Source organism: Pedobacter gandavensis (genome assembly GCF_032678745.1).
Taxonomy (GTDB): Bacteria; Bacteroidota; Bacteroidia; order Sphingobacteriales; family Sphingobacteriaceae; genus Pedobacter; species Pedobacter gandavensis_C.
In genome coordinates, this window is the sequence record NZ_JAVTST010000004.1 from 403,700 (window position 1) to 461,370 (window position 57,671).

A 57,671-nucleotide genomic window follows, 5' to 3' on the forward strand; every position below is an offset into this window, starting at 1 on the left:
TAGGCGCTATATTATTACCAGGTTATTACCAAGAACCTAACAGTTGTGTAGCAAGAATAAATCCAGCTTTAGTCGATTTGTACAACTCCAATGATTTAAGAAAGTCCAGGTTTTTGAAGCCCAATTCCATAGAAGTTATCTTAAAGGACTCAAATGGAAAGGATATTCCTGTGACCGTTGAAGATGGTACATTTCAGTTTTCAGGAAATTATGAGCCAACCATTGACCCAACTTTCTTCACCGGTCTAGCTGTAGATGAAGTCCTGCTCATTCGTGCTGAATGTTATGCAAGAGCGGGTAATATTGGTCCAGCTGCTGCAGATTTAAATCTATTACTAAAAACACGATGGAAACCAGGGTCTTACGTAGACATGAGCACTCAAACTCCGCCTGATGTAGCATTAAATACTATTCTTAACGAAAGAAGAAAAGAACTGTTGATGAGAGGTTTAAGATGGACGGATTTACGTAGGCTTAATAAAGCGGCAATTAGAATTACGAAAGAGGTCACTTTTACGGGGCTTAATACCAACCCAATAAGGGTTGAGAACACAACAACTTCAACCTTGCCTGCCAATGATCCAAAATTCACCTTACTGATTCCAAAAGGAGTATTGGATAATAGTAGCATCGCTCAAAACACTAGATAAAAACAATATGATAATACACAATAGATCGATAATACTCTTCGGCTTAATTTTATTCACACTGTCAAGTTCTGCTCAGGAGCAGAAGAATGCTTCTGAAAATAAGCCATTAAATCAATTTCAGGATCAAAAAACGATATTCACGTTAAAAGGAGAACAAATAGAAAATAGGAATAGGCATCTTCGTTTTTATGCTCTCACAGGATATCGTGAGGGCATAAAGCCTATTGTTTCACAATTCGGCATGAACTTCTTAGCTCAGAAAGATCAAGTACACGGAACACATCGTATAAAAATGTACAACCTTTCTATTACTGATATGCTAACTCATGGCTTAACAAAATCAGATGAGGTAATTCTCGAAGTAAAAGACTCCTCTAAATATAGATACGATCCAAAATACGGGCAAAAAAAAGATTGGTTGCGTAAAAATGCCTATTGCTATGAACTCCTGTTACCAGAAAACACACTCAAAAGCATGGACCTTGTTAGAGATCATTTGAGCCATTTATTTAAAGTAAAATGTGGGTATCAAAAACGTCAAATAAAAACCATAAATAAAAACCAAACTGGACAGGAAAATATTATCGAAAAAGAGGTTTTTGTCATTACTGAAATTAATTAAATCATGAAAAAACATCTTCTTTTAATTATTCCACTCCTTTATGTTCATACGCTACAGGCGCAAAACAGTTTGAATGTTGGAGATACTTTACCCAAATTTTCAATTCAAAAAATAATGAATTCAAATCAAAAAAGTATTAGTACGTCCGATTTTACCAAACAGTTACTAATCATTGATTTTTGGTCAATTTACTGTGGAGGCTGTGTTGCCGCCTTACCCAGAATGGAATATTTACAACAAAATTTTGGCGAAAAAATCAAAATAATCCCAGTTACAAGTGAACCCGAAAAATTAGTAAAATCATTTTGGAAAAAAAATAAGAACACTAAAGACTTATCACTCCCTTATGTTGTTGATGATACTTTATTTCATAAGTATTTTAAGCATCGTGCTGTGCCTCATGAGGTATGGATTTATAAAAACAAAGTAATCGCTATAACTGGTGGAGAATATGTAGATGCAGCAAATATAAATAAAGTCCTGAATGGTGAAAAGATCAAGTGGCCTATCAAAAATGATTTTGATCAATTTGATGCCACAAAATCTGCATTATTTCAAGTTGATGAAAATCAAATCAATCTTAAAAAAACTACTATTCAATATGCTGCAATTAGTGATTATAATGAGAATATTAGTAACATGAGTGTACTTGGCGGTGGATCAGGGATCATAAGAGATAAAATAAATAAAACTGTAAGAACATATTTTTTAAACTTCCCCATATATTCACTCTACTATTTAAACTTGAGTAAAGTTCCTAGACAAGGATTATTAAATACGCCCAGCAAATCTGGAAGCGGACCGAATGAAACTCTGTGGGAAGTAAAAGATCCAGATATATACAAATACAGGCCTGGTACAGGTTACCAAGCCAACTGGATTAGAAAAAATGGAATTTGCTTCGAATCAATTTATCCAGACACTGGACAGAATGATGTAGAAATTGCAAAATCTACTCTTAAAGACTTAGATCATCTACTTGGCTTACAGGTATATTGGGAGAAAAGACAAGAAAAAACATATCTCCTTCAAAGAATAGATACAACTATTGAAATAAAAGTAAAGAAAACATTAAAAGATGATCAAAGCTATATACGTACCATAGGGAACTCACATCAATTTCACGATACCCCATTGTCGACTTTAGTTTACAGATTAAATCAGGAAGTGAAAAACCCATACATTTTTGATCAATCTGGGTATACAGACAATGTAGATCTAACTCTTCAGTTCTCTGACTGGACAGATATACCTGCTATAAAAAAAGCACTTAAAGCCTATGGCTTGGACTTAAAAGAAAAATATCAAATAGTCGACAAACTCGTTTTCAAAGAAATCAACAACTAAACTATAAAAATATGAAAAAAATGAAACTAGCTTATTTATTAGCAATAATTTTGGCCTTCTGCAGCTGTAAAAAAATGAACAGCGTAACACCTATTGTAGAACAAAAATTAATGGTCAGTGATTTTGTGGGCGCCGGTGGAGCAGCCTTCAAAGACGGAGTAGGAGATGGAGCTGCTTTTAATCTTCCAAATTCTATGACAATTGATGCTACAGGAAACCTCTTTGTTGCCGACAATAATAATCTAAGAATTAGAAAGGTAACTCCTGATGGAACAGTTAGTACATTTGCTGGCAACGGAATACAAGGTTATCTAGATGGGACAGGAACAACTGCAAAGTTCGGTTACAATACATCAATTAGCATTGATGCACAAAACAACCTTTATGTCGCTGATCCGGAAAACTCGTGTATTCGGAAAATTACTCCCACCGGCGTAGTTAGTACCCTTGTCGGAGCTCCTGGGCGCAGTAATCTAGATGGTCCAATTGCTACGGCAGGTGTTAGTTTTAGAAATATTCCTGATCTCACTGTTGATGGCTTAAATAATGTTTATTTTATTGACAATAAAGGCATCAGAAAAGTCGGAATAAATGGAATTGTCAGCACGGTAGTTAAAATTGGCTCATCAAATATTACTGGGCCAATCGCAACATCAGCAATTAACAATCCACTACATATTACTTCAGATAAAAATGGGAATGTCTTTGTTTCATCATTAAGTCAAAGTAATCTTTTAATTTTCAAAATAAGTATTGATGGTGTTTTAAGTCGTTACGCGGGAGCTCCTGATGGAGAAGTTGGTTACCAACTTGGTATAAGTGATGTCGCAAGATTTACTAGGACAAGAAGTTTAACGTCAGACAAACTAGGTAACATATTCATAACTGACAATAATCATGTCGTTGTAAAAATTACGACTGATGGTTATGTAAGGCATGTTGCTGGAATTCAATATACCGGAGTTTATTTACCTTTTGTTCCTGGATCGGCGATGACAGCTACGTTGCCTGATATCATCGATGTTGCTATTGACCCTAATAATGGGACCCTATATGTTTTAGAAGAATCACCAAGTTCAATTTGCAAAATCGCCCTCATCGACAAACCAACTACCCCTCCTACCCAGACCGAAATAGACAAAGCCAACTGGAACAAACCAACCGGATGGAAATAAACCTTATCAAAAACACTAACCAACTAAACTTAAAAAAATGAAAAAAACAATACTCTGTATACTTGCTTGTGCTGTCTTTGCAGTATCTACAAACGCGCAAACCACTAATAATACTCCCACAATTAAAAAAGATACTACTGCATACCAAAAGAAAAATGAATTCAGGATCAGTATCGGCCTCGACGAAGGCATACCAACTGCCTACATATCTAAGTATTCTTCATTTGTAATGGGTGCTTCCTTACAAGGAGAATACATGGCCCTCAAAGAGCTTGGTGTAACCTTAAGTGCCAACTACCTTTATTTCCTAGGTAAAAACGGTGGAGATGGTTTATCCATGTTACCTGCCATGGCCGGTGTAAACTATTATATCACACCAAAAATCTTTATTTCCGGGCAATTAGGTGCCTCATGGTACCTAGGAAAAGACAGCGACAGCAAAACTTACCTCACTTATGCACAAGGCATTGGTTTCCAACCTTCAAAACGCATCAGCATATTAGCTAAATACGAAGGAATCAATGTAGGTCCATCTAAGACCTATTCTTTTGCGGGTTTACGTATTGCTTATAAATTTTACAAAAGAAAATAGAAGGAAATTTAGCATTGGATTTTAAAATATTAACGTTCGTCTTCATGGAGTAAAACCGGGACGGAGCTCTCCTCATGGCCGAGTTCTGGTAACTCCATAAAACATCATTTACAATAAAAAATTGGTTCTGTAGCCGGCGATATTTTTTAGTGCAGCGTATATATGAAAGACAAAAAATAGAACCGACGAATTTACCTGTCCGTTTTTCATAGCAATTCAAAATTCGCCGCTACATGAACCATAATTAAGGTCACAAGTAATCAATGATTTGATTAAAAAGTATAAACAATTAAAATATTTAAAAACCTGTTCTGCATTTGGCGGGATCTTTTAAAATGGTCAGCATTTTATTTGCATACAATGCCCTTGCAATGAACCTTAATTCATATAAAAAAAATGAATCAACATCCATTAATTGTCAACGCAACATTCAAATGCGATGATATGATCATGAAACGGATGTGGACTACTGGATACAAAGGTATTCAACAACTAGCCTCCACGATTTGCTATGACACCCCATACTACCAGCAAATTCCCTATACTGGTGACACCAGAGTTCAGGCACTCCAAGCCTTATACTTAGCCGGTGATGATAGGCTCATGAAAAAGGCCATATTGGACTTTTACCATTCCAAAACTCCAGAATACATGACAAATACCCGAAATCTGGGCGGCAGAATGAAAATCCTTCCTACTTTTTCTCTTTATTGGGTATGCATGATCTACGATTATTGGATGCACAGAAAAGACGATGCATTTATTAAGCCACTCCTCCCCTCGGTGCAAGGTATATTAGACTGGTACGATCGGCAGTTAATTGGGGATCAGGAAATGCTTGGCGCTATAAAATGGTGGAGCTTTGTGGATTGGGATAAGTATAACGGTTGGGGAATTTCTCCCGATCCGAAAAATGGAAAATCTTCCATTATGTCTTTTCAATATGCCTATACCTTAAAACTAGCTTCGAAATTATTTAAAGCCTATGGCGATCCTGATTGTGCAAAGAACTACTTTGAACTTTCCGAAGAAATTAGTAGAAACACCTTACGATTATGTTTAAATAATGAAAAATGCTTAGTTGCCGACAGTCCGGAACAGACCTCTTTTAGTCAATATGCGAATATTTGGGCAATTTTAAGTGGTGCAGTTGAAGATAAAAAAGCAGATGACATCATGTATCATCTGTTGTATGACAAACAAATTACCCAGCTATCCGATTATTACAAGTTTTATCTAAATCTTGCATTAAAAATGGTTAACATGGGAGATTACTACCAAATGCAACTTGCTAAATGGGAGCGTCTACGGAACCTGGATTTCCAATCTCCAGGTGATAAATCTGAGCCCGTTCTCGAAGACCTTAACGGATGGAGCCGGTTTCCAAATTACGAATTCCTATCCAGCATTTGTGGAATCACCTCAGCATCGCCAGGGTTCAAAAAAGTCCTAATCCAACCAGCCCTGGGAAATTTAAAAGAAATAGAGGCCAGTATGCCTCATCCAAATGGCATCATTCATTTAAAATTCAAAACCTTGAGTAAAGAAAGAATGAGTGCAGAAATCACACTCCCTCCAAAAACAGAGGGCATCTTTATTTGGGACAAAAAAGTCTATGAGATACATAGCGGATTACATAGAATTGAATCGATAGTTTTTAATAACTCGTACTTATGATGAATCAGTATCGGCCACTCGTCTCCTGTATCATGGTAACAGGAAGCAATTTGCAAATGATCAGAAATAGCATCAGTTATTTCCTGGATCAAAATTACCCTTATAAAGAGTTAATTATCATTGATGATGGCCATACCTGTTTAAAAGACAAAATACAAAGCTATCCACATGTGCATTATTTCCATCTGGATTCAGCAGCTTCCAGCGCATCAAAAAGAAATTTCGGCATCTTTCAATCGCAGGGAGAAATTATCATGCACTGGAATGATGAGGATTGGTATGCACCTGATTGGGTTTATCGCCAAAGCAATACACTCATCTTTACTCAAATTCATATTTGCGGATTACACACGGCATCTGCAAAGAGATCAGATGAAAGTTACTACCAGAGATTGTATGGAAAATCTAAAACAAGGATATATTCCATGGCCCCATCCACATTATGTTACCTCAGGTCATTTTGGGATAAATATCCTATCAAAGATATCCTAAATATGGAAGATGCCGACTTTGTTAGAAATTCCGGTGGTTTGGTTTATTGCCACACCTATTCGGCAGGATATCTGGAGGCATTTCATAAAGCCGATAAAAACATCTCCTTCGAGGACAAAGAAGAAAGAGCAGAAATGATCAACCGACGAAAAGCAAGTCAGCAGCCTTATCAAAGACCTTCAATTCATGTTCGTAATGAATATGCCTGGATCATTCCTGTGACCTGTATCTTATGTACCCATAATGGAGAAGAACACCTCCCGCATGCCATTGAGAATTTACTGTATCAGGATTATTTAGATATCGAGTTGCTCATCATAGAAACAGGCACCAGTTGCTGCTCCCAATTGATCCCCTACCATAAAAAAATCAGTTACATCTCTTATGTGCCTTCCGCTACAATTGGAGAAATGAAAAATATTGCTTGTGAAAAAGCACATGGACAAATCATCCTGCACTGGGATGAGCAAGATACCTATTCCTTCGATTGGATTACCCATCAGGTCAGTTCTCTGATTAGTCTCGGTGCTGATGCCTCGGGACTTGATAAGTTTATAGTCCATACCAAGGATGTAGGAAAAACCTTAATGGTTAAAGACCCCATCAATAAAAAAGGTTGGGTATATGGAGCAACGCTAGTTTATTGGAAACAACTCTGGAAAATGTTCAAATTTAAAGCTTTGCAAATGGGGGAAGATGATGATTTTCTCAATAGATCTAAAGCATTTGTCTATCCTCATGATTACACCAAAGGCTTCATCGCAAATATAGGCGAGAGAGGCCAAAGTCACTTATAAAGCTCATTTATCCCTCCGCCCTCTTCCTTCGAAAGCTGCACGCTGTGCAGCTTTTCTTCTCTCCTTTTATGCCCTCTGTTCAGATTGAACAAAAAACTGTAAAGCAAGGGTCAACTATCCTGTAAACATAGCACAATCGCGTTTAATAGGGTTATTCGCCGCTTTTGTTTTGCTAATTTAGTGAGGTAATCCATCAGGGATTTCTATTTTTTTTTGTTTTCTGAAGTCGCATTTTTAATCAGCCCAAAGATAATCACATGGAAAATGACCGTTTTTTCAAAGCGCTGTCCCGCCAGCGAAATCCATCACACGAACTCAAAACACATTTCAATAGACTACTCAAAAGAGAAGTTCGTCAAGCCCATACCAGAATTTTAGATGCAGGAGATGTTTGCAATAAGATGTGGTTTATAGTAGAAGGTTCCGCCATGGCTTACATAGCTAAAAAAGGGAAAAAAGTCCCTTATTGGTTCTGGAATGAAAATGAGGTGATGGTCCCCGTACACAGTTTTTTCAAACAGGTTCCCATAGATGGCTATATAGAAGTAATGGAGCGAACTACGCTACTCAGCATCTCCTACCAAGGGGTAAGAGCGCTCATTGAAAGGTTTCCTGATTTCAATTTTCTCCTGATGGACCTAATGGAAGATTTTCAATATTCTGCTGAGAAAAGAATTTGTAGCCTAACCACGATAGACCCCTGCGAACGATACGAATTACTGATGAAAGAGTCAACGTTTATTGCTAGAAAAGCACCTGTAGAAGCCATCGCTTTCTACATTGGGGTGTCAAGAAAAACGTTAAACCGGATTCGTATGAAAAGATAAGCAGCTCAATTTGGGTCATTTGACCCTCTTTCGCAAGCCTTACTTCAGTAACTTTAATTCAACACTTTTAACATAAAAACTAACTAAACGTATGAACACTTATCCTTTTATCATCATTATCAGTATTCTGCTCATTATCATGTGGGCCTATGCTGCCATATCCAAACTGATAGAACTGGAGCAATTTAAACAATCGCTAGCCACCCAGGTCTTTCCAAAATGGATAGGGAAAATTCTTGTTTGGGTATTGCCAATTATAGAATTGGGTATAGTATCATTATTGCTATTTAAAAATACACAGATCATTGGCATGTATGCTTCATTTGCCATGATGCTACTCTTTACCCTATATGTAGGTGGCGCAGTATATAATATTTATGAACGTCATCCCTGTGCTTGTGGCGGATTATTTGCCAAACTGGGATGGAAAAAACATTTTAGAGTGAACGTGTTTTTTATGTTATTGTCAATGATTGGCGTAGTGTTGTTAGAGAATGGTGGAATTTGAACCAGAAAAGGGGGCCGGGAAACCAAATAGCTCACCGGCGCCCTTTATTTTTTTTAAGAATTAATGATCATGACCATCTGCTTCAACAGGATGTAATTCAAATTTCAAATCCAGTTTATTTGAACCAGAAAACTTAACCGAAAAATCCGGATTGTTCCAATCTGCGCCAGTAATACCAGACTTTACACCTGGATTAAGATGGCGCAATACATATTGAAAAGTAAATCCTGCAGCAGCTTTATCTACCGTAAGATAACCCGTTACTCCTACATTTATCTTTTTATTACTCTTATCTCGATCTCCATAAGCATAGGTTAGAACCCCTGTAGGCCCTCCTAGAATGAAAGCTTGATATTGATCCTGCTGATCCAAAAATCCCTGCTGCAATTCATTATTAGCAACATCAAATGATCTTAAACTCAATTTATAGGTTTTACCCTCCTGTAAATGTGCATGCGTTCCTGCTGCTGCCATCCCCTTGCTGTCAAATGTGATGACCAATGGTTTTGCAGATGCAATAGGATTGTAATGGAAATGATCCCCATGCGCTTCCCGCTCTACCTCTAAAAAGCTTAATTCTGACTTTCCAGCTACTTCTTCCACAACTTCGGGTTTAGGATCCTTTTTACAAGCATTAAATGTTAAAGCAATAACTGCGACTAAAATAGCTACTGAATACTGACGTAATTTTTTCATAATGGTAATTTACTTTGTGAATAATTGTTTAGAGAAGCCGGCTTTCTCATTCAATTGCAATTAAGTTGCAAATATATCTGAATAAATTACAAATGCAACTGTATTGCTTTTATATTTGTAATCTTAATATTTATATCATGATAAAAGCCACTAACAAGAAAACTTTATTGAAATCAGGTCGCTTAGACCAGGTTGGAATCACAGCATCTGTTGCTTGTGCCATTCATTGTGCCGCATTACCATTCCTCATCACGCTATTACCACTCTGGGGCTTGAGCTTCCTGGCAAATCCCTGGGTAGAGTTTAGTATGATTGGTTTATCGCTATTCATAGGAACCTGGTCTTTAGCCCAATCCTATCCTAAACATAAAAGAATCATCCCCATTCTTGTCTTAATCACCGGATTTTTGCTGATTGGAACCGGGCATTATGCGCTTTCATTTTTAGAAGCAATATTGATTCCTTTGGGTGGCTTTACTATCGCACTGGCTCACTTCCTCAACTGGAAATATACACGCAATTGTGTACACCATTAATTATCAATTAACGCAGTAGCAAATACTTTACAACGAAAGCATTGCAATCTTATGGCATTTAGTACTTTTGTAAACACACACAATATGAATAAGAAACTGATATTCGGTGTATTTTTACTTTTTGTAAGCATGATCAATCCGGGTTGTACACACCAACACCCAGATGGTAAACAGCTTTACTTAAAATATTTAAAAAGCCGCGTAATAAATACCAAACATTTATGATCTCTTTAAAATCTGTAGCTCATCGATACCATCCTCAGCAAGACATCCATTTTGAGGATTGGCAAATCGATGCCGGATCACAATGGCTCCTTCTGGGGGCATCAGGCAGTGGAAAATCGACCTTACTTCACATCCTTACAGGTATACTAAAGCCTGCACAAGGAGCTGTAACCATAAAAGAAACTTCTATTTATGACCTATCTTCTAAAGAACTAGATCAATTTAGAGGTCGGAACATTGGTATTGTCTTTCAACGACCACACCTGATTAAAAGTCTGAATATATCAGAAAACTTAGTTATTGCTCAAAGTTTTGCTAAACTCCCTACAGACTTAAAAAGAGTGAATGAGGTATTATCCGCTTTAGGCATTGCAGATAAAAAAAATGCGTATCCGGATCAATTGAGTCAAGGCCAATTACAAAGAGTATCCATTGCCCGCGCAGTAATCAATAAGCCTGCGCTACTAATTGCTGATGAACCAACTTCAAGTCTCGACGATAAAAATGCAGCCATTGTATTGGATCTGTTAATGCAACAATCTGGTGCCAACCAAGCCACTTTAATAGTGGCAACCCACGATAAAAGAGTAAAAGATGCATTTAAAAACACCTACGAACTATCATGAGCCCTATAAAAATTAGCTGGAAGAGCTTATGGTCTAAACCGCTTTCTTCTGCATTAAATATGATGCTCATCGCTTTTGGTACCGGAATATTGACCATTCTACTATTAGCATCTCAACAGATTTCTCAAAAACTAGACAACAACTCAAAAGATATAGATCTGGTGGTTGGGGCTAAAGGCAGTCCGCTGCAACTAATTCTCAGTAGCATCTATTATATAGATTTTCCTACCGGCAACATCCCACTCAAAGAAGCAAAAGAATTGTCCCGCAGCCCATTTGTAAAAAGAGCAGTACCGCTGGCTTTAGGCGACAATTACAATGGGACACGAATAGTTGGAACAGACAGTAATTTTGTAGCCTTGTATCATTTGAAATTGCAGGATGGAAAATTCTGGAATAACGATTTTGAAGCCACCATCGGAGCAAGTGTAGCACAAAGTCAGCAGTTAAAAATTGGTGACACATTTTATGGCGCACATGGATTAAGTAGCAGCAGTGATGTCCATAAAAGTCATCCTTACACCGTATCCGGGATTTTGGAATCCCAGGGAAATGTAACCGACAACCTGATTTTAACGAATATTGCCAGTGTATGGAAAATGCACGATGAACATGAAGATGACCATCAGGATGCAGCCACAAAGGAAGATGAGCACCATCATCATGAAGGAGAAAGCCATGCTGATCACCAACACGAAGATACAAAACAGGAAAAATCAAAAGCACAAGCGGATGAAAACAGAGAGCTTACCTCTTTACTGATTCAATACCGCTCTCCAATGTCCGTAGCCATTTTCCCTAGAATGGTTAATGAAACGACAAACATGCAGGCTGCTTCTCCTGCCCAGGAAAGTACAAGACTATTCTCTTTAATTGGTGTAGGCGTAGAAACATTGCAATGGTTTGCTGTTTTAATTATGCTTATCGCGGCCATCAGCGTATTTGTAAACCTTTACAACTCCTTAAAAGAACGTAAATACGATCTGGCGATCATGCGTACACTAGGCGCTTCCAGAGGGAAGCTCTTTTTGATCGTCATCATTGAAGGGATCATTCTTACCTTGGTAGGAACCATCATTGGCGTTGCATTAGGACACTTTGCCTTACAATTTATCGGTCATTATCAAGAAAGCAATCAAGCTCGTCTTACAGGTATGATCTTCCTAAAGGAGGAAATATATTTGTTTGTTGCTGGCTTAGCGATTGGTATATTTGCAGCTATCATCCCTGCAATACAGGCTTACAGGTCCAATATTTCCAAAATATTGTCTAAAAACTAACACAAATACAAAAGAAATGAAACGATTCCTATTCGCTATTTTACTCTTTACCGGATTTGCGGTAAAAGCCCAACACAATCCTGATGATCAGATCCTATCCGACAACTGGGATGTGGTAGGCGGAGTAGACTTTAAGATTGTTAAAGACTCAGAAATGTATGCTGTTTACACGCCTGCAATTAAGAAACATGCCAACAAAACATTTGAACTGGAAGGATACATCGTTCCAATCAAGGATGGCATGAAACAAACGAAATTTATGCTTTCTACCTTACCCATCAACCAATGTTTTTACTGCGGAAAAAACGGCGTTCCAATCATGGTATTAGTAGAAATGACAGAACCCATTAAATTCACTTATAAAACAATTGTCGTAAAAGGCACGTTGAAATTAAACACGGGGAATGCTATGGACAACCCTCCAATTTCCATAATCAACGCAAAATCAATATAACCATGAAACTAGATCCTGTAAATATTTTAAAAGAACACGACCTTAAACACACCAAACAAAGGGTACGGGTACTGGAAGAAATTGCTTTGGATACGGTAGCGATCTCACAGCCAGAGCTAGAAAAAAAGCTAGGTAAGGAGATCGATCGCGTCACGCTTTACAGAATCCTCAATACTTACGAAGAAAAAGGAATAGTTCACCGCATTATGGATCTGAACGGCACTGCAAATTATGCATTATGCTCATCTGCTTGCTCGGAAGACCATCACCATGATGAACACGTACATTTTAACTGTACAACCTGTGGTAAAATCTATTGCCTGGAAGTAACGGTACCAAAAATCAAGATGCCAAACGGATTTACTGCTAAAACGGTCAATACTACGGCTTATGGTACTTGCGAAAAATGTAACGCCTTAATCGCTATTTCCGCATAGGTACATATTCAGGAGGCTAATCCTCCTTTCTTAAATATAAAAAACAGGAAGCTTTTGTTAAGCTTCCTGTTTTTTTATGAACCCATTTTTTATGAGCCCTATACTTCAAAAAAGTAGAGATTATGCCCAGGATTTATAGAGGAAGTTCAGCCAGTTCTTGTGAAAGATCAGCGCCAGATCTGCTGCTGAATAGCCTTTAGCAGCGAACATGTCCACCATTTTTTGCAAATCAGAGATCGTATCCAGATCGAAAGGCGACTGTTCTGTTCCAAAAGCACCATCTAAATCTGAACCGATGCCAATGTGCCTGGCATTACCCGCCAGCTGACAAATATGATCCGCATGTTCTACTACCTGTTGTAATCCACAATTCATTCCTTTTGGCGTAGAAACTCCTCTTTGCCAATTTGGAACAATCATCCAGGCATCTAAAGCGCCCCCAATAACCGCACCTCTATTAATCAGTGCAAGAATCTGTTCATCGCTATACTGTCTGTTATGGTTTACAAATGCCCGGCAATTGTTATGACTGGCCCAAACAGGACCTGAAAAATGATCTAATGCCTGCCAAAAAGCATCATCACAAAGATGTGTAGCATCAAGAATGAAGTTTAACCGTTCCATTTCTTTCAATAAATCGAGACCCATTTCGCCCATCTTCCCGGCAGCATCTGTTCCGTTTGCATATCGGCCAGGGCCATAATGCGCAGGTCCAATTGCTCTAAGTCCATATTGATGAGCGCGTTCCAGATAGAAGATGTCTACAATAGAATCCGCACCTTCCAAACTTAATATATAACCGATAGGCTTCTGATCATTTGAACTACCATCATTCCAAAGCTCGTAATGAGCTTTCAATTGTGCTGCATTAGTAATCTGAAACAGCTGACCTGCTGCTTCCATGGTTTTATACCAGGCCAATTGTCCCTGAGTTTGTGCCCAGGCTTGTTCTGGCGAGTTCCAACCTGGAATTAAACTATCGGATTTCACGTAACGGGCAATTTGTGTAGCGACTACTATCCCAATATTTCCTTTCCTAAGCTCCGGAAATGACACGGTAGAATTTCCTCGATCAGGCTTATCTGTCATCCCTTTTTCAAGGCTTCTAATTGTGCTGACCGGCAACCTCAAATCCCGGTTCCATTCCATAGCATTCATACTAAGATCCAGGTGGGCATCGATTATAAACATAGATTCTAATGGTTAAAATAATTCAAAAACTGCTTCTACTTCTACCGGAATATTATCCGGCAAAGAGCCCATTCCTACTGCACTTCTTACCCCAATCCCATTCTCCTGTCCCCATACAGACGCAAACAACTCACTACACCCATTGATGATAAAAGGGTGTCTTTCAAAATCCGCAGAACAGTTAACCATCCCTAAAACTTTGATCACCCTTTTCACCACATCAAGACTACCGAAATTGGTTACAATAGTAGATAGCATCGTCAAGCCAACTTGTCTGGCTGCAAGCTTTCCAGCTTCAGGATCCATATCTACCCCAATTCTTCCAATTATCAGCGACTGATCTGGCTGTACCGGCCCATGTCCTGATAAATATAAATATTTACCCTCTACTAAAAACGGTTTATAAATTCCAAGCGGTTTTGGAGCAGGCGGCAATATAAGTTCTAATTTCAAAAATGCTTCTTGGGCTGATAAATTCATGGCAATTATTATATAATTTTTGTTTAAATATTTTTATTTATCCCACCATACACGAGTGGTCAATGTATTTGCACCTTGACGGCTAATCGCTTCCTGTACGTTTTTGGTATTACTTGCCCCTTCAGCATTTGGGTAAATCAATCTACGGGGAATCGTTCCTCCGGTTACATTACCAGGATAATTTACGGGAACCAGCACCGGATACCCAGTTCTTCTCCAATTCGCAAACACCTCATATTCATCCAGGTATAAGGACACCCAAATCTGGGTATTGATCTGTTCCATTTGTTTATCAAATGAAACACCACTTTGATAAGGATGAGCAAGCCAGTATTGATCTCTAGAACCTGTAGCGATGCTATAACTTGCACCATAAGCAGTCGCCTGATCAAATGATGCATTTACTCCTTTTTGATAAAACTCAGCAGTTGTACCCAGGTTATTCCAGCCACGAAGTGCCGCTTCTGCCAGGTATAGATTGGTTTCTGCATTGCCTAATACCAATAATGGTGCATCTAGCCTGAACACTGTATTCTGGTTGGGTTCAGAATAAGTACCTAAATCACTTGCGGAAGGCGCTATACCTACCCCATTTGGGAAACCTTTTTGAATAGCAGGATTTGGATCTTGCGTCGTACCCACCCAGACACCAGCATATACACTCAATCTTGGATCATTGTTGTTTTTAAGGTAATTGATAAATGTGGCACTTAATTTACCCCCTTCAATGTTGTTCTTACCAAAAGAATTGGCAGAAAAATCTCTACTTCTAGACTCTCTGGCTGCAGGATTACGATTCAAATCCTGTGGTCCATCCGTATATTTCATGGTCGCATTGTCTTCTTTATTCAAGATCACACCGCCGGAAATTGCCTTTTTCACCCAACTTTCTGAAAGTGCTGCATCTTTTTTGCTCAACCTCAGCCCTAACCTCAGCATCATAGAATAAGCGAACTTCTTCCATTTTACCACATCACCATTGTAAATAAAATCGTTGCCACCAAAAGAAGGCTTTGCAGCATCTAATCCTTTTGCAGATTCATCCAACTCTTTCAGCAGATCCTTATAAATCGATTCCTGAGTATCATACTTAGGATTGAAATTTAAATCCGTTAGTCCTTTTCCAGCTTCACTATAAGGAACATCACCATACAAATCAGTGATTCTATGGTAAATAAAAACCCTCCATATGCGTGCAATATTTAATTTATTGACATCAGTAGGATTCGCTTTTACTGCTCTGATGACTTCTTCAATTTCATTCACAGCAATGGGATATCCATCCGTAAAATAAGGTGCCTGATAAAAATCATTGGCAAAGTATTTATCTCCAATTCCGGAAACCTCTTTGTAGGTTGCATAATGCTGGATAAAGCCTCCAAGGTTCAATACTGCTGTCAGGTAATAGTTATTACTCATGGCGCTCAATTGCGACTTTGAAAACAAAAAAGCGGGGGTTGGTGTCGATAAAGAGTTTGGATTCTCATTCAAATCTCCAAAATCCTTGGTACATCCTGAAATCGTTAGGATCAACAGGGTACTTATATAGTATATATATCTTTTCATTGGTGCTGATGTTTAAAATTTAACCGTTAAATTCAATCCGTAACTTCTGGTGCGCGGCACGCCAAACTGCTCAATACCCTGTGCATTTCCTGCGCTAAACACAGATTCAGGATCTACATTTGGCGTTTTCTTATAAAGGATAAAAAGGTTACGACCTACCAGGGAAAGTGTAGCAGAACTCAATTTTGATAACATTTTCACTTTACTGACTGGCAATTGATAAGTCAGCACCACCTGACGCAGTTTAATAAAACTGGCATCATACACAAATAGTGAAGAGATATTTCTAAAACCATCTCCATAATATTTCTCTAGTAGCGAAGGATCGATCACCATATTCACTGGGTTTCCGCCTATATCTACCCCATTAATAGGCACTCCTGTATCACGGCCGCCAAGTGTCATTTTTGTGAGCCCCATACGGGTACCATATAAATCAGTACCGGAATACAAGCTTCCACCGAATTTACCATCAATCAAAATGTTCAAACTGAATTTCTTATACCTGAAATCATTTGAAAACCCAACTGCCCAGGGATGCACCCCTTGTCCAAGTTGCTCTAGAGGTCCGGGAACTGGCGTAGCAACACCCCCTGAAACATTATAAACCGTCTTCCCATTCGCATCTTTCAATTCTCTTCTCCCCATAATCACACTGTATGGACTACCTACCTTACTATAGATATAGGCATAACCATTTACGGCAGAGGCCATCACAATAGAATTCAGATTTTCTGCAAGTTGCAACACTTCATTTTTGTTATAAGCAGTATTTACACTGGTATTCCATGAGAAATTAGCTTTATCAATAACCTTCCCTGTTAACAGGAGTTCTACCCCTTTATTACTAATCTCTCCCACATTTAACAAGGCGGTTCTATAGCCTGAGCCAGTGGAAACCGTGGTTTCAACGATATCTTTAGTAGTGCTTCTATCGTACCATGCAAAGTCTATCCCTAATCTGTTTTGAAACAATGAAGCTTCAAAACCTAGTTCAAAAGTGGTAGAAGTTAAAGGACTTAGATTCGGATTAGGAATTCTGGTGCTTGTTACCTGCTGCAACTGTTGACCGAGGTGTCCATTTTGAATCATAGAATAAGAAGGATTCAAGGCATAAGGATCTGGTGTCGCTCCTCCTACCTGTGCCCATGAAGAGCGCAACTTTGCATACTGAATCCAGGAAGGCATTTTCAATATCGAAGACAGAATTACACTCGTTCCAATCGATGGGTAAAATATCGTATTATTTTTAGGTGCAAGTGTAGAAAACCAGTCCTGGCGACCAGTTAAAGTCAGGAAAACCAGGTTTCTATAATCAAGATCTGCAGATCCAAATAAAGAAGAGGTTTTCGTTTTACCATAGGGATAGGTAGTAGTCACAGTTCCTAAATTCGAAATAGAGTAGAAGTTTGGAGTGATAAAATCTTTCCCTTGAATCAACACTTCATCCCTTTTAGAAGATCGGTTATTAACCCCAAATAAAGCATTCAAAGAGAAACCTTCCAAAAGATTCTGTTTGTTATAATTGATAGTCACCTCACTATTGATAGTGGTTAGATTAGATCTTTCTTCCTTCGCACCACCTAATGGCGTGTATAAAGAGCCTGTTGGCACGATACCTAAGTATTTAAAGTCATTATAATCCTGACCGATTCTGGCATTAAAAAATAACTCCGGCAATAAGTTTAACTTCAGGTTGACCATAGATAGGAAGCGGTTCCTGGTATCGTTCTTTTTAAACTTGTTGACTACAAAATAAGGGTTACTCGCAATTGGCACAGGGTTCCAGGCAACTTCATTACCATTATCATCATATCCTGGCGCCAGATCACGAATATCAACCGTGTTTGCAATCATATATGTACCCCAGTTCGGATTACCATAAGCATCATTCACAACCGTTCTGTTCTTTGCATTTTCCAGATTATACTGCATCACCGCATCAATCCTTAACCATTTGGAAAGCACCAACTCTCCAGCAAAATTGAAGGTCTTTCTATTGAAAGTTGTATTGGGAACGATGCCCCTATTGTCCATATCTGATAGTGAGAACCTACCATTTGCCGATTCACTACCACCAGAAAGGGCAAGCGTATTGGTTGTGGTAGTTCCTGTCTGATAGAAATTCTGAATGTTATCTTTCTGTGGACTGTAAGGTCTTTTTACCCCATCAAACTGGATCACATCTGAGCCATCCATTTTTGCCCCCCAGGAAGAGCGTCCCGCAGCAATTGCCTCTGCTTGTGTCAATGGTTTAACTCCATTTTTACCAGCTCCATATTCATATTGCCAATCTGGAATCACAACTGGTGATTCCATCGTAAACCCAGAATTGAAATCTATGCCCAGACCTTTTTGTGGGCCACCTCTTTTAGTTTTGATCAAAATCACCCCATTGGAGGCCAAAGAGCCATATAAAGCTGCTGCGGTTCCCCCTTTTAAGATGGTGATACTTTGAATATCATCCGGATTAATCCCTGAAATTCCATCACCACGGTCTATGTTTAAACCATTGGCAATCCCATCGGCAGTATAACCTTCGGTTAATGGTAAACCAAGTAAGGTATTGTCAATCGGCATATCATTAACCACATATAAAGGTTGGTTGTTTCCGTTTAAGGAACCATTTCCCCTAATGATCACCCTACTGGAACCACTTGGTCCTGTGGCAGTACTTGTCGCATTTACCCCTGCTACTTTACCTACCAGCGCATTAGCGAGATTGGTTTCTCTTGCCTGCGTAAATTCAGTACCTTTTACTTCTGTTAGTGCATAAGGCAATGCTTTTCTGTCTTTCTTGATCCCCATTGCAGTTACGACCACCTGGTTCAGGGTGTTTTCATCTGCTGGCGAAAGTTGTACTTCTATTTGACTTTCTAGCTGTACCTGTACTTCTTTCTTTTTATAGCCGATATAGGTAAAGATCAAAGTTTGTGGCCCTTCAGGAATGCTCAGTACAAAGTTTCCTTTTTCATCAGTTTTTGTTCCTCTTTTAGGGTCTGACTTCAGGACTACAGATACCCCAGGAATGGATAGCTGATCATCGGAGGCGGTCACACGTCCTTTAATTTCCCGCAAATTTACCTCAACATAGGCTATCGGAGCTGCTGTTGCAAAAACTGCTGGTATTGGCACCGCTATCGGTCCCAACAATAGAAACAGTAATGGTAGTTTTCGAATCATGGTTTTTTGGTTAGGTGGTTTGGTTAGGTTAAGAGTAAAATGCCTGAATCAGGAAGCAGATTACAAAATCAAATATAGAATTGTTTTGGATTAATTGCATATTATTTGCAATTATTTTTTGCAACAAAACTAATAACATACCGCAAAGCCATTCCAGGCACTCCTTCCTTAAAAAAGAAACCAAAACCCTCAAAAAACTCTCAAAACTTAAAAAACAAAAGAAAACTTTTTATAAAGCCATGGGGCGGCTAAAGAAAAATGAATTTAAAAAGAAACACCTAAGCCCTCTATTTTGCAAAAAATCTGCAATAAAAAAAAAGAGGGCAACCTGAATCAGGATGCCCTCTTTAATATCAATTTGGATCTACTAGTGACCTTGGTGACCATCTGCACCGTGTGCATGGCCATGACTTAATTCTTCTTCAGTAGCTTCGCGTACAGAAAGGATTTTACCTGCAAAAATCAGGTTTTTTCCTGCCATTGGGTGATTCAAATCTACAGAAACAGAAGTTTCGTGGATTGCAGTAACACCAGCTCTGAAATGGTTACCTTGGTTATCTTGCAAAGGAATTACATCACCTACAGCAGGTAATCCAGCTTCTTTGAACATATCGATAGGCAAGTCAGCGAAAGCTCCCGGATCTAAATCACCGTAACCATCAGCTGCAGTAAGCTCAAAGCTATACTCATCACCAACATTTAATCCAGCCAAATGCTCTTCGAACTTTGGCAACATCATTCCTGTACCATAAAGAAACACAAGCGCATTTTGCTCATCTGCTTTCTCTACAAAAACTTGTTGTCCTTCTTCATTAGTCGTATGCAATTCGTACGTTAATGATACTACTGTATTGGGTTTAATACTCATTATGATGTTATTTTAGTTATCAATTTTAATGCTTCATCAACAGTAGTTACTGGCAACTGGCACACTTTATTTCGGCAAATATAGATTTTTGTTTCAATGCTTTCCTTATCTTTTAACAAAGGCAACGTTGAATTTGTTCCTGAGAGGATAATCTTATTGGGAATATACAGGGTATTTATTTCTCTTTTCAAGGCATTTACCGCTCTTCCTGCTAAGGCAATTTCGTTGATTCCATAGACCTCATTTAACAGCTGAATCGCCCAATTTGAGTATGCAGAGCCATAAGTCTTAAGCTGTGGTTGTACCGCAGCAAGCATAGCTGATGCCCGGTTCAAATACACTTCCTCGTCGAACAGCAGACCCAGCATCTGTAAGTTTTGCGACATCACAGAATTTGATGCAGGGATTACATTATCCATCACTTCGTGCTTCCTTGCAATCAATATTTCACCATCTGATGGTGTATAGAAAAACATCGGACTGTCAGGATCTGCAAAATATTGAATTACATAATCTGTAAGTACTTTCGCTTCCAATAACCATTTCTCATTAAAATCTGCCTGATACAGACTAAGCAGTGCTTCAATAAAAAAAGCATAATCATCCAGAAATCCTGGAATGCTTACTTTCCCCTTCTTGAAATTACGATACAATCCCCCGTCAGGAGTCCTCATGAAACTGAGGATAAAATCAGCAGCCTTTATTGCTGGGCTCAGATAAGCAGGTTCATCGAAAACATCTGCACTTTCCGCCAGGCCTTTGATGGCCAACGCGTTCCAGGCGGTCAAACACTTATCATCCAATCCTGGCCGAATCCGTTGATCCCTATATAAGCGCAACTTTTCTTTGGCAGCCTTTACTTTGGCTTGCAACTCATCCAGGTAAATACCCTTTTCCGCCGCAAACTCTGGGTCTGTTAATTTTCTTCGGAGGATATTCGTCTGCTCCTCTTCCCAATTCCCTTCCTCAGTAACCTGATAATAATCCGAGAGCAGCATATAATCTGCATCCGTAATCACTTCAAAGGCCTCTTGACCCCAAACATAATACTTACCTTCTACCCCTTCGCTATCTGCATCCAATGCCGCATAGAACAACCCTTCAGGTGAAGTCATTTCCCTGCTCAACCAGGCAATGCTTTCTTCTGCAACCTCTTTAAACAAAGGAATCCGACTATACTGATACGCTTCTCCATACAAGCTGATCAACTGTGCATTATCATACAACATCTTCTCAAAATGGGGAACATTCCATTCCTTATCTACCGAGTACCGGGCAAAACCTCCGGCTATCTGATCATAAATACCTCCTAAAGCCATCTTTTCTAAAGTCAGCAGGCTCGCCTGATGTGTCTCTTGATCGCCGGTTAAAAAACTATACCGTAACATAAACTGCCAGTTGTTTGGCATGGGAAACTTAGGCGCCCGGTTATAACCTCCTGCTTTAAGATCAAAAGAACGCTTCCAGGGATTAACTATTTCGGTAATATGTTCGAGGGTATACACATCAGACTTTACATTAGGAATGATTTTCTCCGCATTGCGGATACCATCCGTTAAGCGATCGGCATACTGTTTCGCTTGATTGGGATCATCTTCCCAAAGGGAAGCTACATTTTCCAGTACGCTCAGCCAATCTTCTTTTTTAAAATAAGTGCCTCCATAAATGGGGCGTTGATCTGGTAAACACAAACAGTTTAAAGGCCAGCCACCGCTACCTGTCATTAATTGAATCGCCAGCATATAGATCTGGTCGATGTCAGGACGCTCTTCCCGATCCACTTTAATACAGACGAAATTGCCGTTCATTACCTTTGCTACTTCATGGTTTTCAAAGCTTTCTCTTTCCATCACATGACACCAGTGACAAGCGGAATAACCAATGCTGACCAAAATGAGTTTATTTTCCTTTTGAGCTTTCTCCAGAGCCTCTTTCCCCCATTCATACCACTGTACCGGATTATAGGCATGCTGTAAAAGGTAAGGTGAAGAGGCATTAATTAAGCGATTAGGTTCCATATTCATGAGATAAAGGTAAAAAATTGAGCAGGAACAGCATTTATTATGCGACAAAAGACAGATAAAGCCATGGATGCCCCTATCTTTAACAACAAATTAAAGACAGATAAAGCGACGGAAATGATCAGATTAAATAAAGACACCCCTTCAGAGGTATTACAAGAAGTAAAAAAAGGAGATCTGGTGACCGATACCTTTAGCAAAACCGGCCTGGTAGAAGAAATTGAAACTACTGATGATGGTTTATACAGGATTTACAATTTCCATCTGGTAACCGGCAGAACCATTACCATAAAAAAGTAGCCCTACTTTTCCGGCTGTAGTTTTACCCTGAGATTTTGAAAAGCGGTCATGGCAAGATTCTACTGATGTAATGTGACACAAAATCGGTATTTTTACTAAAAGCCACAACGCTATGAAGATCATCCACACAGAGATTTACCGCTTTAGCATTCCTATGATTCCTTTTGTGATTGCAACAGGCACCATGGATTTTGCACAAAATGTGCTGATCAAAATACATACTGATTCCGGGATTTACGGCGTTGGGGAATGCTCAGCTTTCCCAATGATTGTTGGAGAAAGTCAGGAAACTTGTCTGGCGATGGCAAAAGTTTTTGCTAAAATCCTGATTGGAAAAGACCCACTTGACATTCCGGAAAGGATGAATGATTTAATGGGTTATGCACACAACGGAACCATCAAAAGCGCTTTTGACATGGCCTTATTTGATATTTCCGCAAAACATGCCAAACAACCCTTATATCAATTTCTTGGTGGACAAAAGAGAATTGTTGAAACCGACATGACCATTGGTATAGACCATCCGGAAACCATGGCCAGCGCTGCAGTAAAATACCAGCAACAAGGCTGCAACATTTTAAAAGTCAAACTAGGAAAAAACATCAAAGAAGATATTGAGCGCATTAAACAAATCCGGGAAGCAGTAGGAGAAAACCTAAAAATCCGGCTCGATGCAAATCAGGGATGGAATTTTGATGATGCACTTTTTGGCCTGGGCAAACTTGCCGAATACGATATAGAATTCTGTGAGCAACCCATGCGAACCTGGTACGACGATTATTTACCTGAATTAAACCTCAATTCTCCGGTTAAAATCATGGCCGATGAAAGCTGCTATAACCATCACGACGCTAGGAAACTGATCAATAGTAAGTCCTGCGAATACCTGAACATCAAATTCGCCAAATCCGGGGGCATACTGGAAGCCCAAAAGATCCATGAAGTTGCGCTTCAAACCGGCACAAAATGTATGATTGGCAGTATGCTCGAAAGCAGGATTGCTACTACTGCTAACCTACATTTCGCTTTATCCTGTCCAAATGTAATCTTCTTTGATCTCGATACCTGTCTACTCGGGCACCTGATCGATCCGGTTATAGGCGGATTAACCTATAACGGATATCTTCTGGAAGTCCCCGACAGTCCGGGTATTGGAGCGGATGCAGATCCGGAATTTTTAAAAACCTGCGAGCGTTTCCTCGTTTAGCAGTTATTATGGTATATCACTTAGGAACAAGCCCATACCTTGTTCCTTATTCCTGTTTTTCCTAAGCCCTCCTTTTATTTGCGGAAAAATCAACAATTCCCGTATAAACACCTCTTGATTTTTTTAATCAATTTTATTAATTTGGTAAACTTAGTTTACAAACACCACCACATTAATGATAGACTACCATAAACAAGCTGTCTTATTTCAACAGTTATATGTTCTCAAAAAACTAACAGACGATTGGGGCGAGAAGAACATATGCCCTCTTCATCAACCGCAGTTCAACATGGCCTTCATGCCATTTTTTATGGCCGTTGGTTTAAATGGAAAATCCAGCAGTGCAATTGCAGCAAGCCTCAAAGTAAGTAGACAAGCTACAGGGAAGATCATGAAAGAATTGGAGCAAAACGGCCTGATTAAAGCAGAAAAAAGCACCACAGACGCCCGTTCCAACCTCCTTCAACTCACTGAAGAAGGCCGAAATTTCTACCTGCAGGTGGCACAACAAGCAAGCCTGCTCACCAGCAAATACGAAAAACTAATTGGCAAGAAACAATTGGAAATGATGACTGAAACCATGGAAAAGATGATTCATTTCCATGAGAAATTACATCAATGCCACCTGATGGGTGGTACGCAAGGCTAAATTAGTAACTGAGGATTTTAGGAATCCTCAGTCGCTCAAAAGCAGTGCTATCGCCATTAAAAGCATTGAAATCTACTACATGATTGATCCCGGTAATCCGGGCTTTATCAGAATGCTGCCAGAAAAACCAATTGGTATCCCCGCTCACCTTCAGCTTTGCCTGATGGTAATGTGCAATCCATAAAGGGTATTCATCGAAATGCCCTTTTAAGTAATCTTTGTAAAAAGTAAGGCCGGAATAGATAATTGGTTTCACCTTCGTCTTTTTCTCAACATAACGGATAAACTCCTGAAGTTCTTTGCGCATACTGGCAGGGTCTACACCATTCAACTGCTCAATATCCACTACCGGTGGTAAATCCCCCTCTTCAAACTTTACCGTTTGCAGAAAAAACTTGGCTTGCCATTCACCGGATTTCTGAGGCCTGAAAAAATGATAAGCACCGCAAACAATCCCAGCTTTGGCCGCTTCCCTCCAATTACGCTGAAAATATGGATCTACACTTAAAATCCCTTCTGTAGCCTTTATAAAGGCAAATTTAACCTGTACCTCATCCTCTTTCATTGCCTTTACCTTACGCCAGTCTATCTTTCCCTGGTAATAAGAAACATCAATACCATGAATGGAATGTTTCTTAGGTATGCGAATGTCAAAACTGCTATAGGTACGGTAATTTGGATCTTGTCCCCAGTCTTTCATCCAGCGCCAGGTAGAACTAAATCCTTTGATGATATAACCATAATAAAATGGCGACAGCAGGATCAGCATTAACCCTACGATGGCAAACTTCCACTCCAAAGCCATTGCCTTTTTCTTCTTTACCACTTTCCGCTTTACCACAGGTTTTACGGCAGGCTTTTTTCTAGGCGTAACCGGCTTTCTTGCAACAGGAGTTTTTTTAAGTAAGGGAGAATCTGGTGGTACTAAAGGCATGCTGTAAAAATACAAAAGGGCAACCGATTTGGCTGCCCTTTTTTGAATAACTATTTATTCGATTTATAATCAAGTACTTATTTACTCAACTCTGCAAAATATTTGTGGAATAAAGGTAAAGTCTCAATTCCTTTATAATAGTTAAAGATGTCATATTTCTCATTTGGAGAGTGCAAAGCATCGCTATCTAATCCGAATCCTAACAATACCGATTTGATACCTAAGGCACTTTCGAATAATGCAACAATTGGAATACTACCACCACCTCTTGTAGGAATTGGTTTTTTACCAAATGAATCCAGGATGGCTTGTTCAGCAGCACGGTAAGCCACGCTATCTGTTGGAGTTACTACCGGCTCACCACCATGGTGTGCAGTTACTTTTACCTTTACATAATCAGGAGCAATACTTTCAAAATGCTTCGCGAAGATTTCAGAGATCTCTTCAGAAGTCTGATTTGGAACCAAACGCATAGAGATTTTAGCATTCGCTTTAGAAGGCAATACAGTTTTAGCACCTTCACCGATATAACCGCTCCAGATACCGTTTACTTCTAATGTTGGTCTTGTTCCAGTACGTTCTAAAGTAGAATAACCTTTCTCACCCCATTCCGCACCGATCTCCAGGTCTTCTTTATATTCATCCAGGTCGAATGGCGCTGAATTTAATGCCGCTTTTTCTGCCTCAGTTAATTCTACTACCTTATCATAAAATGCAGGAATAGTAATGTGGTTATTTTCATCATGTAATGAAGCAATCAATTTACATAAAATCGTTGCCGGGTTTGCTACTGCACCACCATATACACCAGAGTGTAAATCACGATTCGGACCTACTACTTCCACTTCCATATAAGCCAGGCCACGAAGTCCGGTTTCAATAGAAGGATTTTCCATGCTGATCATAGAAGTATCAGAAATCAATACTACATCTGCTTTTAAACGCTCGGTATTTGCTTTCACAAACACACCAAGGTTTGCAGAACCTACTTCTTCCTCACCTTCAATCATGAACTTTACGTTACAAGCTAAAGTATTGGTTTTCATCATCAGCTCAAAAGCTTTAACATGCATGTAGAACTGTCCTTTATCATCACAGGCACCACGTGCATAGATTTTACCATCACGTACAGTTGGCTCAAAAGGAGGCGTTTTCCATAACTCTAATGGATCTGCAGGCTGCACATCATAATGACCGTAAATTAAAACGGTAGGCAATGCTGCATCAATGATTTTCTCACCATAAACAATAGGATAGCCGGCAGTTTCGCAAACTTCAACATTATCCGCACCAGCTTCTTTCAGTTTCTGAGCTACAAAATCAGCTGTCTTCAATACATCACCTTTATATTTAGGATCTGCACTCACCGAAGGAAAACGTAACAGTTCAAACAATTCGTCTAAAAAACGTTGTTTGTTGTCTTCTACATATTTTTTAATCTCTTGCATAACAAATGGGTATTTTAACGCTCTAATTTGAGTCGATAAAACTAGAAAAATTTATTCTGAAAAGCGCATAAAAAAACCCTTATTAAAATCATTAATAAGGGTTAGGTAAAGGTAAATCCCCTTACAAACTCTTTTGTAATCCGACCAAATCCGTTACCAATTGATCTCTTAGTGCAATAAAATCATAGTTTACGAAATCACAAGAGTACTTTCTAAATGCCATTTTATAACCAATAGTAAACTCTCCCATTTCATAAGTACTGTCCTTAATCGCAGTATCCAGTTCCCCGTCATTTTCTGCAACACGCAAACCTTCAATCAGCTCATTGAAGATGTATTTTTTATCTTCTCTATGCGCATCAGTACTATATATAAAGGTGAATAAAGCTTCAGAATAAACCCTGATAGATTCCATCACATTAATATGATCAGAAATCGCTCTTTTCAAGCCTTTATTAATCTTCTCTTTTATTTCTGTTTCCGAACCAGCAGCAACTTCTGCATCTTCCTTCATCAGTTCCGACTTATATTCCTTTAGGGCATCAATACCCAAAAATGTCATTTTAACACCACCATCCACACTATCAATAAAAGCAGGTGCTACTATCTTTCCTTCAAAATCAGTCAAATGAACACCTATAACATCTACTTCAATTTCTAACTTCATAAAATATTTTTTATAAAAATATGAAAATAAACACAAATCCCCCTGAGACCCGGCATAAGAATAATTTATTAACTTCGTTTCGAACGCTATTTTATATACAAAATGCAAGATTTCAGGAACGAAAACATCGATATCAACCTACTGCCAAAATACGAGACGGTAGTCCTTAATAAAGTAAACAAGAAGTACTGGAAAGTCATCTTATTGAATATAGCGGTTTTTATGCTTTTCTTTGCCCTCGCTGCTTATCTCCTTATTTTCCTGCTTAAAATATCCTTACCCAAACCCTATCTTTTTATTGGCGGATACCTATTATTTGCACAGCTCTTGGTCAGCTTTTATGGGATCAGTATCAAGAAAAGAGGTTACGCCATCAGAGAAAAAGACCTGATTTATAAAAGTGGGATTATTTCTATAACCACTTCCGTTATTCCATTCAGCAGGATTCAACACATTACCCTCAATGAAGGCGTGTTTTCAAGAATGTTTCAATTGGCATCTTTACATATTTTTACCGCCGGTGGGATTTCGGGAAATATAGTCATCCCAGGATTGGATATCGAACTGGCCAGATCAATTAAAGAAGAACTCAGCAAGCAGATCAATCATCAGGAAACAACAGTTGCTGAAAACCCAATCCAGCATCCTACAGAAAATACGCAAGACAACAAAGAAGGTCATGAATTAACCAAAGACAGTGATGGAAACTAATTTTAGTACACCAAAAAGACAGTCTGTGGTAGGTGTAGTCATCATATTCGTCAACCACCTGCAACAAAGTATCAGGGTATTGATCTTTCCACTCATCCTGCTCCTTGCTCGTACCAAAAGCGGTGGTACGAACTACCTCCTTGCAGGATTCTTGATTTACCTTCTTATTCTTGCCATCTATTCCTACCTCAGCTACCTTAAATTTAGCTTTTATCTTGATGAGGAAAAACAGGAGTTTGTGATCCAAAAGGGTGTTCTCAATAGAGAAAACCTGATCATCCGACTGGATAAAATCCAACAGGTAAACATCAATCAATCCCTCATCCAAAGACTCGTTGGCGTATACAGCCTCGAAATTGATACCGCAGGAAGCGATAAAAAAGAAGCGAGTATCAGGGCCATCGACCACCAGGCGGCCACCATGCTTCGGGAAAAACTATTGAGTAAAAACTTTATAGCTGAAGTTGATCAAACGAATACAGCAGAAATTAGCGCAGCCAATACTTCTCCAGCCGAAAACCGTACTACTGCTAAAAATAACAGCCCATTACTCAAATTAAGCAACACTACCTTATTTAAAATAGGATTAACCTCCAATTACGGAGCAAGTATCGCACTATTGTCCGGTTTCATCTACGCAATTCTGGAGGCTACAAAAAACTACACTGAAGCTTTTGAACTCGAGGAAAATCCACTCCAGCAACTCAGCACCAAAGGACTTGGTTTAATCTCCCTCTGTGTACTCCTCATGCTAGCTTTGATGGTGGTTTTGGGTACCAACCTGATCAGAACCTTTATCAAATACTTCGACTTTGAAGTCAGAAGAGCGCAAAACTACCTATCTATCCATTCCGGTCTCTTTGAGAAGAAACACACCTTACTAAAACCTGCCCGGGTGCAAATCAGCAGCTACAGTCAGAATTACTTTCAAAAGAAACTAAACCTGATCAATCTAAAGTTCAAACAAGCGGCTTTCAGTACGGCTGCGGAGGCGGATCAGGACAATAAAAAGCATGACATCGAAATCCCTGGTTGTGATGAAAGAGAAAAGAATGAGCTGCTTAAAATGATCTACGACCGCTTACCGCTTCAAGGCAGTGCTTTTATTCCTAACTACCGGTTTTTATTCCTAACCGTCATGTTACGTATCGCCATCCCTGTCCTGGCTTTTACAGCTCTGGCCACTATAAAGCCCTCTTTACAGGAATATTTATGGTGGATTATCCCCTATTCCATTTTAGTAGGAACTGCCTTGTATTTTGAGTATGCTCATCACCGTCTATACGTATCCGAAGAGTTCATCATCAAAAAAAGTGGCATCTGGGACATCGAGTATCAAACTCTTGAACCTCATAAAATTCAAAAGGTAACGACCAAGCAATATTTCTGGCATAAGAAAGCGGATATTGGTCATTTGATACTACATACTGCCGCCGGAACCTTACATTTTAAGTATGGAAAGTATGCCGATATTCATCATATGGTAAACTATTGGTTATATAAAGTAGAGTCGGGCAAAAAAGATTGGATGTAACTCCAATAAGAGACATAGTTTTCTTATTTTTGTCCGAATGTGGATAGGCCTACCTTAGGAGAAGCCAATCAGAATACATGGTTTAAACAATACCTTTAAAAAGCAGAACAGGATAGCATTTTGGATTATTTAGCAGGATTAAACCCCCAACAACGCGCAGCAGTAGAAAACACCCAGGGACCAGCAATGATTGTCGCAGGTGCCGGCTCCGGAAAAACACGTGTCATCACTTATAGAGTAGCTCACCTGATTGAAAAAGGAGTAGATCCCTTCAATATTCTGGTGCTTACCTTTACCAATAAGGCCTCAAAAGATATGCGTGAGCGAATCATGAAAGTGATTGGCGCAGAAGCAAAAAACATCTGGATGGGTACTTTTCACTCCGTATTTGCGAAAATATTAAGAGTAGAAGCTGAAAAAATCGGCTATCCTTCCAGTTTCACCATCTATGATACAGACGACAGTAAAAGTCTGATCAGAGCGATCTTACGTGAGATGCAGCTTGACGACAAGCTTTACAATGCCAACTTCGTCTACAACAGAATCTCTTCCGCAAAAAACAACCTGGTTTCTCATACCGAATACCAGGAGAATGCAGAAATTCAAGCTGAAGATATTAGCAATAAACGCCCTTTAATTGGTGCGATTTATGAAACCTATACCAAACGTTGCTTCAAATCAGGAGCAATGGATTTTGACGATCTGTTGTTTAAAACCAATGTATTGTTAAAAAACCACCCTGATGTACTAAACAAATACCAACAGAAATTTAAATACCTGATGGTGGATGAGTACCAGGATACCAACTTTTCCCAGTATACCATCGTTAAGAAACTAGCAGCAGCTTACCAGAACATCTGTGTGGTAGGTGATGATGCCCAAAGTATTTATGCCTTCAGGGGTGCAAATATTCAGAACATCCTGAATTTTGAACGTGATTACCCGGATCTGAAAGTTTATAAATTAGAGCAGAATTACCGCTCTACCCAAAATATTGTAGAAGTTGCGAACAGCATCATCGCCAACAATAAAAACCAATTGGAAAAGAATGTATTCTCTGATAATGAGTCTGGCGACAGAATTAGGGTTCAGCGTGCATTTACTGACAATGAGGAAGGTAAAATTGTAGCCGAAGCCATCATTCAGGAACGCAGCTCTAAAGGCTATAACTACAATGATTTTGCCATTTTATACCGTACCAATGCGCAATCAAGAGCAATGGAGGAAGGTTTAAGAAAACTCAATGTTCCTTATAAAATCTATGGCGGCTTATCTTTCTACCAACGTAAAGAGATCAAGGATTTAATCGCCTATTTCCGCTTAACTTTCAATCCAAGTGATGAAGAAGCCATCAAAAGGGTCATCAATTACCCAAAAAGAGGGCTTGGAGATACCACGGTAGAGAAATTATTGGTTGCTGCAGATGAACACAATACCACCATGTGGGAAGTTGTTTGTAACCCACAGCAATATATTGCAGGAAGAATTGCCAATCAATTGAATGATTTTGCAATGATGATCAAGAGTTTCACCGTAGAAGCTAAGAAATTAGATGCCTACGAAGCAGCCTTGTACATTGCACAACATTCCGGAATTCTAAAAGAATTACATTCTGACATGACTGATGAAGGTCGTGGAAGACATGAAAACATACAGGAATTACTAAACGGGATCAAGGAATTTGGAGAACGCGAGGATATTGAAGACCGCAGTCTGGAAGTATTCATGCAGGATATCGCTTTGTTGACCAATGATGATAAATCAAATGACAAGAATGTAGACACCGTTTCTTTAATGACCATTCACTCTTCAAAAGGTCTGGAGTTTAAAAACGTGTTCGTGGTAGGTTTAGAGGAAAACCTATTCCCTTCGCAGATGTCCTTGAATTCGAGGTCTGACCTGGAAGAAGAACGCAGGTTATTCTATGTAGCGGTTACCCGTGCAGAAAAGAAACTTACCCTCACCTACTCTACATCAAGATACAGATGGGGAACGCTTACCAATTGTGAGCCGAGTCGTTTTATTGAGGAAATCAATCCCCGTTACCTGGAAATTGAAGTGCCAAAAGCGGCTAAAGTTAGCCCTGGCGAGGACAGTTTCTCTTCAGAAAGAAGAAGCTGGACGCAACAAAGAGACAGTTTCAGCAAGCCTAAGCCTGCTGCTTCCGGAACAACAACCGGTACATCAACAGCGCCAAGGCCAAAAACATCGGTATTGCCTAAAGCACACGTCCCTACTGCTGGCTTCGCACCTGATGCAGCCAACCTATTCCAAAATGGAATGGAAGTAGAGCATGAGAAGTTCGGTTTCGGTAAGATTGTGAGTCTGGAAGGTAGTTTACCTGATGTAAAAGCAACGGTATTTTTTCAAGGTCTGGGTAATAAGCAGTTATTATTAAAATTTGCTAAATTGCGAATTGTTAAATAAAATATATCTTTACAGAATCAGGATGAGTTTATAAAGCCCTGATTACTGCTAATTTAAATTAAGATTATACAAAATATAGCTTTATCTCGTTATCACCTGATACGATTGGCCTTTAGCAGATTTAGCTTACTCAAGAAGATTTAATACGCCCAATAGGGCCGACCGGTTCGCAAAACCGGTCGCACATAAAAATAATAAAGTATAATTATACAGATGAATTTCGATTATAATACCACAAGAAACGAGTTAATCCTCGCCGAATACGGCCGTAATGTACAGAACATGGTGAAGTACATTATTGAATTACCCGACCTTGAAGAACGTAATAAATACGCTCAGGCGGTGATAGATCTTATGGGATTCTTAAACCCCCATTTGCGTGATGTTGCTGACTTTAAGCATAAACTATGGGATCATTTACACATCATCTCAGGTTATAAAATCGATGTAGACTGCCCATATCCTAAGCCTACACCGGAAGACGCATTGGTGAAACCGAAACATATCGGCTATCCTCAGCAAAAAATCACCTACAAACATTACGGTAAAACTGTAGAAACGATGATCGAGAAAGCCAAAGCGGTTGACGATCCGGAGCGCAGAGCTGCAATGGTACAGGGCATTGCCAATTTTATGAAAATGGCTTATGTAACCTGGAACAAAGACAGTGTAGCTGATGAAACTATCCTAAAAAACTTACGCGAATTATCAGGCGGACAATTACAACTAGACGAAAATGTAAACCTGGCAAAGGTTGAGTTTAAACCTGCAGTAACCAGACCAGCGAACAGCAATAACCGCGGCAGACAAAATAACAACAACAGTAAAGGCAGACAAAACAATGCTAGCAATAGCAACAACAACCGCCCTCAACGCAACAATAATAATCCAAAACCACGTCACTAGTTCTGACCAATATACCATACTATACAAGCTTATTACAACATGAATGCATTCGAAATAATTGGTGGACAAAAGTTAAAAGGTGAGATTACACCTCAGGGGGCAAAGAATGAAGCCCTTCAAATTATCTCAGCAGTTTTATTAACTGAAGAAAAAATAACAATCAGTAACATCCCTGACATCAAAGATGTCAACAAATTAATTGAACTATTAGGAGACCTTGGTGTAACTGTAGAACGTCTTTCGAAAGACACTTATACTTTTGAAGCTAAAAACATCAACCTTGAATTCTTCCAATCAGATATATTTAAATCTAAAGGCGGTAGCTTAAGAGGATCAATTATGATCGTTGGACCGCTATTAGCGCGTTTTGGTAAAGCAGCAATCCCTAAACCTGGTGGCGATAAAATCGGCCGCAGAAGATTGGATACGCATTTCTTAGGCTTTGAAAAGCTAGGTGCCAAATTCGTTTATGATTCCAAAAAAGAGTTCTTTAACGTAGATGCAACTGCCCTTAAAGGTGCTTATATCCTAATGGATGAAGCTTCTGTAACAGGTACTGCAAATATTGTGATGACGGCAGTAATGGCCAAAGGAATCACCACAATTTACAATGCTGCCTGTGAGCCTTACTTACAGCAACTGTGTAAAATGTTAAACCGTATGGGTGCAAAAATCACTGGTGTAGGTTCTAACTTACTAACCATTGAAGGTGTAACCAAATTAGGCGGTACAGAACACCGTATGCTACCTGATATGATTGAAATCGGCTCTTTCATCGGCCTTGCCGCAATGACAGAATCGGAAATCACCATTAAAGATGTATGCTATTCTGAATTGGGTATTATCCCGGAAGTATTCAAAAAACTAGGTATCAAATTTGAGCTTAGAGGTGATGATATTTTCATTCCTTCTCAGAAGCACTATGTAATTGAGTCATTTATTGATGGATCAATGCTAACCATTGCAGATTCTCCATGGCCAGGATTTACGCCTGACTTATTGAGCATCGTATTGGTAGTAGCTACTCAAGCCAAAGGATCTGTATTGATTCACCAGAAAATGTTTGAAAGCCGCCTGTTCTTCGTAGATAAACTGATCGATATGGGTGCGCAAATCATCCTTTGTGATCCACACAGAGCAACAGTAAATGGTATCAACAAGCAATATAAATTAAGAGGAATCAGTATGACTTCTCCTGATATCCGTGCTGGAGTATCCTTATTAATTGCTGCATTATCTGCTGAAGGAAAATCAACAATCTTCAATATTGAGCAGATTGAGCGTGGTTACCAAGACATTGACACCCGTTTACGTGCCATTGGCGCGCAGATTAAACGTGTTGATGCCTCTGCACCAAGTCACTAAATATTAAAAATCAGGATCAATACCATGATCCTGATTTAATAACAAAGCATAAAAAAAGTCCCGGAAAAACCGGGACTTTTTTTATGCTTAATACATACGCTTTCAGCTCGGTTGTAACCTATCCCGAAATCGCATTGATGATGTCATACTGAGTAATGATCTCAATCTTACCTTGCTCATCCTCTACCAATACCGCAGAATTTTCTTTATTGATCAATCCGGAGATCCTATCAATTGAAGTATTCATATCTACAAAAGGGAAAGTAGCCGACATAATCTCTTTTACCGGAGCTGATTTTAAAGAAGGATTTTCTAAAAGTGCTTTAAGAATATCACTTTCAGCCACCTTACCTACTACCATTCCTTGTTGAGTAACTGGAATCTGAGAGATATTTAAAGTATTCATATTGTTAATGGCCTCTAAAATGCTCTTCTCACAATCAATAGTTACAATCTCTGTAGTTTCTTTCTTCGCCAGAATCGACCTTGCAGTCAGCTTCTCATCCTTAAGGAAACCGCGTTCTCTCAACCAATCCTCATTATACATCTTACCCATATAACGACTACCATGGTCATGAAAGATCACCACTACCACATCTTCAGGCTTCAATTTATCTTTCAACTGCAACAATCCGGCAATTGCCGATCCTGCTGAATTTCCAACAAAAATACCCTCTTTACGTGCGATATCACGTGTCATCAAAGCTGCGTCCTTATCTGTTACTTTCTCAAAAAGATCAATAACGTCAAAATCAACATTCTTTGGCAAGAAGTCTTCCCCAATCCCTTCAGTAATGTAAGGATAGATCTCATTTTTATCTAAAATCCCTGTTTCTTTATATTTCTTAAATACTGAGCCATAAGTATCAATTCCCCAAACCTTAATATCAGGATTCTGCTCTTTCAGGTATTTTCCTGTACCAGAAATGGTACCACCTGTACCTACTCCTACCACTAAATGTGTGATCTTACCTTCTGTTTGTGCCCAGATTTCTGGTCCGGTTTGCTCATAATGTGCCTGTGAATTAGCCAGGTTATCATATTGATTTGGCTTCCATGAATTAGGAACTTCACGTTCTAAACGCGAAGAAACTGAATAATAAGACCTTGGATCTTCAGGTTCTACGTTCGTCGGACAAACGATTACTTCCGCACCAAAAGCACGTAAAGCATCTACTTTTTCCTTAGACTGCTTATCTGTAGTTGTGAAAATACATTTATAGCCTTTAATAATTGCCGCCATAGCCAGACCCATTCCGGTATTCCCAGAGGTTCCTTCTATAATCGTTCCACCCGGTTTAAGCTTACCGCTTTTTTCCGCGTCTTCAATCATTTTAAGTGCCATACGGTCTTTAATCGAATTACCAGGGTTAGTGGTTTCGATTTTTGCCAATACCGTAGCCGGAATTTCCTTTGTAATGTTATTCAATTTTACCAATGGCGTATTACCAATGGTTTCCAAAATATTATTGTACCACATGTTACAAAAATACAAATTGACGCTTAGAATTTTATTTATAAATCATAATTCAATATTTAATATTACAAAACAAACATAAACAAAATAATATTTTAATCTACCAGTCCGATAGACTTCTATACCATCTATTATATAGGTCAGGAAAGAATAACCTAACAGCGTTGATAGCGCTTCCCCGGCAAAGAAACCAACAAGCCTTCTATTTCAAGGTTCAATAAATGCAATAACAACTGACTTTGTGGAAGGGCCAATTGTCCGGACAATTGATCGATATCCAAATCCGAAACCTTCAACAGCTTCAGTATTTTTATTTCCAACGGATTAAGCTCCTCAGGTAATTCTTCCAAAACGGGAACCGGTTTTAACAATGGCTCCTCCCAGCCTAAAAAATAAGGGATGTCCTTCGCATGACTGATCAACCCGGCCCTATTAGTCTTAATCAGAAAGTTACAACCCTCAGAATAAGGATCCGTAGCCCTTCCCGGGAAAGCATAAACATCCCTATGGTAAGAATTGGCAATATCAGCAGTAATAAGTGCCCCTCCTTTTGATGCCGCTTCTACCACTATGGTCACATCTGAAATCCCCGCTATAATGCGATTCCGCTTAGGAAAATTCTCCTTATCAGGATTCGTAAAAGGAGGAAATTCCGTTAACAAACCACCATTCAATAACATTTTCTTAGCGATTGCCCCATGCACCTGAGGATACATCCGATCCAGTCCATGCGCCAGCACCCCTACTGTAGGAATACCATGGGACAAACTTTCCTGATGAGCATTCACATCGATCCCATAAGCAAGACCACTGACCACCAACACTCCATAAGGTGCCAATACCTCTGCAAGTTGCTTACAGAGCAGCTTACCATAGCTGGTTGCCATACGGGTACCTACTATACTCACTATACGTGGGTGATTAAGATCTGCAGTCCCACGATAGTACAATAAGATTGGGGCATCATCACAATTCTTTAACCGAAAGGGATAATTATCGTCGGTATAAAACAAAACCTGGACCTGGTACTTCTCTATAAATTTCAAATGTTCCCTGGCTTTCTTCAGCGCCTCTTTACTTAAAATATGTTGTGCAGTAATCGCACCTACGCCAGGCACTTCCATTAATGCCTGCTTAGTCGCCTTAAAAATCGCCTCTGGTGTGATAAAGCGGGTTAACAGATGTTTAGCGGTGATATGCCCCACATTTTGAATCATGGTCAGGGCGATTTTATAAATTAAGCTCATAAGCTAACTTATGTGTTATCTGTTGGATTATCACCATGCCTGTTGAAATTTTGGTCCTTCGGGTTGTAAAAAGAGGTTTCAGCAACATCGACTGGAATCTTTTGCGCTGAAGAAGCACAAAACTTCCTATGTCGATTTTTGCAAAACCTCTTTTTACTCACAAGTACTACATAATTTGAAAGGCCTGTTCTTCTCAACAGATTTTGGGGATCAATGACAAATTGGGGGGCAAGACCAAACTGGGAGGTAATAACCAATCAGGAATAAAACTAAGATTGATGATAACTTGAGTGCAAAATCAAATGGAGAGGTAATGACAAACTAAAAGGCAAAAACAAATCAGGAACGGAATAATGAAAGTAACTGCGTGCTTACCTTCGTTTTTCTTGCGATGAACCGCATGTAGCATGTTGAAAAAAAAGCAGTTGCTCTTTGAAGACATTCGAAGATTTGCCCTTCAGTAAATATTCGGGGATGAAAAGAGTCACTGCTTTTTCTTAGCTCTTACAAAGAGAAGAACCTTAATTATTGAGGAATATACACGACAAACTTCGTTTCAAAGAAGTCTTCTTTAAAGTAATCCGAAAGCGGATAAAGTTCAGCTTTCAATCTGGTTTCTTTAATTTCTTCTGTCAGATCACCACCTTTCAAGTAAAGAATTCCGTTTGCAATTGCATTCTTGGAGTTTTTATTGAATTTATCTTTTACCCATGGATAGAAGTCAATCAGACGGGTAACCGCTCTGGACACGACAAAATCGTATTTATCAGTAACCTGCTCTGCTCTGAGATGACTAGCTTTAACATTCTTCAGGCCTAGACCTGCAGCAACTTCCGTCACTACTTTAATCTTTTTACCAATGGAATCTACCAGGTGAAACTGTGTTTCCGGGAACATAATAGCCAGCGGAATTCCAGGAAAGCCACCACCAGTTCCTACATCCAGCACTGTTGTTCCAGGCTTAAACGTACAAAACTTAGCAATTCCCAAAGAATGAAGAATATGGCGAACATATAGTTCTTCGATATCTTTTCTGGAGATCACATTGATCTGGGCATTCCAGAAACTGTATAAATCATATAACTGATCGAATTGAGCAATTTGCTCCTCAGTCAGATCTTTAAAATATTCTTGTATTAGCGTTGATCTTATTTCCACTTTACCTTTTTTACAAATATAGACAGAATGCCATTAAACACGAGGAAAATGAATAAGAGAATGTCCAGAATTGGAAAGCACCACCTTAAATCACTATAATTTAGCCGCTTTAAAATGCGGGGATAGATAAAACAACGGATCAGAATGCTCAGTCCTAATACCCCCAATGCAGGGTATAACGTGGCTTTAAAGAACAATAATGCCGTAAAGAAAGCGTAGAACAGGAATTGAAAGATAATCTGACAGGAAAGAATGAACTTATGCTTGCTTTTATAAAACTTCCCTGCACCGAAGTGGCGTTTTTTTTGTCGCAGGTAGCCCCCCCAGCTTGTATTTGGTTCCGACCATACCTGTGCATCCTTATTGATCCGGATTTCTGTATTCGCTGCGGTTGCATTCGCATTCACAAACAAATCATCATCCCCGGAAGGAATATGCATATGTGCAGCAAAACCTTTATTCTTAAAGAAAAGCGTCTTTTTATAGGCCATATTCCGTCCTACTCCCATGTAAGGCATCCCTTTAATGGCGTATGACAAATAATTTACTGCAGTAAAAAAGGTTTCAAAACGAATTAAAGCATTCAAAATCCCTCTTTTTCTAAGGTATGGAGAATAACCTAAAACAATATCGACCTCTGGATTTTCACTTTGCTGCATGCCCATCAACCAGTTTTCTGAGGCTGGAAGACAATCGGCATCCGTAAATACCAACCAATCGTTGGAGGCAGCCTTGATCCCCATTGTTACCGCAAACTTCTTTCCGGCAATGAATTTTTCTCCCTCACCAATCGTCACAATCTTCAATCGTCTGTGTTGTGCAGCAAAGTTTTCCAAAAGTTGTCTGGTACCATCCCAGGACCTATCATTCACTACAATCACCTCAAAATCAGGGTAATTTTGCGCCAACACGGAGGGTAAGTAAGCACTTAGGTTCTCGACTTCATTTCTGGCACAGATCACCACGCTTAAAGGTTTTTTTGCCGTTTCAGGGATAGGTTCTACCGGATAAAATGCAAGTTTCAGATGAACGAACAGGCTAAAGTATAGTTGTATTAGGAAACAGAAGATAAATGCGCCCAGAAGGCAAGTTTCTAGTAAGGTTAATTCCACGTTATAATTTTGTAGCCTCCAAATTTCAGGTTTTTAATCTGTAAATTCCTTTATGTGGATAAAAAATTAGGGCCATTTATAGCGTTATTTTTGCTACTTTTGGCAGATTTTAGTGGAGCATACAGATTTATGAAATTTACCTTACAGGCAAAAGATACACATTCAAAGGCAAGAGCAGGAACAGTAACAACAGATCATGGGGACATACAAACCCCTATTTTCATGCCTGTAGGCACAGCCGGGACTGTTAAAGCAGTTCACCAAAGAGAACTTAAAGAAGATATTGACGCCAAGATTATTCTTGGAAACACGTATCATTTATACCTGAGACCAGGTTTAGACATTATTGAAAGAAGCGGTGGATTGCATAAATTCATTGGCTGGGACCGTCCGATTCTTACGGATAGTGGAGGTTACCAGGTTTATTCCTTGAGTAAAGTAAATAAGATTAGGGAGGAAGGAGTAACATTCCGCTCTCATATCGACGGTTCAAAACACTTATTTACGCCAGAATATGCGATGGACATCCAACGTACAATCGGGGCGGATATCATCATGGCATTTGACGAATGTACGCCATACCCATGTGATTATAAATATGCGGCGAACTCTATTAACATGACTCACCGCTGGTTAAAACGTTGCTGCAAGCGCTTTGATACCACAGAACCTAAGTATGGCTTCAATCAAACCTTATTTCCTATTGTACAGGGTTCTGTATATAAGGATTTAAGAAAGAAATCAGCTGAGTTTATTGCCAGTATGGACCGCGAGGGAAATGCAATTGGTGGTTTATCTGTTGGAGAACCGGCAGAAGAGATGTACGGCATGACTGAAGTAGTGTGCGACATCTTACCATACGAAAAACCTCGTTATTTAATGGGCGTAGGTACACCAATCAATATCCTGGAAAACATCGCTTTAGGTGTAGATATGTTTGATTGTGTAATGCCAACCAGAAATGCAAGAAACGGGATGTTGTTTACCAGAAACGGGATCATCAACATAGGCAACAAAAAATGGGCAGACGACTTCTCTCCTATTGATGCAGAAAGTGATTTATATGCGGATCAGGTATATTCTAAGGCTTACTTAAGACACCTGATGCACTCCAAGGAAATGTTGGGCGCACAAATTGCGACCTTACACAACCTTCATTTCTACCTTTGGTTAGTGAATACAGCCAGAGAGAAAATCATCAGTGGCGAGTTTTACGCCTGGAAAAACAAAATGGTGACCATATTAGGTAACAAACTATAAATGGATTTTTTAAAAGGCAGGATTAAAATCATCGACTGGTATATTATCAGTAAGTATCTGGGTACATTCATTTATACCCTGACGCTTTTCGTGGTCATCATTGTGATCTTTGATCTTTCAGAGAAACTCGATGATTTTCTCGGTAATAACCTGACCTTCTGGCAAGTGGTTTCCCTGTATTATGCCGGATCTATTCCATTTTATGTCAATATGCTTTCTCCCCTGATCAACTTTATTGCCGTGATCTTCTTTACGGCGAAAATGGCCGATCAGACGGAAATTGTACCTATTTTAAGTGGAGGAGTAAGCTTTAACCGCTTTCTCCTTCCTTATTTCGTCTCCGCATTTATCATTTTTGCGGCCAACCTGGGTTCCAACCTGTACATTCTTCCTTATACCAACCAGATTAAGAACAGCTTCGAAAACAACTTCATAAAGAAGAATGATCCAAGTAGTAAATCCGACATTCATATGAAACTGGATGCGAAAACTTACATCTACATGAGGAGCTTTGACAATAAGACTAAAACCGGGGCACAGTTCTCATTAGATAACTTTAAAGGAGATGTGATGACTAAGAAGATTGTTGCGGAAGAGATCAAATGGGATTCTCTGAAACGCTCCTGGAAGCTAACCAACTATTCCATCCGAAACATCGACGGTTTAAAAGAAACCATGGTTAATGGAAGCAGTAAGACGAAAGATACCGTGCTGGATATGCGTCCTGATGATTTCTCTGCTTACGACAATATTTTCGAAAACCTGTCTAACAAAGACCTTGCAGAAAAGATTAAAAAGGAAGAAATCAGGGGTTCGGGTATTATGAACGACCTTTTATTTGAACGCTACAAGCGATACTTACAGCCATTATCTGCATTCGTATTGACCCTGATTGGGGTCGCCCTATCTTCCAGAAAAGTTCGTGGAGGAGTAGGATTACCACTCGGAATGGGGATTATCTTAAGCTTCTGCTATATTTTACTGAACCAGTTTGCCAAGATGTTCTCTTTAAAAGGAGGTATTTCGCCGCTCTTTGCCGTATTGGCACCTACCATCTTTTTTGGTTTACTAGGCTACTATTTACTTAGAAAAGCACCAAAATAAGTGATAGAACCGGTTCAAATTTCTCCGAAAAGAAACCTGTTCATCTTACATGCCACCGTATTTATCTGGGGCTTTACCGGTATTCTTGGTGCGGTAATTTCTATTAATGCCGTACAATTGGTTTGGTACCGGGTATTGATCGCCAGCTTCACTTTATTGATTTACTTTCTCTGCTCAAAAACAAGCTTAAAGATTACAAGGAAGCAATTTATACAATTCTTCCTCACCGGAAGCATTGTTGCGCTACACTGGATTCTATTCTTTTATGCCATTAAGGTATCCACCGTTTCCGTTACCCTGGTTTGCCTCTCATCATTTACGCTATTTACTGCGATTTTAGAACCTTTAATCAAAAAAAAGCCCATCCTCGTTCCAGATGTCATCATCGGATTGATCATCATCCTGGGGATCTATTTGATCTTTAAATTCGAGTCCGGCTATACTTTAGGTATCATTATGGGCTTATTGTCTGCCCTGGCTTCCAGCTTATTCTCTACAATCAATTCTACCTTAGTGCAGAAAAGCGATCCCAAAATCATCGGTTTTTATGAGATGGCTGGCGCAGTTTTCTGGATCACACTCTATCGTTTATTCGACCAATCTCTAATGACCGAACAGTTTAACCTGAGTCTTTCAGATTGGTCTTATCTCTTACTTTTGGGTACAATTTGCACTGCCCTTGCTTATGTAGCAGGCGTCTCTGTCATGCGCACGCTATCTGCCTTTCGGGTAGCACTCATCACCAACCTGGAACCCGTGTATGGGATCATTCTGGCTTTCCTTTTCTTTGGCACAAAAGAAACCATGTCGCTGGGTTTTTATGCCGGAGCCAGCCTGATTATCGGTGCCGTTTTCTTATACCCAATTTACCAAAAACGTAGGAACCTGAATTAAGGAAACGCTTCTTACTTCGCTGAAAAACAGCCGATCCATCTCCAAAAAAATACCTATATTCCCGCCGAAATACCTGAAGATTAAACACTAAAAGGAAGATAAGCACCTGTACTTTTAACCAAAAGGATGGAAGATATCTATAATCCAATAGTGTAAGGAACTACTAAAAGTAAATACGGAGAAAACTATTTTTTTTCAATAGCTATAAAAAACCAGTAAAAATCATCAAAAATTCAGTGAAAAACTTAAGAAAATTCAAAACAATACAACACAACCAACTGTAATTCAGTAAAATAACTATAAATATTTAAAATCAAAGATCAACCCAATCCGATTTGAAAATCTCTAAGAAAACTAAACATTTTAGTACAACCATATAATGAAGCGATCACTGAAAAATAAACAGCTAATAATCAGCATCATAACTTCATCCCTATTAACTTTAACCATACCTAAAAGCTTTGCTCAGATCTTCAGCACTGAACAGAACCCACTTAGTGTAAAATGGAGGCAAATTAATGCAACAGGTTTTAGGATTATTTATCCTATAGAATTAGAAAAAGAAGCGCAACGAATGTCGAATACCATCACCCACATTTATCCTTATGTAGGTGCGAGTCTTGGGCAGCGAAAAGCCAGCATTCCAATCGTTCTACAAAACAGGGGTGTCATTGCAAATGGCTTTGTACAATTGGCTCCAAAAAAATCAGAATTTTACACCACGCCTCCACAGCAATTCGACAGTCAGGATTGGCTCAATAACCTGGCGGTTCATGAGCTTCGTCATGTTGCACAATTCGACAAACTCACTGGTGGAAAGGCACATCCATTTCCGGAAACAGTATACTTTGCATGGCTTGGCGTTAGCTTCCCACTCTGGTATTTTGAGGGGGATGCGGTAAGTACAGAAACCTCATTAACCAATGCCGGTCGCGGAAGAATTCCCAGCTGGATCATGCCCTATAGAACACAATTACTAGAGGGAAAAAACTACTCCTATACCAAGTCCAACTTTGACTCTGAAAAAGACCTGACTCCTGGTTATTACCAACTCGGTTATACCTTAACTTCCCGCATTCGGGAAAACTCCGGGAAGTATGTATTCGACAGTGTCTTGACAGATATCAAACACCGTCCGGTTCGTCTTTACCCTTTTTCCAATAGTCTGAAGAAATATACTGGAAAAGGAACTACAGAGTGGTTCCGTGCAAATACGGAGAAACTGAGGGCAGAATGGACAGAGCAAGCACGCAAAACACCTTCCAAAGCCTATGCCCCTCTAAATGCGACATCGGATTTTGCGACTAGTTACTTCCTACCTGTAAAAATTAATGACCAGCAAACCCTGGCCCTGAAACAAAGTAAAGGAGAACCCCCTCATTTTGTACTCATTGACGCCGACAAAAAAGAAAAAAAACTACTTGCTATCGGACCACAGGAACAAGCCTGGTTCAGCTATGCCAATGGTGTAGTGGTTTGGGACGAAATCCGTTATGACCCGAGGTACAAGCAACGAAGTTATAGCGTGATCTGTAGCTACCATCTGGAAAGTGGCCGCGTTCATAAACTCAGCTCCCGCAGCAGGCTCTTCTCCCCTTCCCTATCTGCAGATGGGAAAAAGGTAATTGCAGTACAGTATGACCTGAGCAATCAGGCCAACCTGGTTGAAATAGATGCCACAACCGGAAAAATCCTCTACAGCTATCCGAATCCAGATAACCACATCCTACAAACTCCATCCTTCAGTCCGGATGGAACAGCAATCGCTTTTATATCGGTTACAGAGCAAGGAAAGGCGCTGCTTCAGACCAACCGTACCGGGCAAACGGAGGTGTTAATCCCTGAATCTCAACAACAACTGAGCAGACCGGTTTACTTTTCCAAAGGAATCGCTTTTAACGCCCATTACAACGGAATTGACAACATCTACTACATAGAACTCGACTCAAAAAAGATAAGCGCTCTGAGCGCAGCAAAATACGGTGCTTTCAATCCTGCTTTTTCTGCCGATGAAAAATTGATGGTTTTCAATAACTATGGAATTGCGGGCTATGAAGTTGCAGAAGCAAAGATTCAACCGGAGGCGATCGGAGAGAATAATTTTGTTTTTCTGGGCGCGGCAGCAGCAAAACAAGAAAACACAGGTACCGTATTCACTAACATCCCCGACAGCAGTTATGTGACGAAGCCTTATGGTGGCATAAAAGACCTGTTCCAGGTACACAGTATCAATCCGGTCATTGAAAATGAATATCGTGGGGGTCTACAAATTAACTCCGACAACCTCCTCAATACGATGAATGTTTTTGCAGGTGTCAATTACTTCCGGGACCTTGGCCGTTTCGAATACAATGCAGGTTTTACTTACAAAGGCTTTTACCCGGTATTGAGCGCCACTTATCGCAACAGACCCAGACGTGCCTTTTACAGCGGTTCTACAGGAATCGAACTGGGAGAATGGCGGGAAAATGATCTGCGTTTTGCCGCTACTGTACCCTTCAGCCTGAACGCTTTAAACCACAATTACAACTTCTCCCTGACTACAGCCAGCAGCTATACCAAAAGGTACAGTCCGGAAAACATGCCGAACAACTACATCACGACATTGAAATTCCCATTGGAGTATAGCTTTAGCTTTACACATTCCATCAGACAATCGGAAAGGGATGTTGCCCCGAAATGGGCACAGGTACTCAGATTCACCTACCTGCATCAACCATTTGACGCGCAATTATCAGGTGATCTTTTTGCTGCGGAAAGCTTTTTTTATTTTCCAGGCTTCGCCAGAAATCACTCCTTTCTTGCCAATTTAAGCTTTCAACGCAGTTCAGGGGTTAGAAAATACGACCAGCAAATCAATACAGTTTATGGCTACAACAACATTACAGCCATCAATACCTTGAAAAATACTTTATTATTAAACTACCGATTCCCTATTGCTTTCCCTGATGCGGAACTGGGTGCTTTGGCTTATGTCCGAAACCTTCGTGCTGGATTATTTTGTCATTATGAGAACCTTGGAGAAGATACAAATCTTGCAGAACCCAAAACTTTTGGCTTCGAATTGCGTAGTAGTATGAACTTACTTCGGTACCAGCCGGTGGTTGATGTAGGAGCCAGAGTGGTTTTTGTGAATAAAATCTATCATCAAAATCCTATCTTAGAACTAATTTTAAATTATAGCTTTTAACCCATGCGTGCGAAAACCATTTCCATCATCATCTTTACTGTCCTCATTACTGTCTTTTTAATGATCAATACCGATCCTGTCAGTTTTGATTTCATCTTCACAGAGGCACCAGTTTCTAAGCTTTTAGTGATTGGGGTTTGTACTTTCATCGGCTTTATATTGGGTTATATGGCCGGGCGACCAAAAGTTACCATCAGTACCTATGATAAAGAAAGTCCCCAGGAAACTCCTGAGGACCTCAAAAAAAAGATCAGCGATGAAGATCGCGATTATATTAGTTAAGTGCCTGTTTGATATCTCCAAGGATATCATTAATGTGTTCCAGACCAATAGACAAACGAACAGATCCTTGTTCAATACCAACCTCCAACCTCTGCTCTTCCGTTAATTTGGAGTGAGTACTGGTTGCAGGATGGGTAGCAATAGACCTGGTATCACCAAGGTTTGCAGAGATGGAGAACATTTTCAGGTTGTCCATGAACTTACCTGCAGCTGCTGCACCACCTTCGATCACTAAAGTCACAATACCACCACCTTGTTTCATTTGCTTTTTAGCAATTTCATACTGAGGGTGAGATGGCAGGAATGGATACCTCACTTTTTTAATGCGGGGATGACTTTCCAGAAACTCCGCTACTTTCATTGCATTTTCACAATGTCTGTCCATGCGAACAGCCAGGGTTTCTAAACTTTTGGACAATAACCAGGCATTGAAAGGCGACATTGCCGGACCACTATGTCTGGCGAAGGCTTCAATCTCTCCTATCAGCTCATGCGAACCCAAAATCACGCCACCAAGTGTACGCCCCTGTCCGTCAATAAATTTCGTTGCAGAATGGATAGAAATATCAGCACCCAATTTAATGGGCTGTTGCAGGTATGGTGTAGCAAAACAGTTGTCTACCACCAATAGTATCCCATGTTTCTTTGCCAGTTTCGCCAACCATTCAAGGTCGATAATATCGATTCCAGGATTTGAAGGTGTTTCTACAAAAATGATTTTTGTATTCTCTTGAATTCCCTGCTCCATTTGTTCCGGCTTATCCAGATCCGCGTAGGTATAGGAAATCCCCCATTTAGGGAAAATATTATTCAGTAACTGGTGTGTAGATCCAAAAACAGATCTGCTGGCCAGCACATGATCGCCAGATTTTAAGAAAGCAGCAAAGGTGGTAAAGATTGCAGCCATACCGGTTGCCGTTACCCATCCTGATTCTGCACCTTCTAAAACGGCCATCTTATCAATTAATTCAGAAGTATTCGGATTGGCATAACGGCTGTAAACGTTGCCTTCCTTTTCATTTGCAAACAAAGCGCGCATTTCTTCTGAATCGTCAAACTTATAGCTTGAAGTCAGGTACAAGGGCACAGAATGCTCTTTAAAATGGGTTCTCTCGGCTTGTAAGCGTATGGCCAGGGTTTCGAAATTCTCTTCTTGATTCTCTTCTTGCATTTTGTTATTGATGAATAGTATATGTAAAGTTGATGGTTGCTGAGCGTCCAAGAATATTGGAAACTGAGCAGTATTTATCGAAAGTAAGTGCCAATGCGCGTTCTACTTTTTGCACATTTAAAGCGCCATACAGCTCGAAATGAATGTTGATCACATCAAATATCGGTGGCATTTCTTCAGTTTTTCTACTTGCCTTGATTTTGATTTTCACATCATCCAGTGGTTCTTTTTGCTTAGTGAGGACATTCACCATATCGATTCCACTACATCCGCCTAAGCCGATCAGCAACATCTCCATTGGGCGGAAACCCTTACCTTCACCACCGATTTCCGGCTTTGCATCCAATTCTACCTTAAAACCATTAGAATTTTCTGCTTCAAAATTAAATTTATCGTTCTTTCTTATCAGGTTGATTTCCATAATTCACTAAACGTTATAAAATACTTTATTGGTTCTTTCAAGTTCAGGAAGTTGCACTGCTGCTTCAAAAATGGCATATACCGCAGATCCGCTACCACTCATGGCGGCGTAGATGGCACCTTGCTGATAAAGATGCACTTTGATCGCTTCGATTTCTGGGTACTTCAAAAACACAGAAGCCTCGAAATCATTTTTCAGATTCGCTTTCCATTCCCTCAAAGGCAAATGTATTAAATCTTTTACCGATGTCCCAGTGTCTGCAACCATTATTCCTGCATAAGCTTCTGCAGTAGAAACATGGAGGTCTGGTTTCACCAATACCAGGAAATAAGCCGACAGATCTACCTGAATTTCAGTAAACTCATCCCCTTTTCCTTCCGCATACCGAGGCTCATTTCTAATAAAAAAGGCACAATCGGCACCCAGTTTTCTGGCATAATCCTCCATCTGAGAAATAGTCAGTCCAAGTTTAAACTTATCATTTAGGAGTTTAATGATAAAAGCACCATCAGCAGAACCGCCACCTAATCCTGCACCTACCGGAATATTTTTCAGCAAACAAAGGTGCTGTGGAGGGAGGTCGAAGTCCTGTTTTAACAGCTGGTAGGCTTTCAGACAAATATTATCTTCTGCCGCTCCAGGAACGGCAACTCCTGCAACTGTACAGCTTAAAACTGCCGCATCCAGCGTTTCGACAACATCGTAAAGCTTAACCGGATAAAACACGGTTTCAATGTTATGGTATCCATCCGCACGTTTTCCGGTGATCTGTAACCCAAGGTTAATTTTAGCATTCGCAAAGGCAAGCATCCAGTCTGGTTTTGTAGGACAAACTTACAAAATCAATTTTTCCCTTTATGGATTAATTAAAAATACAGAAAAACTGCCTGCTAATCTCAGAAAAAGGCTATAGCACACCTTTTTTAAGTCTTTTTCACATCAGATAAGCGTCCAAATTTGGAAAGAACATACAAAAGGTATACTAAGGGAATAGTAAGGCCTTGGTATATTGTTGCCATATACTTGAGATGTTGTTGGGATATGGTTGGTATATTCCTGAATATACCAACCATATAGCAACTATATACCAACTATATGGCAACCCCTTGTTATACCCTTACTATACCGCCGCTATTTTCTTGTTAAAATACTTACTTTTGCGCTGGCCATACACAGCCTGATGGAGAGAACTCGGCTCCTTTCCTAAAAAACATCCTGCGATTCTTGCAAAAATACTATCTTGCAAAAGTCGCTAGCCGACAAAAAAAGCTGGTCACAATACATGAAACAATATTTAGATTTAATGCAGCACGTGCTGGATCATGGCACACAAAAACATGACCGCACCGGAACCGGAACCATCAGCGTATTTGGTTATCAAATGAGGTTTAACCTTCAGGAAGGCTTTCCAATGGTGACTACCAAGAAATTACACCTGAAATCTATCATCCACGAATTGATCTGGTTTTTAAGCGGAGATACCAATATCAAATACCTGAAAGATAATGGGGTAAAGATCTGGGACGAATGGGCAGATGCTGATGGCAACCTTGGACCGGTTTATGGTTCTCAATGGAGGTCATGGCCAACACCAGATGGCCGTAAGATTGATCAGATCAGTCAGATCATCAACACCATCAAGAACAACCCGGACTCCAGAAGGATTATTGTTTCTGCATGGAATGTTGCAGACATTGAAGAAATGGCCCTACCCCCCTGCCATGCCTTTTTCCAGTTTTATGTGGCAGATGGTAAACTAAGCTGTCAATTGTACCAAAGAAGTGCAGATATCTTTTTGGGAGTTCCGTTTAATATCGCATCTTACGCCTTATTAACCATGATGGTTGCCCAGGTATGCGGACTCGAATACGGAGACTTCGTTCATACTCTTGGTGATGCCCATTTATACAATAACCATATAGACCAGGCCAGACTGCAATTGAGCAGGGAGCCAAAAAAATTACCGCTCATGAAGATTAACCCGGAGGTCAAAGGCCTGATGGATTTTAAATTTGAAGATTTTAACCTTGAAGGATACGAACCACATCCTCACATTAAAGGAGCTGTTGCCGTATGATCGTTTCCATTGTAGTCGCCATTGCCGAAGATAATGCCATCGGTAAAGACAACCAATTGTTATGGCATCTGCCAGCAGACTTAAAACATTTCAAGGACATTACCAGTGGACACACCATCATCATGGGGAGAAAAACCTATGATTCTATCGGTAGGCCACTTCCCAACAGACGTAATATTGTGATTACCCGGAACCGCGATCTTGAGTTACCAGGAACAGAAATTACCAATAGCCTGGAGGAAGCACTGGCGCTTTGCCAAGGTACAGAAGAAGTATTCATCATCGGTGGTGCAGAACTCTACAACCACGCTTTAGCCGCTACAAACAGGATTTACCTGACCAGAGTACACCAAACCTACGAAGCAGACACTTTCTTTCCGGAAATTAATCTGGAAGAATGGAACCAGCTCAGTACAGAAAAGCATCTTCCAGATGAAAAAAACAAGGTAGCTTATACGTTTTCAACACTTGAACGCAAATAGTTAAGCTCCCATAATAAAAAATTAAGAAGGTAGTCTATTATTTAAAAAAATAATTAGATTTGCCGACTTGTTAAAAAAATATATAGCTTATATAGACTAATAATTACAAACAAATGCAGGGTAAAGGTTTTATTAAATTTATGGCAATACTACTAGGTATTGTCTGTGTGTATTCTCTCTCATTCAACTTTGTCACTTCGAAAGTTGAAAAAGACGCAAAGGCTTATGCCAAAGGAGACTTAGATAAGGAAAAAGCTTATTTAGATTCTATGGCCACAGTGCCGGTTTATCCTGTTTTTGGATTTAACTACCAGTTCTGTAAAGAAAAAGAAATTAACCTTGGGCTAGACCTTAAAGGTGGGATGAACGTAACGATGGAGATCTCGTTATCTGAACTGGTTAAGTCATTAGCTGGTAATCCTGATGATGCTAATTTCAACAAAGCATTGACAATTGCTCAAGAGAAACTTAATGCTGGTGGAAAAGATTTCATCGCTTTATTTGTTGATGAGTTTGAGAAACTTTCTCCGAATGTGAAATTGGCTGACTTCTTTTCAAATCAGGACAACGCTAAATTGCTTAAAGCTAACGCCAGCAATTCAGAAGTTAAAAGCTATTTGTCTAAAGAAGCAACAAGTGCAATCGACCGTTCCTTCGTGATCATCAGAAGCCGTATCGATGGTTTCGGTGTGGTAAGTCCTAACATGCAAAAACAAGAAGGTACTAACCGTATCCTGATTGAGATGCCAGGTGTTCAGGATAAAGAAAGGGTTCACAAATTATTGCAAGGATCTGCAGAATTACAATTCTGGCAGGTATACAACAATGAGGAAGTATATCCAGTATTGGAAAACATCAACAAGACCTTAGCTTCTACTTTAAAAACTACTGAAGTTGCTACAGCTGGTACAGATACCGCTGCTGCTAAATCAGAAAGTAAATTGGCTGGTCTTGCTAAAAATAAAGACACTAAAGATTCCGCAGCGGTTAAGAACAAAGATGCTGCAAAATCTAACCCATTATTCTCTGTATTAAACATCCCTACTTACCAAGGTGAAAACGGACAAACTTCATTGCGTCCGGGTCCTGTTGTAGGTTGGGTAGCTCAAAAAGATACTGCTAAAGTAAATGCTTATTTCAAGAGACCAGAAGTAGCTTCTATCATTCCTCAGAGCTTCAAGTTCATGTGGAGTGTTAAACCAATGGACGTTTCGACTACTGGTGGTGCTAAGATCTTTGAATTGTATGCAATCAAAGCAACTTCAATGGATGGCAAACCAGATTTAGGTGGTGATGCAATCAGCGATGCCCGTCATGATTACGATCAGAAAGGCAGACCAGAAGTTACCATGTACATGACCGGTGACGGTGCTACAAAATGGAAAAAAATTACTGCAGAAGCAGCAGCAGATCCAAACAACAAAAAATCTATTGCAATTGTATTAGACAACACGGTTTACTCTGCTCCAACAGTACAGAACGAAATCCCTAACGGTATCTCTTCTATCACTGGTAACTTCACAGTAAATGATACACAAGATTTAGCCAATATCTTAAAAGCAGGTAAGCTTCCAGCTCCAGCTAGAATCGTTGGTGAATTCGTGGTAGGTCCTTCTCTAGGTGAAGTGGCAATCCATGATGGTTTAATCTCTTTCGTACTTGCCTTCGTGGTGATCTTAGTATTCATGGCTTTATATTACAATAAAGCAGGATGGGTAGCTAACCTTGCGTTAGTGATCAACTTATTCTTTATCATGGGTATCCTGGTTTCATTGGGTGCAGTATTGACCTTGCCAGGTATCGCAGGTATCGTATTGGTAATCGGTTTATCCGTAGATGCGAACATCCTGATCTTCGAACGTGTAAGAGAAGAGTTGAACTTAGGTAAACCAACTCCGGTAGCAATCAAAGAAGGTTTCAAACATGCGATGTCTTCTATCATTGACTCAAACGTTACTGTATTCGTATTAGGTGCAATCCTTTACATCTTCGGTACTGGTCCGGTTCAAGGTTTTGCAACAACACTTTGTATTGGTATCCTTTCTTCATTATTCTGTGCGGTATTGATCTCACGTTTAGTGTTCGATTGGTTATTAGAGAAAAAAGCAAACATTACTTTCGGTAATAAATACACTATTCATGCCTTCAAAAACATCGCGTTTAACTTCGTAGGTCATAGAAAACTTTATTACACAATCTCTACTGTGATCATCGTATTAGGTTTCATCTTCTACTTCAAAAATGGTGGATTGAACTTAGGTATCGACTTTAAAGGTGGTAGAACGTATATCGTTCATTTCGATAAAGGAATGGAAACGGAAGATGTAAAAGCGAAATTAGCTTCGGTATTCCCTGAATCGGAAACTGTAGTGAAAACTGCTGGTGCAAACAACGAATTAAAAATCACCACTACTTACCACATCACTGATCAAGACAATGGTGCAGATAAGTTAGTAGAAAAAGCCCTTCATGATGGTTTATCTAAAACTGGTGTTCCTTATAAAATTGAAAGTAACGAGAAGGTAGGTCCTATCATTGCAAGTGACATCGTTTACGGAGCTTACGGAGCAATATTGTTCTCTTGTTTAGTGATGTTTATCTATATCGTAGTAAGGTTCAAGAAACTGAACTATGGTTTAGGTGCGGTAATCGCGTTATTCCATGACGTGTTATTAGTACTATCTTTCTACACGATCTTAGACGGTGTACTTCCATTCTCATTAGAGATTGGTCAGGATTTCATCGCTGCGATCTTAACGGTAATGGGTTACACCATGACGGAAACTGTAGTTGTATTTGACCGTATCCGTGAGAAATTAGCGGAAACAGGAAAAGAAGATCTACATGGTGAAGAACGTAATCAACTGATCAACTTTGCCCTAAACAGCACATTGAGTCGTACTATTTTGACTTCATTAACAGTATTCTTCGTATTACTTGTGATCTTCATCTTCGGTGGCGCAAGTATCCGCGGATTTATCTTTGCACTATTGATCGGTCGTATCATCGGTACATACTCTTCATTGTGTATCTCTACCCCTATCGTTATTGATTTAGGTAAAAATAAAAAATAAGAAATCTAAATATTTATTGATTAAAGGCACCCTTTTTGGGTGCCTTTTTTGTTATCAATATATTCAAGAAACTTAAATACTATGGAGCAACACTTCCCGAAAGGCAACAAAACAAGAATAGTCATTGTAGGTGGCGGATTTGGTGGGATAGAATTAGCGAAGAAATTAAGAGATAAAGAGATAGAAGTAATCATGGTAGATAAACACAACTACCATACTTTCCAGCCATTGTTGTATCAGGTGGCTACCGGCGGACTGGAAGCGGATTCCATTGCCTTCCCCCTCCGCAAGATTTTTAAAGGGCAAAAGAACCTGACTTTCCGCGTAGCAGAAGTAAATGGGGTGCAGCCTTTAAATAATTCCATTCAGACCAGTATTGGTACTATTGATTATGATCATTTGGTGATTGCAACAGGTTCTACCAGTAACTTCTTTGGACAAGACCAAATCCAGGAAAATGCCATGCCCATGAAATCTATTCCTGAAGCCTTAAACCTCAGGAGCCTCATCCTACAGAATTTAGAAGCTGCACAGATTGCCCCTGATCCGGTAACCGCAAACGAACTCCTCACTTTTGTAGTAGTAGGTGGTGGTCCTACTGGTGTAGAAACAGCCGGGGCACTTGCCGAACTTAAAAAACACGTCTTAAAAAGTGATTATCCGGAATTGGATATCGATAAAGTCCGTATTTACCTGATTGAAGGTTCTCCGGAATTACTCGGTGCCATGTCTCCCCAAGCTTCCCGTAAAGCCCATTTGTTTCTAACAGAACTTGGCGTAAACATCATGACCGAATCCAGGGTACAGTCCTTTGATGGTAAAATGCTTTCCCTGGCAGACGGACAGCAGATTGGCTCTTCAAACGTCATCTGGTCTGCTGGAGTAAAAGGTGTTATACTGGATGGTTTGAATCCGGAGGATATTGTTCGTGGGAACAGATTGAAAGTAAATGAAATCAATAAGGTGGATGGTTACGCCAATATTTATGCGATAGGTGATGTAGCAGCCATGATCACCGAAGAATTTCCTAATGGCCATCCGGGGGTTGCCCCTGCAGCGATACAACAAGGAAGGCAGCTGGCTGAAAACTTAATGAGGACAATTGAAAACAAACCCACTGTTCCTTTCAAATACAAAGATAAAGGCGCTATGGCTACGGTAGGTAGAAACCGGGCCGTTGTAGATTTACATAACGTTAGATTTCAAGGGGTATTCGCGTGGTTTACCTGGATGTTTGTACATTTGATGACACTCGTTGGCTTTAGAAATAAACTCGTGGTTTTTGTAAACTGGGTTTGGAGTTATTTCAGCTACGATCGTGGCACCAGATTAATTATCAGACCTTACCATAAGAAAGTACCGCATGAACCAGCAAAAGTCAATTAAACTCATAGAATGTCCAAGGGATGCCATGCAAGGCATCCATGATTTCATCCCTACTGATCTTAAAGCAGCCTACATCAACTTGCTGCTACAGGTGGGTTTTGACACCATTGATTTTGGTAGTTTTGTGAGTCCGAAAGCCATTCCTCAGCTCAAAGATACAGCGGAAGTACTGGCCAAGCTCGACCTGAGTACTACAAAGTCCAAGTTATTGGCCATTGTGGCTAATTTAAGGGGTGTAGAAGCTGCTATTCAGTACCCGGAGATCCATCAGCTCGGTTTTCCTTTTTCTATCTCTGAGACTTTTCAAATGCGCAACACGAATTCCACCATTGCAGCTTCCCTCGATACAGTGAAGCAAATGCTGGAGCTTTGTAACCGCCATGATAAAACAGCTGTGGTGTATTTGTCGATGGGATTCGGAAATCCTTACGGTGATTTATGGAACGAAGAGATCGTTTTATACTGGGCAGATGTGTTGACTGGTCTGGGTGTCAAAATCCTTTCTTTATCAGATACCATTGGAGTATCCTCTCCGGAAAGAATAAAGGCCATTTTACCTGGAATGATCCAAACTTTTGATCAGGTAGAGATTGGCGTCCATTTACACAGCACCCCTGAGACGCGTATTGAAAAAATACAGGCAGCTTATGAAAGTGGTTGCTATCGCTTCGATAGTGCCTTAAAAGGCTTTGGAGGCTGCCCTATGGCTACCGACGACCTGACTGGTAATCTTGCTACCGAAGATCTGATCTGGTTTCTGGAAAGTAAAGGAGAATGCTTAGGGCTAGATATGCAGCAATGGAAAGCTGCGGTGCAGCTCTCCAATCAGATATTTTTAACTTAAATAAGTTTTCTTTTTATTCCTGCTGACTCTTCTTCAGCAGGCTTTATGCTTTTTTCACCATTTTAAAGTGCTGAAATCCTGCTTCTTCAAATTGCGGTCCTTCTGCTACAAAGCCGAATTTAGCATATAAAGGCATGGCAGCCAATTGTGCATTCAGGTAAATATAATGTGCATCTGCAGGTAAATCTGCCAAAGCTGCGGCTACGAGCGCCTGCCCGATTCGCTTACCTCTGAATTCTTTTAATACCGCAAACCTTTCCAGCTTATAACCTTGGTCGGTCTTTCTCCACCTGCAAGCCCCACATGGCTGATTGTCCATTGTGGCCAGAAAGTGTGTTGATTCTTCTTCATTTTCCCATTCCAGTTCCGGCGGACAACCCTGTTCCTCTACGAACACGACACTTCGAATGGCAAATACATGGTCCAATGTGTCTTTTCCAATTGCTTTATTTACAAATAGTGTTTCCATTGCTTGTTGATGTTTCTACAAATATGCTAAAAATAGGAGTTTGGTTGCAGGTAATTTTGGGTCATTTGACCCTCCGGGCGATTAAAAACTTCCTTAGATTAGAAACAGGATTTATTTCCCGCAACAGGAGCCGCCGAAAACCTGGAACAGAGTAGGCATCCCATCAAAGTTTTTGCTGCTTTTTGATTTATAAAAGCTGCTACAATATGAAAAAATGGTATGTATACAAAGGAACCGGTGATTATTTTGATTCAAATAACTACCGGAAATTGCACAAACATTCCTCAATATCATGTGTCAATGGTGGCAAAATCTGTGCGGTCTTATTGAAGGACAAAGCTTCGATCCCCAGCAATAGTTTTAGCAATAAATTGATGAAACATATGGTAGATGCTATTGCCAGTGGATTGCCTCAACCTTGTGATCAGCCACAAGTACTCATGAAAAACAGCTAATCTGTTTAAAAAAAGCATTACTCATCATTATTTTGATGTAATTTAAATTATTATGACATTAAGAACCCTGCATTCGATTTACAGTCAAATCATTGTATGTCAAATATTTGTGTTCAGAACAAGTACTACTTAAATTCGTGGATGTCGCAGAAAAAACTGCGCATCCATTAAAATGAATTTCAAGTATAAATTAATGCTCTTGCTTTCCCTGATGGCTATTGTAGCAAAGCAAGCTGCGGCACAATTATGTAATGGTAGCCTTGGCGATCCAGTTGTGCTAATTGATTTTGGCAGGGGAACGGATACTTATGGTCCCTCCCTAGGCAATAAAACCACCTATGATTATGTCCGGTCGGGAACTCCTTCTGATGGGAGTTATACCATTGAGCATAGCGTAAGCTCTGGAGGAGCGTGGTTTGACATCGACAACCATACGCCAAATGACCCTAACGGTTACCTCATGATGATTAATGCAAGTTTCAATCCGGGCATCTTCTATGAAACAGATGTGCCTACTGATTTATGTCCAAATACCACTTATGAATTTGCCGTTTGGGTAACCAATCTTTTAAAATTTTCAGGAATCAAGCCTAACCTCACCTTCCAGGTGCTAGCAATGGATGGGCAGCCAATTGCCACCTTTCCTACTGGCGATATTCCGGAAACATCACAGCCTACCTGGAAACAATACGGCTATTTATTCAGTACCCCAGTAGGCGTCAGCCGGGTGAAAATCAGAATCATTAACAATGCACCCGGTGGCGTTGGAAATGATCTCGCCATTGATGACATTACTTTCCGACCATGTGGAACCAAGATCACAACCAGCATAGATAATGTGGCCAATCAAACCACAAAAACGATCTGTGAAGGTGAAAGCGGGACTTTCAGCATCAACTCAAGTGTGGAGGGAACCAATACTTTACGATATCTATGGCAGAGGAAGAATGGAACAGACTGGTTAGACCTCAATGCAGAAACCAATCCGCAGATCAATATTGATCCTTCAGTTTTAGCACCGGGTATTTATGAATATCGGGTAGTAGTGGCAGAACCCGGTAATTTTGACTCCCCCGCATGTAGAACTGGGTCAGTTCCCATTATCCTTAATGTAAAACCCAATCCAACGATTAACCTGGCTGCAATGCATAACGTTTGTATAGGCCAAAA

The 57,671-nt window shown here is 39.8% G+C and carries 52 protein-coding genes (2 of these 52 running past the window's edge); 34 read left to right on the forward strand and 18 right to left on the reverse strand.

Features of this window, described 5'->3' with window-relative positions; translation table 11 throughout:
- The 9 genes from R2S10_RS16005 to R2S10_RS16045 all read left to right on the forward strand — a co-directional run.
- Positions 1-650: the final stretch of a RagB/SusD family nutrient uptake outer membrane protein gene (locus R2S10_RS16005; RefSeq protein ID WP_316841429.1), read on the forward strand. 853 nt of this gene lie to the left of the window's left edge; only the last 650 of its 1,503 coding nucleotides appear in the window; its start codon lies off the left edge, out of view; the stop codon is at positions 648-650.
- Positions 651-657: 7 nt separating this feature from the next.
- Complete coding sequence (locus tag R2S10_RS16010) at positions 658-1,272, forward strand: hypothetical protein (protein WP_316841430.1); 615 nt, start codon at positions 658-660, stop codon at positions 1,270-1,272.
- 3 nt (positions 1,273-1,275) lie between these two features.
- Positions 1,276-2,619, forward strand: a complete 1,344-nt coding sequence (locus R2S10_RS16015; protein WP_316841431.1) for a TlpA disulfide reductase family protein — start codon at positions 1,276-1,278, stop codon at positions 2,617-2,619.
- Between the two features lie 11 nt (positions 2,620-2,630).
- Positions 2,631-3,794 (forward strand): hypothetical protein, encoded by a 1,164-nt coding sequence (locus R2S10_RS16020; RefSeq protein WP_316841432.1) that lies wholly within the window; start codon positions 2,631-2,633, stop codon positions 3,792-3,794.
- Between the two features lie 37 nt (positions 3,795-3,831).
- Positions 3,832-4,386: a hypothetical protein gene (locus R2S10_RS16025; protein ID WP_316841433.1), complete on the forward strand. Its 555-nt coding sequence runs from the start codon at positions 3,832-3,834 to the stop codon at positions 4,384-4,386.
- 396 nt (positions 4,387-4,782) lie between these two features.
- Positions 4,783-6,063: an alpha-L-rhamnosidase C-terminal domain-containing protein gene (locus tag R2S10_RS16030; RefSeq protein ID WP_316841434.1), complete on the forward strand. Its 1,281-nt coding sequence runs from the start codon at positions 4,783-4,785 to the stop codon at positions 6,061-6,063.
- Positions 6,060-7,352, forward strand: a complete 1,293-nt coding sequence (locus R2S10_RS16035) for a glycosyltransferase family A protein (RefSeq protein ID WP_316841435.1) — start codon at positions 6,060-6,062, stop codon at positions 7,350-7,352. Before R2S10_RS16030 ends, R2S10_RS16035 begins: the two co-directional genes overlap by 4 nt.
- 257 nt (positions 7,353-7,609) lie before the next feature.
- Positions 7,610-8,179 carry a Crp/Fnr family transcriptional regulator gene (locus tag R2S10_RS16040; RefSeq protein ID WP_316841436.1) on the forward strand — a complete coding sequence of 190 codons (570 nt, stop codon included), beginning with the start codon at positions 7,610-7,612 and terminating at the stop codon, positions 8,177-8,179.
- A gap of 91 nt (positions 8,180-8,270) precedes the next feature.
- Positions 8,271-8,687: a MauE/DoxX family redox-associated membrane protein gene (locus tag R2S10_RS16045; RefSeq protein ID WP_316841437.1), complete on the forward strand. Its 417-nt coding sequence runs from the start codon at positions 8,271-8,273 to the stop codon at positions 8,685-8,687.
- Between the two features lie 60 nt (positions 8,688-8,747).
- Here R2S10_RS16045 and R2S10_RS16050 read toward each other — a convergent pair whose 3' ends face one another.
- Positions 8,748-9,383 carry a hypothetical protein gene (locus R2S10_RS16050; RefSeq protein ID WP_316841438.1) on the reverse strand — a complete coding sequence of 212 codons (636 nt, stop codon included), beginning with the start codon at positions 9,381-9,383 and terminating at the stop codon, positions 8,748-8,750.
- A gap of 137 nt (positions 9,384-9,520) precedes the next feature.
- On the opposite strand from R2S10_RS16050, the gene R2S10_RS16055 reads away from it, so the two are divergent.
- From R2S10_RS16055 to R2S10_RS16075, 5 genes are all read left to right on the forward strand, one after another.
- Positions 9,521-9,919, forward strand: a complete 399-nt coding sequence (locus R2S10_RS16055; protein ID WP_316841439.1) for a MerC domain-containing protein — start codon at positions 9,521-9,523, stop codon at positions 9,917-9,919.
- A gap of 221 nt (positions 9,920-10,140) precedes the next feature.
- Positions 10,141-10,770: an ABC transporter ATP-binding protein gene (locus R2S10_RS16060; protein ID WP_316841440.1), complete on the forward strand. Its 630-nt coding sequence runs from the start codon at positions 10,141-10,143 to the stop codon at positions 10,768-10,770.
- Entirely contained in the window at positions 10,767-12,050 is a 1,284-nt protein-coding gene (locus tag R2S10_RS16065; protein WP_316841441.1) for an ABC transporter permease, read from the forward strand. Before R2S10_RS16060 ends, R2S10_RS16065 begins: the two co-directional genes overlap by 4 nt.
- A gap of 16 nt (positions 12,051-12,066) precedes the next feature.
- Positions 12,067-12,504, forward strand: coding sequence for a hypothetical protein (locus R2S10_RS16070; protein WP_316841442.1), 438 nt, complete (start codon positions 12,067-12,069; stop codon positions 12,502-12,504).
- 2 nt (positions 12,505-12,506) lie between these two features.
- The gene (locus R2S10_RS16075) at positions 12,507-12,941 is read left to right on the forward strand and encodes a Fur family transcriptional regulator (RefSeq protein ID WP_316841443.1); all 435 of its coding nucleotides are present in this window, start codon (positions 12,507-12,509) and stop codon (positions 12,939-12,941) included.
- A gap of 120 nt (positions 12,942-13,061) precedes the next feature.
- Here the strand turns inward: R2S10_RS16075 and R2S10_RS16080 are convergent, their stop codons facing one another.
- From R2S10_RS16080 to R2S10_RS16105, 6 genes are all read right to left on the reverse strand, one after another.
- Positions 13,062-14,132 (reverse strand): dipeptidase, encoded by a 1,071-nt coding sequence (locus R2S10_RS16080; RefSeq protein WP_316841444.1) that lies wholly within the window; start codon positions 14,130-14,132, stop codon positions 13,062-13,064.
- A 12-nt stretch (positions 14,133-14,144) separates the two neighbouring features.
- The gene (locus R2S10_RS16085) at positions 14,145-14,612 is read right to left on the reverse strand and encodes a RidA family protein (RefSeq protein WP_316841445.1); all 468 of its coding nucleotides are present in this window, start codon (positions 14,610-14,612) and stop codon (positions 14,145-14,147) included.
- A gap of 33 nt (positions 14,613-14,645) precedes the next feature.
- A complete protein-coding gene (locus tag R2S10_RS16090) occupies positions 14,646-16,178 on the reverse strand; it encodes a SusD/RagB family nutrient-binding outer membrane lipoprotein (RefSeq protein WP_316841446.1) in 1,533 nt (510 codons plus the stop codon).
- Positions 16,179-16,190: 12 nt separating this feature from the next.
- Entirely contained in the window at positions 16,191-19,361 is a 3,171-nt protein-coding gene (locus tag R2S10_RS16095) for a SusC/RagA family TonB-linked outer membrane protein (RefSeq protein WP_316841447.1), read from the reverse strand.
- Positions 19,362-19,728: 367 nt separating this feature from the next.
- Entirely contained in the window at positions 19,729-20,229 is a 501-nt protein-coding gene (locus R2S10_RS16100; protein WP_316841448.1) for a peptidylprolyl isomerase, read from the reverse strand.
- Positions 20,229-22,253: a thioredoxin domain-containing protein gene (locus R2S10_RS16105; RefSeq protein ID WP_316841449.1), complete on the reverse strand. Its 2,025-nt coding sequence runs from the start codon at positions 22,251-22,253 to the stop codon at positions 20,229-20,231. Before R2S10_RS16105 ends, R2S10_RS16100 begins: the two co-directional genes overlap by 1 nt.
- Before the next feature lie 39 nt (positions 22,254-22,292).
- On the opposite strand from R2S10_RS16105, the gene R2S10_RS16110 reads away from it, so the two are divergent.
- The 3 genes from R2S10_RS16110 (at position 22,293) to R2S10_RS16120 (ending at position 24,406) form a co-directional block, all read left to right on the forward strand.
- A complete protein-coding gene (locus R2S10_RS16110) occupies positions 22,293-22,550 on the forward strand; it encodes a hypothetical protein (protein ID WP_316841450.1) in 258 nt (85 codons plus the stop codon).
- 112 nt (positions 22,551-22,662) lie between these two features.
- Entirely contained in the window at positions 22,663-23,757 is a 1,095-nt protein-coding gene (locus R2S10_RS16115; protein WP_316841451.1) for a dipeptide epimerase, read from the forward strand.
- Between the two features lie 175 nt (positions 23,758-23,932).
- Positions 23,933-24,406, forward strand: coding sequence for a MarR family winged helix-turn-helix transcriptional regulator (locus R2S10_RS16120; protein WP_316841452.1), 474 nt, complete (start codon positions 23,933-23,935; stop codon positions 24,404-24,406).
- 1 nt (position 24,407) lies between these two features.
- Here the strand turns inward: R2S10_RS16120 and R2S10_RS16125 are convergent, their stop codons facing one another.
- The 3 genes from R2S10_RS16125 to R2S10_RS16135 all read right to left on the reverse strand — a co-directional run bounded on the left by R2S10_RS16125 (position 24,408) and on the right by R2S10_RS16135 (position 27,455).
- Positions 24,408-25,340 (reverse strand): glycoside hydrolase family 25 protein, encoded by a 933-nt coding sequence (locus R2S10_RS16125; protein WP_316841453.1) that lies wholly within the window; start codon positions 25,338-25,340, stop codon positions 24,408-24,410.
- Positions 25,341-25,417: 77 nt separating this feature from the next.
- A complete protein-coding gene (locus R2S10_RS16130; protein WP_316841454.1) occupies positions 25,418-26,788 on the reverse strand; it encodes a dipeptidase in 1,371 nt (456 codons plus the stop codon).
- Between the two features lie 121 nt (positions 26,789-26,909).
- Entirely contained in the window at positions 26,910-27,455 is a 546-nt protein-coding gene (locus R2S10_RS16135; protein ID WP_316841455.1) for a hypothetical protein, read from the reverse strand.
- Between the two features lie 102 nt (positions 27,456-27,557).
- Here R2S10_RS16135 and R2S10_RS16140 point away from each other — a divergent pair, with 102 nt between their 5' ends.
- The 5 genes from R2S10_RS16140 (at position 27,558) to murA (ending at position 34,398) form a co-directional block, all read left to right on the forward strand.
- Entirely contained in the window at positions 27,558-28,166 is a 609-nt protein-coding gene (locus R2S10_RS16140) for a PH domain-containing protein (RefSeq protein ID WP_316841456.1), read from the forward strand.
- A complete protein-coding gene (locus R2S10_RS16145) occupies positions 28,156-29,700 on the forward strand; it encodes a PH domain-containing protein (protein ID WP_316841457.1) in 1,545 nt (514 codons plus the stop codon). The genes R2S10_RS16140 and R2S10_RS16145 overlap by 11 nt, the downstream gene beginning before the upstream one ends.
- A gap of 120 nt (positions 29,701-29,820) precedes the next feature.
- The gene (locus tag R2S10_RS16150) at positions 29,821-32,127 is read left to right on the forward strand and encodes an ATP-dependent helicase (protein ID WP_316841458.1); all 2,307 of its coding nucleotides are present in this window, start codon (positions 29,821-29,823) and stop codon (positions 32,125-32,127) included.
- Positions 32,128-32,340: 213 nt separating this feature from the next.
- Positions 32,341-33,033, forward strand: a complete 693-nt coding sequence (locus R2S10_RS16155) for a DUF4290 domain-containing protein (protein WP_316841459.1) — start codon at positions 32,341-32,343, stop codon at positions 33,031-33,033.
- A 39-nt stretch (positions 33,034-33,072) separates the two neighbouring features.
- A complete protein-coding gene (gene murA, locus R2S10_RS16160; protein ID WP_316841460.1) occupies positions 33,073-34,398 on the forward strand; it encodes a UDP-N-acetylglucosamine 1-carboxyvinyltransferase in 1,326 nt (441 codons plus the stop codon).
- 118 nt (positions 34,399-34,516) lie between these two features.
- Here the strand turns inward: murA and R2S10_RS16165 are convergent, their stop codons facing one another.
- From R2S10_RS16165 to R2S10_RS16180, 4 genes are all read right to left on the reverse strand, one after another.
- On the reverse strand, positions 34,517-35,878 hold the full coding sequence (locus tag R2S10_RS16165) for a pyridoxal-phosphate dependent enzyme (RefSeq protein WP_316841461.1): 1,362 nt from the start codon (positions 35,876-35,878) through the stop codon (positions 34,517-34,519).
- A gap of 152 nt (positions 35,879-36,030) precedes the next feature.
- Positions 36,031-37,122 (reverse strand): DNA-processing protein DprA, encoded by a 1,092-nt coding sequence (gene dprA / locus R2S10_RS16170; protein WP_316841462.1) that lies wholly within the window; start codon positions 37,120-37,122, stop codon positions 36,031-36,033.
- Positions 37,123-37,647: 525 nt separating this feature from the next.
- Positions 37,648-38,280, reverse strand: a complete 633-nt coding sequence (gene rsmG, locus R2S10_RS16175) for a 16S rRNA (guanine(527)-N(7))-methyltransferase RsmG (protein WP_316841463.1) — start codon at positions 38,278-38,280, stop codon at positions 37,648-37,650.
- Positions 38,271-39,392: a glycosyltransferase gene (locus R2S10_RS16180; RefSeq protein ID WP_316841464.1), complete on the reverse strand. Its 1,122-nt coding sequence runs from the start codon at positions 39,390-39,392 to the stop codon at positions 38,271-38,273. Before R2S10_RS16180 ends, rsmG begins: the two co-directional genes overlap by 10 nt.
- A gap of 129 nt (positions 39,393-39,521) precedes the next feature.
- On the opposite strand from R2S10_RS16180, the gene tgt reads away from it, so the two are divergent.
- The 5 genes from tgt (at position 39,522) to R2S10_RS16205 (ending at position 46,122) form a co-directional block, all read left to right on the forward strand.
- Complete coding sequence (tgt, locus tag R2S10_RS16185; protein WP_182959955.1) at positions 39,522-40,652, forward strand: tRNA guanosine(34) transglycosylase Tgt; 1,131 nt, start codon at positions 39,522-39,524, stop codon at positions 40,650-40,652.
- Positions 40,653-41,756 carry an LptF/LptG family permease gene (locus tag R2S10_RS16190; protein ID WP_316841465.1) on the forward strand — a complete coding sequence of 368 codons (1,104 nt, stop codon included), beginning with the start codon at positions 40,653-40,655 and terminating at the stop codon, positions 41,754-41,756.
- On the forward strand, positions 41,757-42,650 hold the full coding sequence (locus R2S10_RS16195; RefSeq protein WP_316841466.1) for a DMT family transporter: 894 nt from the start codon (positions 41,757-41,759) through the stop codon (positions 42,648-42,650). It abuts the gene before it with no gap.
- Positions 42,651-43,029: 379 nt separating this feature from the next.
- Positions 43,030-45,840: a hypothetical protein gene (locus R2S10_RS16200; protein WP_316841467.1), complete on the forward strand. Its 2,811-nt coding sequence runs from the start codon at positions 43,030-43,032 to the stop codon at positions 45,838-45,840.
- A 3-nt stretch (positions 45,841-45,843) separates the two neighbouring features.
- Complete coding sequence (locus R2S10_RS16205) at positions 45,844-46,122, forward strand: hypothetical protein (protein ID WP_316841468.1); 279 nt, start codon at positions 45,844-45,846, stop codon at positions 46,120-46,122.
- Here the strand turns inward: R2S10_RS16205 and R2S10_RS16210 are convergent.
- From R2S10_RS16210 to ispE, 3 genes are read right to left on the reverse strand one after another with little or no spacing between them, the layout of a single operon-like run.
- Positions 46,115-47,293: a trans-sulfuration enzyme family protein gene (locus R2S10_RS16210; RefSeq protein ID WP_316841469.1), complete on the reverse strand. Its 1,179-nt coding sequence runs from the start codon at positions 47,291-47,293 to the stop codon at positions 46,115-46,117. The two genes, R2S10_RS16205 and R2S10_RS16210, sit on opposite strands and share 8 nt — an antisense overlap.
- A gap of 4 nt (positions 47,294-47,297) precedes the next feature.
- The gene (locus tag R2S10_RS16215; RefSeq protein ID WP_316841470.1) at positions 47,298-47,714 is read right to left on the reverse strand and encodes an OsmC family protein; all 417 of its coding nucleotides are present in this window, start codon (positions 47,712-47,714) and stop codon (positions 47,298-47,300) included.
- A gap of 6 nt (positions 47,715-47,720) precedes the next feature.
- Complete coding sequence (ispE, locus tag R2S10_RS16220) at positions 47,721-48,524, reverse strand: 4-(cytidine 5'-diphospho)-2-C-methyl-D-erythritol kinase (RefSeq protein WP_316841471.1); 804 nt, start codon at positions 48,522-48,524, stop codon at positions 47,721-47,723.
- Positions 48,525-48,996: 472 nt separating this feature from the next.
- On the opposite strand from ispE, the gene R2S10_RS16225 reads away from it, so the two are divergent.
- The 5 genes from R2S10_RS16225 to R2S10_RS16245 all read left to right on the forward strand — a co-directional run bounded on the left by R2S10_RS16225 (position 48,997) and on the right by R2S10_RS16245 (position 55,577).
- Entirely contained in the window at positions 48,997-49,791 is a 795-nt protein-coding gene (locus R2S10_RS16225) for a thymidylate synthase (RefSeq protein ID WP_316841472.1), read from the forward strand.
- Entirely contained in the window at positions 49,788-50,273 is a 486-nt protein-coding gene (locus R2S10_RS16230) for a dihydrofolate reductase (protein ID WP_316841473.1), read from the forward strand. The genes R2S10_RS16225 and R2S10_RS16230 overlap by 4 nt, the downstream gene beginning before the upstream one ends.
- Before the next feature lie 113 nt (positions 50,274-50,386).
- Positions 50,387-53,347, forward strand: coding sequence for a protein translocase subunit SecDF (gene secDF, locus R2S10_RS16235; protein WP_316841474.1), 2,961 nt, complete (start codon positions 50,387-50,389; stop codon positions 53,345-53,347).
- An 81-nt stretch (positions 53,348-53,428) separates the two neighbouring features.
- Positions 53,429-54,733: an NAD(P)/FAD-dependent oxidoreductase gene (locus R2S10_RS16240; protein ID WP_316841475.1), complete on the forward strand. Its 1,305-nt coding sequence runs from the start codon at positions 53,429-53,431 to the stop codon at positions 54,731-54,733.
- A complete protein-coding gene (locus R2S10_RS16245; RefSeq protein ID WP_316841476.1) occupies positions 54,711-55,577 on the forward strand; it encodes a hydroxymethylglutaryl-CoA lyase in 867 nt (288 codons plus the stop codon). The genes R2S10_RS16240 and R2S10_RS16245 overlap by 23 nt, the downstream gene beginning before the upstream one ends.
- Positions 55,578-55,620: 43 nt before the next feature.
- Here R2S10_RS16245 and R2S10_RS16250 read toward each other — a convergent pair whose 3' ends face one another.
- Positions 55,621-56,046 (reverse strand): GNAT family N-acetyltransferase, encoded by a 426-nt coding sequence (locus R2S10_RS16250; RefSeq protein WP_316841477.1) that lies wholly within the window; start codon positions 56,044-56,046, stop codon positions 55,621-55,623.
- 206 nt (positions 56,047-56,252) lie between these two features.
- Here R2S10_RS16250 and R2S10_RS16255 point away from each other — a divergent pair, with 206 nt between their 5' ends.
- The gene (locus R2S10_RS16255; protein WP_316841478.1) at positions 56,253-56,501 is read left to right on the forward strand and encodes a hypothetical protein; all 249 of its coding nucleotides are present in this window, start codon (positions 56,253-56,255) and stop codon (positions 56,499-56,501) included.
- Positions 56,502-56,673: 172 nt separating this feature from the next.
- On the forward strand, positions 56,674-57,671 hold the 5' portion of the coding sequence (locus R2S10_RS16260) for a gliding motility-associated C-terminal domain-containing protein (protein ID WP_316841479.1). It continues 919 nt past the right edge of the window; the window shows 998 of its 1,917 coding nt (coding positions 1-998); its start codon is at positions 56,674-56,676; its stop codon lies off the right edge, out of view.

Excerpts from the sequence above, each read along its gene's own strand:
- R2S10_RS16080 (WP_316841444.1), bottom strand. The coding sequence starts at position 14,132 with ATGTTTATAATCGATGCCCACCTGGATCTTAGTATGAATGCTATGGAA.
- R2S10_RS16190 (WP_316841465.1), top strand. The coding sequence starts at position 40,653 with ATGGATTTTTTAAAAGGCAGGATTAAAATCATCGACTGGTATATTATC.
- R2S10_RS16030 (WP_316841434.1), top strand. The coding sequence starts at position 4,783 with ATGAATCAACATCCATTAATTGTCAACGCAACATTCAAATGCGATGAT.
- R2S10_RS16045 (WP_316841437.1), top strand. The coding sequence starts at position 8,271 with ATGAACACTTATCCTTTTATCATCATTATCAGTATTCTGCTCATTATC.
- R2S10_RS16215 (WP_316841470.1), bottom strand. The coding sequence starts at position 47,714 with ATGGAAATCAACCTGATAAGAAAGAACGATAAATTTAATTTTGAAGCA.
- R2S10_RS16255 (WP_316841478.1), top strand. The coding sequence starts at position 56,253 with ATGAAAAAATGGTATGTATACAAAGGAACCGGTGATTATTTTGATTCA.
- R2S10_RS16075 (WP_316841443.1), top strand. The coding sequence starts at position 12,507 with ATGAAACTAGATCCTGTAAATATTTTAAAAGAACACGACCTTAAACAC.
- R2S10_RS16140 (WP_316841456.1), top strand. The coding sequence starts at position 27,558 with ATGCAAGATTTCAGGAACGAAAACATCGATATCAACCTACTGCCAAAA.
- R2S10_RS16065 (WP_316841441.1), top strand. The coding sequence starts at position 10,767 with ATGAGCCCTATAAAAATTAGCTGGAAGAGCTTATGGTCTAAACCGCTT.
- R2S10_RS16210 (WP_316841469.1), bottom strand. The coding sequence starts at position 47,293 with ATGCAAGAAGAGAATCAAGAAGAGAATTTCGAAACCCTGGCCATACGC.
- R2S10_RS16250 (WP_316841477.1), bottom strand. The coding sequence starts at position 56,046 with ATGGAAACACTATTTGTAAATAAAGCAATTGGAAAAGACACATTGGAC.
- R2S10_RS16105 (WP_316841449.1), bottom strand. The coding sequence starts at position 22,253 with ATGAATATGGAACCTAATCGCTTAATTAATGCCTCTTCACCTTACCTT.
- dprA (WP_316841462.1), bottom strand. The coding sequence starts at position 37,122 with ATGAGCTTAATTTATAAAATCGCCCTGACCATGATTCAAAATGTGGGG.
- R2S10_RS16085 (WP_316841445.1), bottom strand. The coding sequence starts at position 14,612 with ATGAATTTATCAGCCCAAGAAGCATTTTTGAAATTAGAACTTATATTG.
- ispE (WP_316841471.1), bottom strand. The coding sequence starts at position 48,524 with ATGCTTGCCTTTGCGAATGCTAAAATTAACCTTGGGTTACAGATCACC.
- murA (WP_316841460.1), top strand. The coding sequence starts at position 33,073 with ATGAATGCATTCGAAATAATTGGTGGACAAAAGTTAAAAGGTGAGATT.
- R2S10_RS16010 (WP_316841430.1), top strand. The coding sequence starts at position 658 with ATGATAATACACAATAGATCGATAATACTCTTCGGCTTAATTTTATTC.
- secDF (WP_316841474.1), top strand. The coding sequence starts at position 50,387 with ATGCAGGGTAAAGGTTTTATTAAATTTATGGCAATACTACTAGGTATT.
- R2S10_RS16145 (WP_316841457.1), top strand. The coding sequence starts at position 28,156 with ATGGAAACTAATTTTAGTACACCAAAAAGACAGTCTGTGGTAGGTGTA.
- R2S10_RS16245 (WP_316841476.1), top strand. The coding sequence starts at position 54,711 with ATGAACCAGCAAAAGTCAATTAAACTCATAGAATGTCCAAGGGATGCC.
- R2S10_RS16040 (WP_316841436.1), top strand. The coding sequence starts at position 7,610 with ATGGAAAATGACCGTTTTTTCAAAGCGCTGTCCCGCCAGCGAAATCCA.
- R2S10_RS16070 (WP_316841442.1), top strand. The coding sequence starts at position 12,067 with ATGAAACGATTCCTATTCGCTATTTTACTCTTTACCGGATTTGCGGTA.
- R2S10_RS16230 (WP_316841473.1), top strand. The coding sequence starts at position 49,788 with ATGATCGTTTCCATTGTAGTCGCCATTGCCGAAGATAATGCCATCGGT.
- R2S10_RS16135 (WP_316841455.1), bottom strand. The coding sequence starts at position 27,455 with ATGAAGTTAGAAATTGAAGTAGATGTTATAGGTGTTCATTTGACTGAT.
- R2S10_RS16035 (WP_316841435.1), top strand. The coding sequence starts at position 6,060 with ATGATGAATCAGTATCGGCCACTCGTCTCCTGTATCATGGTAACAGGA.
- R2S10_RS16125 (WP_316841453.1), bottom strand. The coding sequence starts at position 25,340 with ATGCCTTTAGTACCACCAGATTCTCCCTTACTTAAAAAAACTCCTGTT.
- R2S10_RS16240 (WP_316841475.1), top strand. The coding sequence starts at position 53,429 with ATGGAGCAACACTTCCCGAAAGGCAACAAAACAAGAATAGTCATTGTA.
- R2S10_RS16015 (WP_316841431.1), top strand. The coding sequence starts at position 1,276 with ATGAAAAAACATCTTCTTTTAATTATTCCACTCCTTTATGTTCATACG.
- R2S10_RS16155 (WP_316841459.1), top strand. The coding sequence starts at position 32,341 with ATGAATTTCGATTATAATACCACAAGAAACGAGTTAATCCTCGCCGAA.
- R2S10_RS16120 (WP_316841452.1), top strand. The coding sequence starts at position 23,933 with ATGATAGACTACCATAAACAAGCTGTCTTATTTCAACAGTTATATGTT.
- R2S10_RS16095 (WP_316841447.1), bottom strand. The coding sequence starts at position 19,361 with ATGATTCGAAAACTACCATTACTGTTTCTATTGTTGGGACCGATAGCG.
- R2S10_RS16060 (WP_316841440.1), top strand. The coding sequence starts at position 10,141 with ATGATCTCTTTAAAATCTGTAGCTCATCGATACCATCCTCAGCAAGAC.
- R2S10_RS16100 (WP_316841448.1), bottom strand. The coding sequence starts at position 20,229 with ATGAGTATTAAACCCAATACAGTAGTATCATTAACGTACGAATTGCAT.
- R2S10_RS16115 (WP_316841451.1), top strand. The coding sequence starts at position 22,663 with ATGAAGATCATCCACACAGAGATTTACCGCTTTAGCATTCCTATGATT.
- R2S10_RS16055 (WP_316841439.1), top strand. The coding sequence starts at position 9,521 with ATGATAAAAGCCACTAACAAGAAAACTTTATTGAAATCAGGTCGCTTA.
- R2S10_RS16090 (WP_316841446.1), bottom strand. The coding sequence starts at position 16,178 with ATGAAAAGATATATATACTATATAAGTACCCTGTTGATCCTAACGATT.
- R2S10_RS16050 (WP_316841438.1), bottom strand. The coding sequence starts at position 9,383 with ATGAAAAAATTACGTCAGTATTCAGTAGCTATTTTAGTCGCAGTTATT.
- R2S10_RS16225 (WP_316841472.1), top strand. The coding sequence starts at position 48,997 with ATGAAACAATATTTAGATTTAATGCAGCACGTGCTGGATCATGGCACA.
- R2S10_RS16200 (WP_316841467.1), top strand. The coding sequence starts at position 43,030 with ATGAAGCGATCACTGAAAAATAAACAGCTAATAATCAGCATCATAACT.
- R2S10_RS16205 (WP_316841468.1), top strand. The coding sequence starts at position 45,844 with ATGCGTGCGAAAACCATTTCCATCATCATCTTTACTGTCCTCATTACT.
- R2S10_RS16025 (WP_316841433.1), top strand. The coding sequence starts at position 3,832 with ATGAAAAAAACAATACTCTGTATACTTGCTTGTGCTGTCTTTGCAGTA.
- R2S10_RS16020 (WP_316841432.1), top strand. The coding sequence starts at position 2,631 with ATGAAAAAAATGAAACTAGCTTATTTATTAGCAATAATTTTGGCCTTC.
- R2S10_RS16110 (WP_316841450.1), top strand. The coding sequence starts at position 22,293 with ATGCGACAAAAGACAGATAAAGCCATGGATGCCCCTATCTTTAACAAC.
- R2S10_RS16165 (WP_316841461.1), bottom strand. The coding sequence starts at position 35,878 with ATGTGGTACAATAATATTTTGGAAACCATTGGTAATACGCCATTGGTA.
- R2S10_RS16130 (WP_316841454.1), bottom strand. The coding sequence starts at position 26,788 with ATGCAAGAGATTAAAAAATATGTAGAAGACAACAAACAACGTTTTTTA.
- tgt (WP_182959955.1), top strand. The coding sequence starts at position 39,522 with ATGAAATTTACCTTACAGGCAAAAGATACACATTCAAAGGCAAGAGCA.